The sequence below is a fragment of the Streptomyces mayteni genome, from assembly GCF_054783955.1.
On sequence record NZ_BAAGPR010000042.1, the window covers coordinates 1 to 56,326 of the forward strand.

Consider the following 56,326-nt stretch of genomic DNA (forward strand, 5'->3'; position numbering starts at 1 on the left):
GGCGCGGCCAGAGCCCGCGCGAAGCGCGGAAAAGGGCGGGTGGGTGGGGGAAAACCCCTGCCGGCCGCCAAGCGCACCGCACCGGCATATAGGCCCGAACACCACCCCCGCCAACCGAAAGGTGGTGGTCACCACCATCGGTCACACCCCGCCCCCTTCCTACTGTGCGGCCATGGACAACAACCCCCGCCCCACAGCCGAAGGGCCGTTCCTCGCCGGTCGTACCGCGCTCGTCACCGGGGCCGCCAGTGGGATCGGGCGGGCCTGCGCCGTCGCGTTGGCCGGCGCCGGCGCGCACGTGCTCGTCGTGGACCGGGCGGCGGAGGCCGCCAGGGCCACGGCGGAGGAGATCGGCGGCACCGCGTTCGTCCTCGACCTGTCCGAGCCCGACGCGGTCGACACGCTGCCCGACGACGCGGACGTCGTGGTCAACAACGCCGGGCTCCAACACGTCGCGCCGCTCCACGAGTTCCCGACCGACCGGTTCGCGCTGATCCAGCGGGTGATGGTGGAGGCGCCGTTCCGGATCCTCCGCCGGACCCTTCCGCACATGTACGCGCAGGGCTGGGGGCGGATCGTCAACATCTCCTCGGTTCACGGGGTGCGCGCCAGTCCCTACAAGGCGGCCTACGTCACCGCGAAGCACGCCCTGGAGGGCCTGAGCAAGGTCGCCGCGATCGAGGGCGCGCCGCACGGCGTCACCAGCAACTGCGTCAGTCCGGCGTTCGTCCGCACGCCGCTGGCCGAGGACCAGATCGCCGACCAGGCGCGGGCGCACGGCATGGCGGCGGACGACGTGGTCCGGCGCGTGATGTTGGAGCGTCCGGCGATCAAGCGGCTGATCGAGCCGGCGGAGGTCGCCGGCACCGTGCTGTGGCTGTGCGGCCCGCACACCGGCTATCTCACCGGCGCCTCGATTCCGCTCGACGGCGGCTGGACCGCCCACTGAGCCACCGCGCCGTTCCCCACCGGCGCCCCGTCCCCCTCCCCACCCCCCACCCAACCGGAAGTGGTGTCCATGCCCGCCCCAGCACCAGACGCACCCGCCCCACCCACCCCACCCGCCCCGCCCACACCGGAGAAGCTCCGCCGCGTCGTCGCCGCGAGCCTGATCGGCACCACCATCGAGTGGTACGACTACTTCCTCTACGGCTCCGCCGCCGCGCTGGTCTTCGGCAAGGTGTTCTTCCCCGAGTCGGATCCGCTCACCGGCACCCTGCTGTCGTTCCTGACCTACGCCGTCGGCTTCGCCGCCCGTCCGATCGGCGCGCTCGTCTTCGGGCACTTCGGCGACCGGGTCGGCCGCAAGAAGCTGCTGGTGGTCAGCCTGTTGATGATGGGCTGCGCCACCACGCTGATCGGCTGCGTGCCCGGCTACGCGACCATCGGCGTCGCCGCGCCCATCCTGTTGACGGTGCTGCGGCTGGTGCAGGGCTTCGCGCTCGGCGGCGAGTGGGGCGGGGCCGTGCTGCTGGTGTCGGAGCACGGTGACGCGCGGCGGCGCGGGTTCTGGGCGTCCTGGCCGCAGGGCGGGGCGCCGGCCGGCAACCTGATCGCGGTGGGCGTGCTGTCGCTGACGACCACCCTGCTCAGCGACGAGGCGTTCGAGACCTGGGGCTGGCGGGTGCCGTTCCTGCTGTCGGCGGTGCTGGTGCTGGTCGGGCTGTGGATCCGGATCTCCGTCGACGAGTCGCCGGTCTTCCAGGCGGCGCTGGCCAGCGCCGAGCGCCGCAAGCGGGAGCAGCGGGCCACCGGGCAGGACGAGCAGCCGCCGATCCTGGCGGTGATCCGGCAGTCCTGGCGGGACATCCTGGTGGCGATGGGCGCGCGGATGGCGGAGAACATCTCGTACTACGTGATCACCACGTTCGTCCTCGTCTACTGCGTCGACCACCTCGACCTGTCGCAGCAGACCGCGCTCAACGCCGTGCTGATCGGCTCCGCCGTGCAGTTCTGCCTGATCCCGGTGTTCGGGGCGCTGTCCGACGTGGTCGGCCGGCGGCCGGTCTACCTCTTCGGCGCGGTCGGCACCGGCGCCTGGGCGTGGGCGTTCTTCACGCTGCTTGACACCGAGTCGTTCCCGGCGCTGTTGCTCGCCGTCACGGTGGGGCTGGTGTTCCACAGCGCCATGTACGCGCCACAGGCGGCGTTCTTCTCCGAGCTGTTCGCGACCCGGATGCGGTACTCGGGGGCCTCGATCGGCGCCCAGTTCGCGTCGGTGGCCGCCGGCGCGCCGGCGCCGCTGATCGCCACGGCGCTGCTGCAGTCCACGGGCGGCTCGGGGGCCATCTCGCTGTATGTCACGGCGGCCGCGCTGCTCACCGTGGTCGCGCTGGTCGCCGCCCGCGAGACCCGAGGCAGCGACCTGGGCGAGGATGACGCGGAACCAACGCCCGCCGCGCCGGCGGCCGCGGCGGTCGAGGGCCGTCCGACCTCCTGACGGGCCGCCCGACACCTGCCATGATGGCTGCCCGATGACTGGTCAGACGGCGTCGGCCGCCCACCATGTCAGCAGGCTGCTCGACCTGTTGACCACGGACGCACCCGCCGAGCGCTTCGGCGCCGTCGCCACCGAGGCCCGCCTCGGTGGCGTCGCGGCGCCCGAGCTCGCGGAGGTCGAGCGCGCCACCGCGGCCGCGCTGCGCATCCACCGCGCCCTGCGGCAGCACCGGCGGCGGGAGGCGGAGCTGACCGCGCTGTTCGACACGGCGGGCGACCTGGCCGCGCTGCGCGACCTGGACGCCGTCCTCAACTCGATCGTGCGCCGGGCGAGAAGCCTCCTCGGCACGGACACCGCCTACCTCACGCTGCACGACGAGGAGGCGGGCGACACCTACATGCGGGTCACGGACGGCTCGGTCTCGCCGCTCTTCCAGAACCTCAGGCTGGGCCTTGGCGAGGGGCTCGGCGGGCTGGTCGCGCAGACCGCCACCCCCTATGCCACGCCCGAGTACCGCACCGACGGCCGGTTCCTGCACACCTCGTCCATCGACGCGGGGGTGCTGGACGAGGGCCTGGTGGCGATCCTCGGCGTGCCACTGCAACTCGGCACGGGCGACGGGCGGGAGCGGAAGGTCATCGGGGTGCTGATGGCCGCCGACCGGACGCCGCGGACGTTCGCCCCCGAGGAGGTGGCGCTGCTCTGCTCGCTCGCCGCGCACGCCGCGATCGCCATCGACACCGCGCGGGCGCTGGCCGACACCAGGGCCGCGCTGGCCGAGCTGGCCGAGGCCAACGCCGTGATCCGCGCGCACTCGGCCGCCATGCAGCGCGCGGCGGAGGCGCACGACCGGCTCACCGGTCTCGTGCTGCGCGGCGGGGAGCTGCCCGAGGTGGCGACGGCGGTCGCCGGGCTGCTGGACGGCGCGATCACCATCCACGACGCGGACGGCCGGGCGTTGACGGCGGTGCGTCGCGGCGGCGGCCCGTTCGGGGAGCGGATGGACCCGGGCGAGCTGGCCGAGGCCGTCGCCGACTCGCACGGCGGCGGGCGGGCGGTGGCCAGGCGGGACCGCTGGATCTGCGCCGCGCTTGCCGGCCAGGAGCTCCTGGGCAGCCTGGTGCTGCACGGCTGCCCGCGGCTGGCCGACGCGGAGCGGCGGCTCTTCGAGCGGGCGGCGATGGTGACGGCGCTGCTCCTGCTGCTGCGCCGGTCGGTGGCCGAGGCGGAGAACCGGATCCGCGGCGAGCTGATCACCGACCTGCTGACAGCGCCGGACCGCGACCCGACGGGCCTGGTGGAGCGCGGCAGGTGGCTGGGCGTCGACCTGGCGCGGCCGCACCTGCTGCTGGTCGCCGAGACGGCCGCGGCCGCGCGGAAGCGGCTGGCCACGGCGGCCCGGCAGTTCCTGTTCGGCAGCGAGAGCGTCAGCGCGGAGCACGCGGCCGCCACCGTGCTGCTCGTCCCGCACGCGGACGCCGATCCAGGCGAGGCCGCCAGGACGGCGGCGGCCCAGCTGACGCAGCTGGTCGGGGCGCCGGTCACGGTGGGCGCCGCGGGTCCCGCGGCCGGGCCCGCCGGTCTGTTCGCCGCGCACGCGGAGGCCGTCCGCTGCCTGCGGGCTCTCACGGTCCTCGGCCGGGCCGGCGAGGGGGCGTGCGCGGCCGAGCTGGGCTTCCTCGGCGTGCTGCTCGGCGACGGCCGGGACGTCCACGGCTATGTGGCCGCCACCCTCGGCCCGCTGCTCGAGTACGACGCCAGGCGCGGCACGGAGCTGATCCGCACCCTGCACGCCTACTTCGGCTGCGGGCGGAGCCTGACCCGGGCCAAGGACCGGCTCCATGTGCACATCAACACGGTGGTGCAGCGCCTCGACCGGATCCAGGCGCTGCTGGGGCCTGACTGGAACGGTCCGGAGCGGGAACTGGAGCTCCAGCTGGCGCTCCGGCTCCATCTCCTCACCGGGAACCCTCCCCCAGACGTCGTCCGGGGGGACGCCCACGGCGACGGCTGACCCGACGACGGCCCGACCCGGCGGAAGAACGCGCGGCCGCGGGCGGTCACTCCGCCCAGTCGGCGCCCCAGGTGGTGTCGCGCGCCGCCCGGTAGGCCGGGCCCTGCCGGCGGGTCACGGTCTCACGGCGCAGCGCGGCGTCCGGCGTGCACAGGTCCAACAGGACCTGCCCCTTGCGGAGTTGGGGGCGGCGGACGACGCGCGCCGGGGCCGCGGTGGCCGGCGTCCGCCGCGTCGCCGCGACGTAGGAGAACTTCTCGTCCTCGTAGGGCAGCACGCCGCCCTTGACCCGCCGGTGCAGGGCGGAGCGGCTGACCCGGGCCGCGAAGTGGCACCAGTCGGCGCCAGGTTCGATGGGGCAGGTGGCGTCGTGCGGGCAGGGGGCGACGATCGCCAGGCCGGCGGCGAGCAGCCGGTCGCGCGCCGCCCGGACCCGGAGGTAGCCGTCGGGGGTACCAGGCTCGACCACGACGACGGCGGAGCCGGCCGCCGCGGCGGCCGCGTCGACGAGTCCCTCGCGGGCCGGCTCGGGCAGCTCGCCAAGCAGGTAGGAGACCGTGACCAGGTCGGCGTCCTGGAGCTCGGCGCCAGGTGCCAGGCGTTCCCGGCGCCAGTCGACGCGGAGCCCGGTGCCGGCGGCCAGCTCGCGGCCGAGGGCGATGGCCGGCTCCGACCAGTCGACGACCGTGGTCTCGCGGGGGCCGCCCGGCCAGGTCTCGGCCCCGGCCCAGACGGCCGCCCCGGTGCCGCCGCCGAGGTCGAGGTGGCTGGCCGGGGCCCAGTCGGGCAGCCGGCCGGCGAGCTCCCGGAGCGCGGCCGAGATCGCCTCGAAGGTGGCCGGCATCCGGTAGGCGGCGTAGGCGACGGCGTCGGCCCGGTCCCGCAGGATGGGCGCGGCGGAGACGGTGCGCCCCCGGTAGCTGGCGATCAGCCGCTCGACGGCCGCCGTGGCCTGCCGGGGCGGCAGGCCGTCGAGCAGCCGGTCGAGGGCGGCGCCGAGCGGGGTGGTGGTGGGGCTGGTCACCGCCGCAGTGTAGACGCGCGGCGCCAGGGGCGGACGAGGGCCAGGAAGCAGATCGTGGAGAGCACCACGGAGCCGAACTGGACGACGGCCATCGGGACGGCGGTGTCCTCGCCGGCCACGCCGACCAGCGGGGAGGCGATGGCGCCGACGAAGAACTGCGAGGCGCCGAGCAGCGCGGAGGCGGAGCCGGCGGCGTGCGGGGTGCGTTCCAGGCCCTCGGTGTTGGCGTTGGGCAGCACCAGCGGCATCGAGCCCATCAGGACGAAGAGCCCGGCGGCGATCGGGACGAGGCCGACGTCGCCGAGGATGCCGGAGGTCATCAGCAGCAGGGCGGCGGCGGAGACCAGCAGCAGCGCGTGGCCGGTGGCCATGATCCGGTGGGTGGCGACCCGGCCGACCAGGATCTTGCCGTTGACCTGGCTCATGATCACCAGGCCGATGGAGTTGATCATGAACAGCAGGCTGAAGGTCTGCGGCGAGGCGCCGTAGATCTCCTGGATGACGAACGGGGAGGCGGCGACGTAGGCGAAGAGGCCGGCGAAGGTGAGGCCGCCGACAAGCAGGTGGCCGGTGAAGACGCGGTCCCTGAAGAGGCCGCCCATGGTGCTCAGGGCGGCGCGCACGCCGCCGCGCTCGCGCCGTTCCGCGGGCAGCGTCTCGGGCAGCCAGCGGGCCGCGACCAGGGTGAGCAGCAGCCCGGCGACGGCGAGGACGACGAAGATGCCGCGCCAGTCGGTGAACCGCATCAGCTGGCCGCCGAGCACCGGGGCCAGGATCGGCGCGAGCCCGGAGATCAGCATCAGGGTGGAGAAGAACCGGGCCATGGCGACGCCGTCGAACATGTCGCGGACGATGGCGCGGGCGACGACCACGCCGGCCGAGCCGGCCAGGCCCTGGAGCAGCCGGAAGGCGGTCAGCGACTCGACGTTGGGCGCGAAGGCGCAGGCGGCGGAGGCCACCACGTAGCCGCCCATGCCGACGAGCAGCGGCAGCCGGCGGCCGAGTTGGTCGCTCATCGGGCCGACGACCAGCTGGCCGAGGCCGAGGCCGAGGAGGCACGCCGTCAGGGTGAGCTGCACGGTGGCGGCGCCGGTGCCGAGGCTGTCGGCGACCTCGGGCAGGGCGGGGAGGTAGGTGTCGATGGAGAGCGGGGTGAGGGCGGTGAGGCTGCCCAGAATGAGGGTGAGCAGCAGTCCGGCCCGCCGCCGGCGGGAGAGCTGCGGCGCTCTCTTGCCGGTCGTGGCGGGCCGGGTCGTCGAGGTCTGTGGGTCAAGTGTGGATGCGGCCGTCGGGGATTGGCCGGGCTGGGTCATGCACCTCTCCGGTGAATCGCTCGGAACAATCCGATCATCCCATGATTGGGTGGCCGCCCTCCGCTTCTTTACGCCCCTCCGGGGGATCCCGCGCGGTGCGTTTGGTCACACACGCCCCGGCACGGGCGCGAAGCGCTCGCGACTGCGACGTTCGGCACGTTCTCCAGCCGTTTCGTGGGCCTACCGTCACACTCGGCGAGTTCACATGGGACCCAGCCGCTCAGCGCCGCTCGCGGCCCGCCAGGTGCGGGAGCGGACCGCCGACCTGACGACGATGGCGGAGGAGTCGGTGCTCGGCGTCCGCGTCATCAAGAGCTTCGGCCATCACCGCGGCCTGACCCGGGCCTTCCGGGAGCTGGCACTCCGGATTCGCGGCACGGAACTGGCCAAGGCCCGCCTGCTGGCGGCCCTTTCCGCGCTCCTCGCGATGCTGCCGGACGCGTCGTTGGGGGCGGTGCTGGTGCTGGGCGCGGTGGAGGTGGCGGACGGCGAGTTGTCGGCCGGTACGCTCCTGGCCTTCCTCGCGATCGCGCTGGAGTTGCGCCCGGCGGTGGCGTCGACCGGATCGCTGCTGGCGATGAGCAGCGACGCGGCGACCGCGGCCGACCGCTACTTCGAGGTGATGGACCGGCCCACCCCGGCCGACGCGGCACGGCCGCGGCAACGCACGGGTCGAGCGGGCACGGAGACGAGGGCCGAGCCCGAGGCGCCCGCGGCCGACGTGGTCTTCGACGGCGTGGAGTTCCGCTACCCGGACGCCCCGCCGGGCGAGCCGGCCATGCTGACGGGCGTCAACCTGCGGCTCGCGCCCGGCGAGACCGTGGCCCTGGTGGGCGCCACCGGCAGCGGCAAGAGCACCCTGGTCGCCCTGGTGCCCCGGCTGCACGAGCCGACCGGCGGCCGGATCCTGCTCGACGGTACGGACGTCACGGCACTGACGCGCGCCGCGTTGCGGCGTCAGGTCTCCGTCGCCTTCGAGGAGCCCACGCTCTTCTCCACGACGGTCGCCGAGAATGTCCTGCTGGGAGCCGAGCACGCCGACGCGGAGGATCTCGCCAGGGCCCTGGACATCGCCCAGGCGGACGGCTTCGTCCGGGCCCTCCCCGACGGTGCGCTGACCCACGTCGGCGAGCGGGGCATGAGCCTGTCGGGCGGCCAGCGTCAGCGGCTGGCGCTCGCTCGTGCCATCGTCGGCCGACCCCGCCTGCTCGTCCTCGACGATCCGCTCTCCGCCCTGGACGTCCACACGGAATCGCTCGTCGAGGCGGCGCTGCGCCGGGTCCTGGCCACCACGACGGCCCTGGTCGTCGCGCACCGGCCGTCCACCGTGCTGCTCGCCGACCGGGTCGCCCTGCTGTCCGGCGGTCGGATCACCGCCGTCGGGACCCACGACGATCTGCTGCGCACCCACCCAGAGTACGCCGCCCTGATGAGCGCGTTCACGGTCGACGGGAGCGCCGCGCGATGACCCGGTCGGGAGCCGGCCAGCCGCCCGCCGGCGGCGGCGTCGACCCGTTCGGAACGGACTCGCTCCCCGCCCCCAGGAGAGCGGCCCGGTCGCTGCTGGCGTCCCTGCTGCGCCCGCACGCCCGCCGCCTCCGGCTGGCCGGCGCGCTGGTGCTGTTGCAACGGGGCGCGGCGCTGACGGGCCCGCTGCTGGTGGCCTACACGATCGATCGGGCGGCACCGGCCTGGCGAACGGGTGACCGGTGGCCGATGACCACCATTGCGATCGGCTACCTGCTGTGCGTGCTGGCCTCCGGGGCCCTGCAGTACGCGTTCGTCACGGTCTCCGCCCGGATCAGCCAGGACGTGCTGCTCGACCTGCGCGTCCGCGTGTTCGGGCACGCCCAGCGCCTGAGCCTGGACTTCCACGAGCGCTACACCTCGGGCCGCCTCACCTCCCGGCTCACCACCGACGTCGCGGCGCTGCGCGGCCTGCTCGACGACGGCCTGGCGACGATCGTCACCGCCGCCGTGTCCACCGCCTACATCACGGCGGCACTGCTGTACCTCGACTGGCCGCTGGGCCTGGCCGCGGTGCTCGTCATGGGGCCGCTCGCCTGGACCATGCGGTCGTTCCGGCGGCGGTCGGCGCGCGTCTATCGCCGGCGGTCGAGCGCGATGGCGGTGGTCGTCGCGAGACTCGCCGAAACCCTGGGCGGCATCCGTACCGTCCAGGCGTTCCGGCGGGAGGAGCCCAACGGCGCCGCGTTCGCCGCCCTCAACGGGGAACACCGGCGGACGAACGGCGACGCCGGCCTGGAAATGGCCCGTTACGTCACCGCGTCGCGGCTGGTCGCCAACGTCGCCGTCGCCGCCCTGGTGGTCTGGGGCGCCTCCCGAGTCGTCTCCGGCGGGCTGGAGTTGGGCGCGTTCGCCGCGGCCGTCCTCTATCTGCGGCAGCTCTACGACAACCCGCTCAGGCTCGGTGGGGTCGCCGACGCCTACCAGTCGGCGGCCGCCTCCCTGGAGAAGATCGCCGCCCTGCTCGGCCAGCGGCCCACCGTCCCCGAACCGCCCACCCCCGTCCTCCTCCCGCCTCCGGCCGCCGAGAGCCCCGGCCGCTCCGTGACCTTCGAGGACGTGACCTTCGCCTACCCGACCGGCGGAGCGGCGCTGTCCGGGGTCGACCTCCACATACCCGCCGGTCAGACGCTCGCCGTGGTCGGACCGACCGGCGCCGGCAAGTCCACGCTGGTCAAGCTGCTGGCCCGCTTCCACGACCCCACGGCCGGCCGCGTTCTCGTCGACGGCACGGACCTGCGTCAGCTGTCCGCGCCCGAACTGCGCCGCACCGTGGTCATGGTGCCGCAGGACGCGTTTCTCTTCTCCGGTTCGGTGGCCGAGAACATCGCGATCGGCCGGCCCGACGCGGATGCCGCGGCCATCACCCGCGCGGCCCTGACCCTCGGGGCACACGACCTCATCGCCGCGCTGCCGGACGGCTACGACACGGACGTCCGAGCGCGCGGCACCCGGCTCTCGGCCGGCCAGCGGCAGCTCATCGCCCTGACCCGCGCCCTGCTCGCCGAACCCGCGATCGTGATCCTCGACGAGGCGACGTCCTCCCTCGACATCCCCACCGAGCGAGCCGTGCACCACGCGATGCGCACCGTGCTGCGGGGGCGAACGGCCGTGATCGTCGCTCACCGCCTCTCGACCGTCCAGCTGGCGGACCGGGTGTTGGTGGTGAACGAAGGACGCCTGGTGGCGGACGGCCCACCCGACGCGCTCCTCACACGAGACCTGGGCTGGCCTCCAACCGCACCACAACACCGGCGCGCGGGGGGCCAGTAGTCGTGGATATCAGTCCGCTCAGCAGCTCGCCTGGGAGAACAAGCACGCCAAGGGCTTCAACACCACCGATGTCGCGGTCGAGTTCGGGCTGCTCACGGGCGCGAAGCGCCCGCGACTGCGACGTTCGGCACGCCTTTCTGGCCGTTCCGTGGGCCTACCGTCACACTCTGCGAGTTCACCTGGGCCACAGCCTGGGCCGCTTACCGCCGCGCCACGCTGATCAGATGCGAGCTGGCGGCCAGCAGCTCGGGGTATGGCTCCGCCATCCGGGCCGCCACCAGCGCTGACTCGAACAGCGGAGTGCCGATCGCCGACTCCCCCGTGAACTGCTCGGTCGCCTTGAGCATGCCCCACGTCGGCCCCTCGATCCCGAACACCTCGGCGCCCGCGAACCCGGCCGCGTCGACCTCGTTCCGCAGCTCCTCGGCGCTGTGGAAGTACGCCTGGGTGAAGGACTTCTTCCCGTCATGGATCCGGGATTCGAGGATCCCTGCGATGCTCCGCTGAACATGCTCCCGGTGCAGATGCGCGAACGCCGTGTGCTCGAACAGCGAGGCGTACCTGTTGATTCCGGCGGCGGCGAGGAGCCCTCCGGGTCGCAGCACACGGAACGCCTCGGCAAGGGCCTGCCGCCGGTCTCCGGCATCGGTGAGGTGGTAGAGCGGGCCGAGGAGCAGCACGACATCGTAGGAGCCGTCCGCTGCGGCGAGTTGGCGTGCGTCACCCAGCTCGGCCGCACATCCGGCGATCTGTTGGGCTTGGTCGACATGGCGGGGAACCGGGTCGACCAGGTGCACGCCATAACCGTCCGCGATCAGCCACCGCGCGTGCGTCCCCGGGCCACCGCCGACGTCGAGCACCCGCGCGGGAGGCTCTGGCAGGTAGCGGCGCAGCAACTCCTGCGTGCGCAGCAACTCCAATGCGCCGTCGGCAGACGACGACAGCCGGTCAGCCTCGGTGACCTTCGAGGAGTAGAACGCCATCACCTCAGGAGCTATCCGTGGGGCAGTCATGTGTGCATCTTGTCCCGCCGGGCGCTTCGGCAACAGGTAACCTGACCGGTCAACCTGACAACTTTCCGGAGGGGGCTCATGGCCAAGCTGAAGTACGAACAGATCGCCGACCACTTGCGCGAGCGGATCACCAACGGGGAGTTCAGGCCCGGCGATCTGCTCCCCTCGGGACGCGACCTCTGCGAGCAGTGGGGAGTGTCCCGTGCGACGGTCATCAAGGCGATGGATGTCCTTCGCGCGGACGGCGCTGTCGTGGCGCGCCAGGGCTCCGGGTTCACGGTCGTGGATACACCCGTCGCTCGCCCTGCCGGTCGCCGTGGATCCGGCGCGCGAGTGGTGGGCGCACATCCGTTCCGGCGCCTCGGCACACCGACGCGGGAACGACCGCCGCAACGGATCGCTGACGCCCTGCAACTCGACCCCGGCGAACTGGCGCTACGGCGTGCGCGGCTCATCCTCCTCGACGAAGGTAGCGCACTGACACTGGTCAACGCCTGGTTCCCACCGGACATCGCGGACGCCTGCCCGCGCCTGGCGAGCGAAGGACCGCTGGCCGAAGGCACCACGACCTATGTCACACGCACAACGGGCCGGTCATCCGCGCGGGGCATGGATGTCCACACGGCCCGCCTGGCGACGGACGAGGAGGCCGGAACGCTCGGCACCACCACCCCGACCGCCGTGGCCGTCACACTGCACACCGCTTTCGACGCGGAGGGCCTGCCCTTGGTCTGCGAGGAGGGCGTGACTCCGGGAGAACTGTGGGAACTGACGGACAGCTACCCGATGGGGTCATGAGGTAACGAATGACTGGACCGGTCAACCGGTCCAGTGTATGAAAGGAGGTCACCGGCCCCTTTCATGGATCGAGTTGCCCATGAGCATGTCGTCTCCGAACTGGATTCCTCCCAACGGCCATGGCGTCCGTCAGCTCCCAGCCGGCCGTTGGTTCGACGCGGTCGAGGTCGGTAGTCTCGCCGCCGTCCCCGCCCTCGGCCGACTCGGCCCGCGATCTGGACCGGTCATCGAGGACCAGACACGAGACGTCGTCCGCTGGCTGATCCCACCGCGAGCGGGCACCGGGTGGAACCTGCCCTTGGCGCGCGTCCTCGGCCACGGCGACACCGTTGCGATGCCGCCCGCCGAGTGGACGTGGGGCCTACGGTTGGGCGCGCCGCCCGTGCGCTGGCTCTACCCACCGACCGGCACCTGCCTGACCAGCCCCCGGATGCTGCTTGAGGCGCTGACCGCGATGCCGCCCCCGCCGACCGGGACGCGCTACACCGCCGGCACGGCCCGCGCCGAGGCCGCCTTCACCGTGGTGACCGGCCGCGAGGGGCCCGTCGATCCGACCGTGCCCGTGACCTGCTCGTACTGCCACCACCCCATCGTCGTGAACAACGACCACGCCACCACCTGCCCGTGGAAACGTGGAAAGGCCCCGGCGCGGTGACGACCGGCATCTCCCTACGCTGGGGCACCCACGAGCTGATGGGCCAACTGGTCACCGACCCGACAACCTGCCGCGTCGGCCGGCTGGACGGAGTGCTGGAACACGTGGCCCGCGAGACCGGGCAAGTCCTGCACGTCGAGGCACACATGCGTCCGGTCGACGGAAGCGGCATGGAGTGGACCGCTGACGCGGCCGCCTTGGTGTCGGTAGCCGATGCGTCCTGACCACCCCACGAGGCTCATGGACCTGGGGCAGAACGTCGCAAGAAAAATCGGGAAGAACGCTCGACGGACCTACAGCCCCGCCCCCGGACATCGGACCATGCGGCTGACGCGGGTGACCACTCGTCCCTACGCTGTCTGGATGGTCACTCCGGTTGAACTCGTCATCTTCGACTGCGACGGCGTGCTCATCGACAGCGAGCGCATTGCCGTGCGCGTCCATGTCGCGACGGGCGCCGAGTTGGGCTGGCCGCTGACCGAAGCCGAGGTGATCGAGAAGTTCATCGGCCGGTCGATCGTCTCCAACGCAGAGCACATCACCGCCCGAGTAGGTCCGAGCCGGGCCGCGCTCTGGCTGGAAAGGTTCGCGGAACTCCACCGCACGGCCGTCGACGCCGAACTCACCCCGGTCGACGGCATCCTCGAAGTCCTCGACACCCTCACGCTTCCCAGCTGCGTCGCCTCTGGCGGCAGCCACGACACGATGCGCCACACCCTGGGCCGCACCGGGATCTACCCACACTTCGAAGGCCGCGTCTTCAGCGCCAGCGAGGTCGCCCACGGCAAACCGGCCCCCGACCTGTTCCTGCACGCCGCCAAGCGGATGGGCGTCCACCCCTCGGCCTGCATCGTCGTCGAGGACAGCAAGTACGGGATCCAGGCAGCCCGCGCGGCCGGCATGCGCGCCCTTGGATACACCGGCGGACTCACACCCGCCCAATGGCTCGAAGGACCGAACACCACGGTCTTCGACGACATGAGCAGACTCCCGGCACTCCTCGCGAAAGCGTCAGGGCTACCCGCGCCCGCCAACCCGGCTACTCAGAATCGCCAACCCGAGCGCTAACCCACCAACCGGCCCGGCCCGCCGCCGGTGTCGGCGGGCCGGGCTGGTCGCGTGCCTAGGCGGGCCGCAGGCCCGGGTCGCCGGCCAGGGAGGTGAGGGTGGCCGCGGTGACGACGCCCGCGCCCGGGGTGGTGACGGTCGGCACCACCCGGTACTCGGCGCGCAGTTGGCGGCTGTCGAGGGTGAGGACGACGTAGCCGCGGCGGCCGTCGTAGAACCACAGGTGCGGGTTGGCGCCGGTCAGGGCCGGCCAGTTGGCCGGCCGCTCCGAGCCGTTGCCGCCGCTGGAGATCGAGCTGGTGACCAGCTCGACGCCCAGGGTGCGGGAGGCCGGGTCGTCCCAGTCCGCCTTGATGTCGAAGCCGTAGTGGACGTGCACGTCGCCGGTGAGCACCACCAGGTTCTCCAGACCGGCCTCGCCGACCCAGGACAGGAAGCGCTGGCGGGCCGCCGGGTAGCCGTCCCAGGCGTCCATGGAGAGCGGCCAGGGCCCGTCGAGCCGGTTGCGGCGGCGGGAGAGCACCACCTGCTGCGGCACCAGGTTCCACACCGCGCGGGACCGGCGCCAGCCCTCGGCCAACCAGCGCTCCTGGCTGGCGCCGAGCAGTGTGCGCTCCGGCGCGGCGACCCCGTCGTCCGGCACCTGCCAGCCGTCGCCGAGCGCCTGGTCGTCCCGGTACTGGCGGGAGTCCAGGATGTCCAGCTGGGCCAGCCGGCCGTAGCCGAGCCGCCGGTGGAGCTGGGCGTCGGGGCCGTGCGGCAACTGGGCGCGGCGCAGCGGCATGTTCTCGTAGTAGGCCCGGTAGGCGGCGGCGCGGCGGACCAGGAACTCCTCGGGCGACACGCTGTTCTCGGGGATCGCGCCGGCGTAGTTGTTCTCCACCTCGTGGTCGTCCCAGGTGACCACGAACGGGTGGGCGGCGTGCGCGGCCCGCAGGTCGGGGTCGAGGTGGTAGAGCGCGTACCGCAGCCGGTAGTCCTCCAGGGTGACGGTCTCCCGGTTGAACTGGGCGGGCAGTTGGTCCGCGCCGGTGTAACCGCGGGCGCCGGCGGCGGCGTTGATCGGGTACTCGTAGAGGTAGTCGCCCAGGTGCAGGACGGCGTCGATGTTCTCCTCGCGGGCCAGGTGGCCGTACGCGGTGAAGTAGCCCTGGTCGTAACGCTGGCAGGAGACCACCGCGAAGCGCAGCGACTCGGCGCGGGCGCCAGGGGCCGGCGCGGTGCGGGTGCGGCCGACGGGGCTGACCCAACGGCCGGCGCGGAAGCGGTAGTAGTAGTCGGTCGCCGGGCCGAGGCCGCCGGCCTCGACGTGCACCGCGTGGTGGAACTCGGGGTGGGCGCGCTCCTCGCCCGACCGCACGATCCGGCGGAACGCCTGGTCCCTGGCGATCTCCCAGCGCACGGTGACCGGTTGGGCCGGCAGCCCGCTGTCGACGGCGAACGGCTCGGGCGCCAGCCGGGTCCACAGCACCACGGAGTCGTGGTGCGGGTCGCCGGAGGCCACGCCCAGGGCTTGTGGGGGCACCTCCCAGCGTTAGCTGGGGGAGGGTCGGTGGACAGCGCGTTCGGGTCGAACGGGGCCGCCGCCTGGGCCGCGTTGGGGAGGTTGGTGGAGAACGCGATCGCCGCCGCCACGCCGGTGACGGTGAGGAAGCGGCGCCGGTCGAGGAGCCGGGCGGCGGCGCGCAGCGCGTCGGTGGGGGATGTCGGGGAAGGGGTGTGCGTCATGCCGTCGAGTGCAGCGAAGCCGCCCGGCCGCGGGGCGGCCCGCGTCCGTCGACCACACGGCGATTCCATGACAAGGCACCGTGCGGAGACCAGGCGCGGCGCGGAATAGCGCCGGCGCACGGCGGGTTGCACGCCGCATGACTCACGACCCCGCCGTACTCCGATACACCGCTTTCTCGTCGCGTCCTGAGGGGGGCAATCCGGCGGGCGTCGTGCTGGACGCCACCGGCCTGTCGGACGAGGCCATGCAGCGGATCGCCGCCGACGTCGGCTACTCGGAGACGGCCTTCCTCACCCCGGAGGGCGCGGCCGGCCGGTACGCCGTGCGCTACTTCAGCCCGCTCGCCGAGGTGCCGTTCTGCGGGCACGCCACGATCGCCACCTCGGTGGCGCTGGCCGAACAGGTCGGGCCGGGCGAGCTGACGTTCCTGACGCCGGTCGGCGAGGTGCCGGTCACGGTGCGGGTGGACGCGGACGGCGGCCTGCTGGCCACGCTCTCCAGCGTCGAGGCGCACCAGGAGCCGGTCGCCGGGGACGACGTCGCCGAGGCGCTGGCCGCGCTCGACTGGCCGGCCACCGACCTCGACCCCGCGCTGCCGCCGCGGATCGCGTTCGCCGGCGCCCGCCACCTGGTGCTGGCGGCGGCCAGCCGGGAGCGGCTGGCCGCCCTGGACTACGACTTCGACCGGCTGACCGCGCTGATGCTGCGGCTCGACCTGACCACGTTGCAGCTGGTCTGGCGGGAGTCACCCACCGTGTTCCACGTGCGCGACCCGTTCCCGGTCGGCGGGGTGGTGGAGGACCCGGCGACGGGCGCGGCGGCCGCCGCGTTCGGCGGCTACCTGCGCGATCTCGGGTTCGTGCCGCCGGCGGCCGTACTCACGCTGCACCAGGGCCACGACCTGGGAAGGCCCGCCCTGCTGAAGGTCGAACTCCGGCTCGGCGACCCGCGCGTCCACGTCACGGGCACCGCCGTCCGCATCCCGGACCCGGCCCCCGACGACGTCGAAGGCTAGGGCCTGAGGCGGGTCACCCGCTCGTGGGTGTGGGCCTCGATGTCCTGCACGGTGGTGTGCAGCAGCTGGTGCGACAGCTCGGAGAGCGCCCTGGCCGCCGCCAGCTCGCGCCCGATGTCGGGCACGTTCTCGTCGCCCGGATGAGCCCGGGCCACCCCCTCGGTGACCAGCACCGTGTCGGGCCGGTCCTCCAGGCGGGCCTCGGCCCGCGTCATGCGGCCCCCGTCCTGCTCGGAGTCGATGGACAGGTGCACGTTCCAGGTCTCCTCGTGTGCCATGATCGGCCTCCCTGGTGAACGTGTGAGGAGTCACGAAAAGCGTTCGTCCTTCCATGGTCGCTCTCTTCCGGCGCGAACGCACACACACCGGTCAGGGGCTCGAGTCCGGTGCGGAAGGCCATGGGAGGCTGGGGGCAGCCGGGCCGTACGACAGACCAGGTGGACCGATGCCAGAGCGAACGACAACGAAGCCCCGCGCCGGCGGGGCGGGCGCCGACCGGTGGGTCGTGGCGCTGCGCCGCACCCCGGTGTCGATGTGGCGGGACGACATCGACCACTGGGCGGCCGCGCTCACGTACTACTCGGTCCTCGCCGTCTTCCCCACGCTCTTCGTGGCGCTCTCGGTGATCGGGATCGCCGACCCCGGGGTGGCGCAGGAGCTGCTGTGGCAGTTCAGCGCGCTGGTGCCGGCCGGCTCGCGCGGCGACGTGGTGACCGCGCTGCACGACCTGTCGGAACAGCGCTCGGCGGCCTGGGTGGTGACGGTGGTGGGCGCGGTCAGCGCGCTGGTGTCCGCCTACAACTACCTGGCGATCTTCCGGCGGGTGCAGCACGGGATGCACGGGGTGATCGACCCGCGCCCGCCGTGGCGGGCCATCCCCCGCACCATGCTGTCGGCGCTCGGGCTGCTGATGCTGCTGGTGGCCAGCGCCACGGTGCTGGTGCTCACCGGCGGCGCGGTCCGCGTCATCGGGCGGGCGCTCGGCCCTGGCGAGGCGGGCAGCGCCGCCTGGGACCTGCTGAAGTGGCCGCTGCTCGTGGTGCTGGTGACGAGCCTGGTGCTGGTGCTGTTCCGTACAGGGCCCGCCACCGGCCGGGTGCCGTTCCGCGGGGCGGCCGGCGGGGCGCTCGCCGTGCTGCTGTGGCTGGTGGCGTCGGCGGCGTTCGCGCTGTACGCCTCGGGGGTGGGCACCTACGACCGGCTCTACGGCTCGCTGGCCGGGATCATCGTCTTCCTGGTGTGGCTCTGGGTGTCCAACCTGAGCCTGCTGGCCGGCGCCCAGTTCAACGCGGAGCTGACCAGGTTGGCGCGGCCGCCCGCGCCGCCCTGCCCCACCGTCCCGCCGCTGCCGCCCCTGCCCCTGCCCCCGGCGACGCCGCCCGTACCGCCGACCCCGACCCCGACCCCGGCGCCCACCCCGACTCCGACGCCGACGCCGACCGACCCGCTGTCGGTGGCCGGCACGAAGGACGAGCAGCCATGACCCGGCCCCCGGTGACGCTCGACGACCTCGACCGGAAGATCGTCGCGGCGCTGATCGCCAACGCCAGGACCAGCTTCGCGGAGATCGGCGCCGCCATCGGCCTGTCGGCGCCCGCCGTCAAGCGCCGGGTGGACCGGATGCGGGAGGCCGGCGTGATCACCGGTTTCACGGCGACCGTGCTGCCGAACGCGCTGGGCTGGCGCACCGAGGCGTACGTCGAGGTCTACTGCGACAGCGCGGCCCCGCCGCGCCGGCTGGCCGAGGTGGTGCGCGACTACCCGGAGATCATCGCGGCGATGACGGTCACCGGTGGCGCGGACGCGCTGCTGCACATCAGGGCCACCGACATCGAGCACTTCGAGCGGGTGCTGGAGCGGATCAGGGCCGAGCCGTTCATCCGGAAGACGGTCAGCCAGATCGTGCTCTCCCACCTGATCGCCAACTCCCCCGAGGCCGGAGCGAGCCCCGACACCCCCGTCATCACGCAATGATCCACCGCCAGGTGGCCTGACAACGCAACGTCCTTGCGCACACGCGCAAGTCCCGTTTCTTGTCGCCCGTGTCCTCCCGTTTCTACCGTCAAAGGGAAGAACCGAGAGGAGTCGCCAGTGCCAGGCAAGCCTGCCCGCCCGCGGCGCTATCTGATGTGCGAACCACGCCACTTCGACGTGGCCTACGCCATCAACCCCTGGATGGACCCGGCCGGCACCGTCGACCGGGAGCTGGCGCGCGCCCAGTGGGCGGCGCTGGTCGACGCGTACCGAGCGCACGGCCACACCGTGGAGACCATCGAACCGGTGCCCGGGCTGCCCGACATGGTGTTCGCCGCCAACTCGGCGCTGGTGCACGGCGGCCGGGTGCTCGGCGCCCGCTTCCGCGCCCCGCAGCGGCAGCCCGAGACCGACGCCTACGAGGTCTGGTACAAGGCCGCCGGCTACGCGGTCCGCGAGCCGGACGAGGTCTGCGAGGGCGAGGGCGACCTGGTGCCGGTCGGCGGCCGCGTCCTGGCCGGCACCGGGTTCCGCACCAGCCCCGGCGCGCACGAGGAGGTGCGGGAGCACTTCGGTCTTCCGGTGGTCACCCTGCCGCTGGTCGACCCGCACTTCTACCACCTGGACACCGCGCTCTTCGCGCTGGACGACGGGACCCCGGGCGACATCGCCTACTACCCGGACGCTTTCGCCCCCGAGGCGCGGGACACCCTGGCCCGGCTGTTCCCCGACGCGCTGCTCGCCACCCGCGAGGACGCGCTGGCCTTCGGCCTCAACTCGGTCTCCGACGGCCGCCATGTCTTCGTCGCGCCCCAGGCCGCCGGCCTCGCCGGCCGGCTCGCGGAGCGCGGCTACGTCCCCGTCCCCGTCGACCTGTCGGAGATCCACAAGGCCGGCGGGGGCATCAAGTGCTGCACCCAGGAGCTCCGCCCATGACGAACCGCGCCACCGCCGCCCGCTCCTCCGCCGAACTGATCCGCGCCGAGGAGAGCACCCTCGCGCACAACTACCACCCGCTGCCGGTGGTCGTGGCCCGCGCCGAGGGCGCCTGGGTCGAGGACGTCGAGGGCCGCCGCTACCTCGACATGCTGGCCGGCTACTCGGCCCTCAACTTCGGCCACCGCCACCCGGCGCTGATCGAGGCCGCGCACCGTCAGCTCGACCGCCTCACGCTCACCTCCCGGGCCTTCCACAACGACCGACTCGCCGGCTTCGCCGAGGGGCTCGCCGAACTCACCGGCCTCGACATGACGCTGCCGATGAACACCGGCGCCGAGGCGGTCGAGAGCGCCATCAAGGTGGCCCGCCGCTGGGCCTACCGGGTACGCGGGGTGCCGGCGGACCGGGCCACCGTCGTGGTCGCCGAGGGCAACTTCCACGGCCGCACCACCACCATCGTCGGCTTCTCCGACGACCCGGACGCCAGGGACGGCTTCGGCCCCTTCACCCCGGGCTTCCGCACCGTCCCCTACAACGACCTGGCGGCGCTGGAGGCCGCCGTCGACGACACCACGGCGGCGGTGCTGATCGAGCCGATCCAGGGCGAGGCCGGGGTGCTCGTCCCGGACGACGGCTACCTGGCCGGCGTCCGCGAACTCACCAGCCGCGCCGGCGTCCTGTGGATCGCCGACGAGATCCAGTCGGGCCTCGGCCGCACCGGCACCACGCTGGCCGTGGAGCACGAGGGCGTGCTGCCCGACCTGCTGCTCCTCGGCAAGGCGCTGGGCGGCGGCATCGTCCCGGTCTCCGCGGTGGTCGGCCGGCGCGATGTCCTCTCCGTGCTGACCCCCGGCAGCCACGGCTCCACCTTCGGCGGCAACCCCCTGGCCGCGGCGGTCGGCACCGCCGTCCTCGACCTGCTGCGCACCGGCACCTACCAGCGGCGCGCCACCGAACTCGGCCGGGTCCTGGACGCCGGCCTCGCCGGCCTGGTCGGCGAGGGCGTCCTCGCCTACCGCTGCCGCGGCCTCTGGGCGGGCATCGACATCGACCCCGCCATCGGCACCGGCCGCGACATCGGCGAACGCCTCCTCCGCCAGGGCGTCCTGGTCAAGGACACCCACGGCTCCACCATCCGCCTCGCCCCGCCGCTGACCATCACCGAGGACGAACTGACCGGCGCGATCGAGGCATTGGCGAAGGCGTTGCGCTGACGCCACGTGCCGACCACGCGGAACCCAGCCGCGCCCCCCGCGGGGCGCGGCACCGCGCGACCGCCCACCTCGGCGACGGCCCGGCGGGCCGTGTCAGTGGCCCGTGCTTGACTGCCTGGTCATGGACGAACTGGAGTTGCTCGCGGGTATTCACGCCCTGGTCACGCAGGCCCGACAGGGCCTGGTGTGCGACCAGGCCGGTCACGCGGCGGGGCACAGGTGCCTGACGCCGGAGGACGACATCCACCTGCCCGCCTTCGGCCAGGCGCTCAGCGGCCGGTACGGGCAACCACGCAACCTCGCCGCGGGCGGGTTCGTCGATCCGACCCTGACCGAACACACCGGAAGACCGCTCCTCGCCCCCTTCGGGGAGCGGATCGTCGAGCTGCGCGCATGGGCCCACGCCGACCGGTGGATCGGCTGCGGGGCGGTAAGGACCGGCGGCGAAACACAGCCGGTCGTGCTGGTCGCCGAGCGGCCGACGGGGAAGCCGGACGGTCTGCCGGCGGGCGCGTCCTGGGTGGACGCTGTCGTCGCCGTCACCGGATGGTCACGGGAACGGGGCGACGTGGTCGACTGGGCGACGGCCGAGACCCGGCTCGGTACAGCCCTGCCCGGTGACTACAAGAGACTGGTCGAGCTGTTCGGGTATGGGGAATTCGACGGCTATCTGAGTCTCCTGCTCGCGGACGGGCCGCCCGGGAGCCTCGACATCGTCAGGTTCAACGAGTTCTGGGCTCGGTGCGCCGCGGCCGACGGCAACCGCTCGTGGGAGCCGTACCGTCTGTATCCGGCCCCCGGTGGGTTGCTGCAGTGGGCCAGCACCGAACAGAAGGCCTCCTTCTACTGGCTCACGGAGGGCGCCGACCCCGACCGGTGGCCCATCCTCGTCACGGACGACGACCACACCTCATGGGACCGCTTCGACGGCTCGACCGCGGAGTTCGTCTACCGGATGCTCACCGACCCGCTGCACCCTCACTCGACCGCTCGCTACTTCGACAGCCACTCGTTCACGGCCTACGAGAGCCTCGACCAGGACGGCGATCGATGAAGCCGCGCCGTCCGAAGCTCGATCGCCTCGCTTACCGGAAAGTCATACTCGGCGCGGTACGGCTCCGTCCTGCCAGCGGTAGAGGTCGCGCAGCAGGGAAATCTCGGCGCCGTGATGGATCAGCTCCCGGTTGACGTGCAGAATCCTGTTCTCCATGGGAAACCGCTCGGGACCCACCGCGGGCGGATTCTCCAGGTCGGCGTCCGAGAGCTCGCGGACCCCCGCGTTCCACCTCCCATACATCTCGTCGAGCTGTTTCAGCGCCCCGTCAGCGGTCCCCGCGTAGGCGAACGGCTCGGACTCCAGGTCCTGGCCGCCGAAGTACCATCCGACCCGATAGCCCAGGCAGGAGACGATGATGTGCGCCAGCCGCCAGGCGATCGTGGTCACCGGCGCCGGCACCGGGGCAGGGGACGCGGAGTCCATCGTCCATTCCCCCGGACCTTCCGACATCGGTGCGGCCGACGTGCCACGGGGGCGGATGCTCCAGCAGCCGCGCACCGGCTCCCAGAAGTACTCCTCATCGGTAAGCCCGTCCAGCCGCGGCCGCAGGTTCTTCTGCCAGTACCAGTCCAGCTGGTCCGCGAGTCGCTCACTTCTTGTCATTCCCGCACACTACATACAACGGCGACCTGGCCGCGCCCCTCCGCCGCCGGGCGGCTGGCCATGGTCAACGGGCTCGGCTCGAGCGTGTTGGGGGGCCGGCGCACCGGCGAACGACGCGAGTTCAACCCGAGAGGCTCGTGCCGGTGAGGGCAAGTCGGAGGTCGGCGGCGGTGCGGAAGTGGACGCCGGTCATGCCGGCCGCGCGGGCGGCCACCACGTTGGCCTCGGTGTCGTCGACGAAGAGGCAGCGGGCCGCCGGCACGCCGACCCGGTCGGCGGCCAGCGCGTAGACGCGGGGGTCCGGCTTGGCGACGCCGAGGGCGCTGGTGTTGACGACGGCGTCGGCGACGTCGGCCAGGCCGAGCCGCGCCAGGTCCTCGTCGAGCCGGGTGGTGGCGTTGGAGACCAGCGCCACCGGTATCACCCCGCGCAGCCCGGTGAGCAGCGTCACCACCTCGTGGTCGACGCGCGGCAGCACCGCCGACCAGCCGGCGACGGCGGCCTCGGCCGCGTCGACCGAGCCGTGCGCGGCGGCCAGTTCGGTGACGATGGCGGCCCGCCACTCGGCGTCCGTCGTCCGGCCGGTGATCGCCGCGTCGATCAGCGGCGGGGTGAACGCGACGGCCGCGACGGCGCCGACGGGGAGCCCGGCGGCCCGCTCGATCTCGTCCAGCGGCGGCCAGTGCCGCAGCACCCCGTCGATGTCGCAGAGCAGGGCACCGAACGGCGGCACGGTCATGGCTGCGGCTCCCCTCACGGCGGACGGCTTCCGCCCCGCCGAGCATCGTCGCACGACGCGGCCCCGCTACCCCCCTTCCGGGAGGTCGGGAACGTAGCGGGGGGCGAGTCGGAAGACGAGTTCCAGCAGCACCCCGGACGCCAGCGCCGCCGCGACCGCGACGGCCGGCATCTCGCGGCCGGCCAGGGAGAGTTCGAAGAAGTCCTGGAGCCACGGCACGGAGAGCGGGATCGCGAAGCCGGCGACCATCAGGCCGAGCAGCAGGGTCCGCCACCAGGTGAGGGGGCGGGCCACGATGGTCAGGATCCACAGGGCGATCAGGAACAGCGTCAGCGTGGTCGCGCTGCTCTCGGCCTCCCGGCTGGCGTCGGTGCCCCCGTAGTGGGCGCGGGCCAGCAGGTAGACGGCGAAGGTGGCGACGCCGGCGATCACCCCGAAGGGGATGGCGAGACGCAGCACCCGGCGGACGAAGTGCGGGCGGGCGCGCTCGTTGTTGGGGGCCAGCGCGAGGAAGAACGCCGGGATGCCGATCGTCAGCGCGGACACCAGCGACATGTGGCGCGGCAGGAAGGGGTACGGCACGGCGGTGAGGATGACCGCGAAGGCCAGGAACACCGAGTAGACGGTCTTGGCGAGGAAGAGGTTGGCGACCCGCTCGATGTTGCCGATGACGCGGCGGCCCTCGGCGACCACGGTGGGCAGCGCCGCGAAGTTGTTGTTCAGCAGCACGATCTGGGCGACGGCTCGGGTGGCCGGCGATCCCGAGCCCATCGCCACGCCGATGTCGGCGTCCTTGAGGGCCAGCACGTCGTTGACGCCGTCGCCGGTCATCGCCACGGTGTGGCCGCGGGACTTCAGCGCGTGCACCATCTCCCGCTTCTGCTGCGGGCTCACCCGGCCGTAGACGGCACCGCCGGCCACCGTGTCGGCGAACTCGTCGGGGTCGGCGGGGAGTCGGCGGGCGTCCACCGCGGTGCCGCCGTCCAGGCCGACCCGGCGGGCGACGGCGCCGACCGAGACGGCGTTGTCGCCCGAGATCACCTTGGCGGCGACGCCCTGTTCGGCGAAGTACCGCAGGGTGTCGGCGGCTTCGGGCCGCATCCGCTGTTCGAGGACGACCAGCGCCACCGGCTCGGCGCCGGCCGCCACGGTCGGTTCGGCGACGCCGACGCCGCCCCGTGCCCTGGCGAGCAGCAGCACCCGCAGCCCGCGCGCGTTCAGCTCGTCCACGGCGGCCAGCCTCGGGTGGTCGGCCGGCAGCAGCACGTCGGGAGCGCCCAACAGCCAGACGTCGCCTGGGCCTTCGGGTTCGGCGAGGGCGGCCGCGCTGTACTTGCGGGCCGAGGAGAACGGCAGCGTGTCGGTGGCCCGCCAGCCGGCGGGGGCGGGGAAGGCGTCGGCGATGGCCAGCAGGCTGGCGTTGGGGCGCGGGTCGCTGGCGCCGAGCGCGCCGAGCACCCGCCGCGCGTACTCCTCCGCACCACCCAGCACCCGCAGCTCGGCGACGTCCATGCCGCCCTCGGTGAGGGTGCCGGTCTTGTCGAGGCAGACGACGTCGACCCGGGCCAGGCCCTCGATGGCGGGCAGTTCCTGCACCAGGCAGCGCTGCCGGCCGAGCCGGACGACGCCGATGGCGAAGGCCACCGAGGTCATCAGCACCAGCCCCTCGGGCACCATCACCACGATCCCGGCGACCATCCGGCGGATCGCCTCGTCGGTGTCGGCGTCCTGGCCGAGCAGTTGGCCGAGGATCAGCCCGATCGCGGCCGGCACCAGCAGGATCAGGCAGATCTTGAGGATCCGGCTGATCCCGTTGCGCAGCTCGGAGTCGACCAGGGTGAAGCGGGACGCCTCCTCGGCGAGCCGGGCGGCGTACGCCTCGCGGCCGACCCGGGTGGCGACGAAGGAGCCGCCGCCGGCGACGACGAAGCTGCCGGACATCACGGTGTCGCCGGCACGTTTCACCACCGGGTCCGACTCGCCGGTGAGCAGCGACTCGTCGATCTCCAGGCCCTCGGACTCGATGACGGTGCCGTCCACCACGACCTGGTCGCCGGGGCCGAGCAGCAGCACGTCGTCGAGGACGATCCGGTCGGGCGGCACCTCGGCGGCCACCCCGTCGCGGCGCACGGTGGGCCGGGCCTCGCCGACCACCGCCAGGCTGTCCAGGGTGTGCTTGGCGCGCAGTTCCTGAACGATGCCGATCAGCGCGTTGGCGAGGACGATGAAGCCGAACATCCCGTCCTGGATGGGCCCCACGACGAGGATGATCGCGAACAGGGTGCCCATGATCGCGTTGAACACGGTGCAGACGTTGGCCCTGACGATCTGCCCGACGGACCTGGAGGACCGCACGGGCACGTCGTTGACCTGCCCGCGCCCCACCCGTTCCGCGACCTCGGCGGCGGTCAGCCCGCGTGCCTGGCCCTCGATCTCGACATCGGTCTGCGCCATGCCTTGACCCTAAGGGACCTGGTGGCGGCGCCGGGACGGGCCTCGGAACTCGGCCGGGGTCACGCGCCCCGGGCGCGGTCGTGGACTCGGTGTTCGGCGATGACGTCGGCGAAGGCGGTGGTCAGGCCGTCGGCGGCCGCGCCGTCCGCGGCGGTGACGACGCCGCGGTCGTCGACGACGCCGTCGCCGTCGGCGGAGAGCCGCACGCCCGACAGGTCGAGGGTGCCGAGGACGCCGACGCCGCTGCCGACGGCCGCGATGGCCTTGCCGTGCCGGAACGCCTCGGCGAGGTAGCCCCTGGCGGTGTCGTCCCTGGCGAGGGTGCGGGCGCTCTCCGGGCCGCCGGCGACGCAGACCGCGTCGTACAGGGTGGAGGCCATGGCGGTCATGGCGTGGTCGGCGAGGACCGTGGAGCCGTCCGCGGCGCGCAGCCGGCCGGCGTGCGGGGCCAGCACCTCGGGCAGCGCGCCGCCGCGGGCCAGGGCGTCGCGCAGGGCCAGCACGTCGGGGGCGGAGACGCCGTCGGCGGCCAGGATGGCGACCCGGCGGGTGGCGACGGTGGCGCCGTCGGGGGCGGTGTTGGTGGCGTTGGCCATGGAGAGCGCGGGGGACGTGCGGCCGTGGTTGGCGACGGCGGCCCGGTCGGGCGCTGCCAGGCCGAGCCCTTCGGCGACGCGGCGGGCCAGCTCGTTGTCGACGTGGTTGAGCTGGTCGACGGTGCGTTCCCTGATCTCCAGCCTGGTCACCTTGCCGAGCTCGAACCGGAAGGCGGCGACGATGTGGTCCCGCTCCCAGTCGGCCATGGAGTTCCAGAAGAGGGTGGGCTGGCCGTAGTGGTCGGCGAAGCTGGGGCTGCGGCGGCGGATCTTGGCGCCGTCCACCCGCTCCTGGTGGTGGACGTAGGCGCCGGCGTCCGGGGCGGCGAGCCCGGGGCAGCCGCCGCTGATGGAGTTGGGGCTGTAGCTGGTGCGGTCGGGGTGGATCCGGTGCTGGCCGTAGCCGTCCCGCTGGTTGTTGCGGACCCTGGCGAGGGGCCGGTTGACGGGCAGCTGCTGGAAGTTGGGGCCGCCGAGCCGGATCAGCTGGGTGTCGAGGTACGAGAAGTTGCGGCCCTGGAGCAGCGGGTCGTTGGTGAAGTCGATGCCGGGCACCACGTGCGCGGTGTGGAAGGCGACCTGCTCGGTCTCGGCGAAGAAGTTGTCGGGGTTGCGGTCGAGCACCATCCGGCCGACGGGGCGGACCGGGACGATCTCCTCGGGGATCAGCTTGGTGGCGTCGAGCAGATCGAAGTCGAACGCGAACTCGTCCTTCTCCGGCACGAGTTGGACGCCCAGCTCGTACTCGGGGAAGTCGCCGCGCTCGATGGCCTCCCACAGGTCGCGGCGGTTGAAGTCCGGGTCCTGGCCGGCGAGTTTCTGGCACTCGTCCCAGACCAGGGAGTGGGTGCCGAGCAGCGGCTTCCAGTGGAACTTGACGAAGGTGCCGCGCCCCTCCGCGTCGACGAACCGGAAGGTGTGCACGCCGAAGCCCTGCATCATCCGGTAGCTGCGCGGCAGCGCCCGGTCGGACATCAGCCACATCACGGTGTGCAGGGTCTCCGGTTGGAGGGAGACGAAGTCCCAGAAGGTGTCGTGCGCGGAGGCGGCCTGCGGGATCTCGTTGTGCGGCTCGGGCTTCACGGCGTGCACGAAGTCGGGGAACTTGATGGCGTCCTGGACGAAGAAGACCGGGAAGTTGTTGCCGACCAGGTCGTAGTTGCCCTCGCGGGTGTAGAACTTGGTGGCGAAGCCGCGCACGTCCCGCACGGTGTCGGCGGAGCCGCGGGAGCCGGCCACGGTGGAGAAGCGGACGAAGACCGGGGTGACGCGGTCCGGGTCCTGGAGGAAGTCGGCACGGGTGTACTCGGCGAGCGAGGCGTAGGGCCGGAAGTGACCGTAGGCGCCGGCGCCCCTGGCGTGCACGACGCGCTCCGGGATCCGCTCGTGGTCGAAGTGGGTGATCTTCTCCCGGAAGTGGAAGTCCTCGAGCAGGGTGGGGCCGCGCTCGCCGGCGTGCAGCGCGTTGTCGGTGTCGGCCACCCGGGTGCCGAAGTCGGTGGTGAGGTGGCCGTCCTCGCCGCGGTCGCGGAGCGGGTCGAGCTGTGCCTGCTTGTCGGCGGCGGCTCCGTCGTCGGCGATCTCGTCGTGTCGCGGCATCTGCTCTCCCGGCGCTGGGGGCACCGCCCGGCGTCAGCCGGGGGGGGCGGTCCTTTCGACCACCGTCGCCGCCGGCGGCGGCCGCCACAATTCGGGCGGGGCCATCCGGCGCGGCCGGGCCGCGCCGGGGTGGGCCGTGGCGTCAGGTGCCGGGGCGCCAGGCCGGGCTCGCGGTGGCGGGCTCGGGCGGCAGGTCCTCGTGGGGCGCCGGGACGAACCGCCGCTGCCGCGGCTCGTCGTCGTCCTCGCCGCAGAAGGCCGCCTCCAGGGTGTCGCCGAGGGCGGTGTTGACCGCGCCGTTGTTGGTGGCGTTGGCCATCGCGGTGACGCTGCGGTCGCCGTCCTCGGTGGTGAAGGCGTAGGTGTAGTAGCCCTGGACGGTGCCGGTGTGCCCGTAGACGGACACGCCGCAGGACATGTCGTAGCGCCGCAGGCCGAGGCCGTAGTGGCGGGTGCCGGTCGCGTCGGTCGGGGTCATGGCGAGCATGGCGGCCCGCTCGTCCGGCGGCAGCAGCTCGCCGTCGAGCAGGGCGCTCGTGAAGTCGTTGAGGTCCTCGGCCGTGGAGATCATGGCGCCGGCTGACTGGGCCCAGGAAACGGTCTGTTCGGTCGAGTCGACCAGCGGGGCGCCGGCCTCGTCGGGGGTGAGGTGGCCGTTGATGTGGTTGCCGGCGATCTCGGTGTCGGGGTGCACGTAGCCGGTTCCGGTCAGGCCGAGGGGGGCGATGATCCGCTCCTGGTAGGCCCTGGCCAGCGGCTTCCCGGTGAGCTCCTCGATCAGCATGCCCACGACGATGAAGTTGGTGTTGGAGTAGGCGTAGGCCGAGCCAGGGTCGACGGTGAGCGGCCGGGCGAGCGAGAGGTCGACGAGTTCGCGCAGCGAGAAGACCCGGTCGCGGACGGCCTCGAAGCCGGGCACGGTCCGCTCGAACATGTCGTTGCTGTAGTCCCAGAGCCCGCTGCGGTGGCTGAGCAGGTGCCGGACGGTGATCCGGTCGTCGGGGAGCAGCCCGGGCAGGTGCCGGTTGACGGGGTCGTCCAGCTCGGCGGCGCCCTCGGCGACGAGTTGCAGCATGACGACGGACGAGAAGGTCTTGGTGACGCTGCCGACCCGGAAGCGGGCGTCGGTGTCCATGGGCAGCCCGGTGCCGAGCCGCCGTTCGCCGGTGACCTCGCGGTGGACGCCTTCGCCGTCGTCGACCCGGGCCATGGCGCCGGGCGCGCCGGCCGCGGTGGCGGCCTCAAGCGCCAGGAGCACTCCGTCGAGGTCGGGCGCCGCCAGCTCGCCGCCGGCCGTGGGCTGGGCCACGGCGGTGCCGGTGCCGGCCGCCAGCGCGGTGAGCAGCGCCAACCCGAGAATGGTCGTTGTCCTGCGCACGGTGGCTCTCGTCTCCTTCTGGCCCTTCTGGCCCTTCTGGACCGGGGTCCGAACGGGTCGCCCACGTTAGCCATGTTCAACTGCGGACCAGGGTGGGCCGACCGACGGCGCGGGCCCGCGTCGGGCCGCCGTCGGGCCGCGTTGGGCCGAAACGGCGACCGCCCACCGCGTGACACGGTGCGCGCGCCGAGGCGCCAGGCCCGCCGCCCCTGGCCAAGATGCGGGGGACCGCCCCGCCCCCCACCCCCCGGAGGCTCCGTGTCCGCCGCCCGGCGCCTGCTGCTGCACCGCCCCGACGACCTGCTGTTCGTCCTCGTCGACCTCGTGAACCTGACGCCACGGCGCGGCCGGCTGGTCGCCGCGGACCCGGGCCAGCCCGGGCTCGTCGTCTTCCACCTGCCGCCGCAGCACGTGGCGGAGGGTTCGGCGGCCGACGCGGCGGGCGCCGCCCAGGGGCGGCCGGCCTGGTCGTCGGGCGCGACGACGCTGTCGTTCACGGTGCCGCCGGGGCCGCGCGGCATCGGCTTCGACGTGGCCGACCTGCTCGACTGGGCCACCCTGGGCCTGCGGCGCCTGCCGCCCGGCGGGACGCCGGATCCGGCCGCCCCGACCGTCCTCGACGGCCAGCCGGTGTCCGCGATCGAGTTCCCCACCCGCCTGCTGCTCACCCCGGACGGCGAGGTCACCTGGACGCACCGCGCGACCCCCGGCAGCTTCCGCGGCCGCACCGAGCTCTGGCACACCGCCCTGACCGCGAAGGACGGCGGCGACATCCCGCTGCGCGCCTTCGCGGTGGCGCCGGGCCGGCCCGACCACGCCGAGCCGTCCCTGCCGCTGAAGCCGCAGGACCTGCTGGACATGGTCACCCTGACCAGCACTCCCGAGCTGGTCTCGCCGGCCGGCAACTACACGGCGGAGCCGCTGACCGCCCACCGCTTCCTGTTCACCCCGCTCGGCGCGACCGTCGAGCTGGGCGCCGCCTGGGACTACCCGGACCCGGCCGAGGCCGCGGCGCGCGGCTTCCCGGTGGTGAACCTGGCCTCGTACCAGAACACCGCGGGGCTCGGCCGCGACCAGCTGGTGCGCACCGAGCACTGGGGGCGGCTGTCCACCGGCCATCTGGCGAGCGTCACCGACACCCACGAGCGGCGGTTCGAGACCGCGCCAGGCGGCGTCTCCGCCGTGGCCTACCTGCGCAAGCGCACCTATGTCACGGTGAAGCAGCCGGAACAGCGGTACGACGCGACGACCGCGGGCTACGACCAGGACGGCCGCAAGATGCCGTTCGTCACGCTGCGGATCACGGACCTCAGGACGCCGGAGGTCGCCGGCGTCGACTCCACCCACACCTTCGTGGTGCCGGGCGACGACGCCGGGAACCCGTACCTCTTCACGCTCGTCGGCACGGACCGGCAGGGACACCGCGTCACCTTCAGGCTGCCGCTCACGTTCTTCCCGACCGGGGTGACGGGCGACCAGGCGAGCGGCGCCTACAACGGCCAGGACGCGTCGGTCAGGACGGCCGACCTCGCCGGGCAGGCCCTCACCCTCGCCGAGCCGCCGACCGCCGCGCCCGACGCCACCACCCTGCCCGTGACCAGTCTCACCTTCGAACTGGACAAGGCCCCGAAGCACCCCCTCCGCGCCCTTCCGGTGATGGCCACAGGGCAGGTCCGCGTCCCGGCCCTGGAGCACGTCACCAGCACCGGCGGCGAGACGCCCGTCACGCTCCACGACACGTACCTCACCGCCGGTCCCGAGGCGCAGGGCGCGCACACCAGTGGGCCCTTCCTCTCCGTCGACGTCGCCAAGCTGCCCAAGGGCCTCCCGCTGGCCTTCGGCCCCCAGAACGTCGGCGGCCTCGCCCGGCCGGACGCCGCCATCACCGAGCTCACCAGCCTCGCCGGCCCACTGCCGGGCGCGCTGACGGGCAGCACCGATCTCACCCGAGACGCGCTCAAGGCAGCGTTCGCCGACGCCAGGCTGCTGGGCACCGTGAAGCTCGGGGAACTGCTCAGCACCGCGCCACCGCCGCTCGACCCGGGCAAGCTCAAGAACCTGACCGAGGCGCAGGTCCAGAACCTGCTGGACAACGCCCAGTTGCCGCTGCCCGTCCTGCGCGACTTCGGGGACCCGGCCTCGCCGAGCCGCGTGATCCGCTACCTGTGGACGCCGCCCCTCGTGAACCTGCCCTTCATCGAGGCGTCGAAGGCCACCCTCACGCTGGAGGCCAGGACAGAGGTGTCGCCTGATGGCCTCTCCAAGTCCACGGTCCGGGGCGTGCTGAAGAACCTCAAGCTCGACTTCGTCGACGTGGTCACCGTGCACGCCGACAAGCTCACCTTCGTCAGCACGCCGGGCACCAAGCCGGACGTCACGGCCGAGGGCATCACCATGGCCTTCCAGGGGGCGCTGGAGTTCGTCAACGACCTGCGGAGCGTGCTGCCCAAGGACGGGTTCGGCGCCGGCGCGTTCGTCGACGTCACGCCAGGCGGGATCCGCGCCGGCTACTCCCTCGCCCTGCCGGCCCTGGCCGTCGGGGTGTTCAGCCTCACCAACATGGTGCTGGCCGCCGAGCTCTCCATCCCCTTCGACGACCAGCCGTTCCGGTTCCGCTTCGCCCTCTCCGAACGCCACAAGCCCTTCAACCTGAGCATCGCGCCGTTCAGCGGCGGCGGATTCCTCGCCATCACCGTGTGCGGCGACAAGGTCGAACTCATCGAGGGCGCCCTGGAGTTCGGCGGCAGCGCGGCGATCAACCTGGGCATCGCGGAGGGCGGCGTCTACCTGATGGCCGGCATCTACTTCGCCATCGGCCCCAACGGGACCCTGATCAGCGGCTATGTGCGCTGCGGCGGGCACCTCTCGGTGCTCGGCCTCGTCAGCGTCTCCGTCGAGTTCTATCTGGCGCTCAGCTACGAGAAGGTCACCCGCGGCGCCGACAACTTCCCCGAGGTCTACGGGGAGGGCCGGGTCACGGTCAGCGTGCGCGTCGCCCTCTTCAGCAAGTCCGTGTCGCTGCACCTGGAGCGCCGCTTCCGCGGCTCCGCCGGCGATCCCCCCTTCAGCCAGTTCGTCGACTTCGCCGACTGGGACAAGTACTGCCTGGCCTTCGCCGCCTGAGGAGTCTCAATGATGAAGTCAAGCCGCATGCGTGACGGGCGAGGCGGGGGTGAACATCCTGCCGTCACGCAAGAGTGCCCAGAGAACGCTGGCTCGTCGGCGAGCCAAGGCGATGACGGCTTGGACGTGTTTGCAGCCCTCCCCGCGCTTCTTGAGGTAGAAGTCCCGGTTCGGGCCCTCGCGGACGATGCTGGTCTGCGCGGACATGTAGAACACTCGTCGCAAGCGTCGGCTGTAGCGCTTGGGCCGGTGGAGGTTTCCGGTGCGTCGGCCGGAGTCACGCGGGACGGGCACGAGTCCAGCCGCGGAGGCGAGGTGGCCGGCGTCCGTGTAGGTCGCGAGGTCGCCCGCGGCGACGACGAACTCGGCGCCGAGGATGGGGCCCATGCCGGGCAGGGATTCGATGATCCCCGCCTGCGGATGGGTCCTGAATGTCTCGCGGATCTGCTTGTCGATGCGCTTGAGCCGGTCGTCCAGTGCCAAGATCTGCGCGGCCAGGTCGGCGACGATCTGGGCGGCGACATCCTCACCGGGCAGGGCGGTGTGCTGGGCTTGAGCAGCCTCCAGCGCGGAGGCCGCGACCGCGTCGGCACCACGCACGCCGCGGTTGGCCAGCCAAGCCGTCAGCCTGGCCCGGCCGCGGCGGCGGATGGCCGCCGGGGTCTGGTAGCCGGTCAGCAGGACCAGCGCGCCCTTGTGGGCGGAGTAGTCGAAAGCCCGCTCCAGCGCGGGGAAGACACCGGTCAGCACGTCGCGCAGCCGGTTGATCATCCTCACCCGGTCGGCCACGAGGTCGGAGCGATGGGCGGTCAGCAGCGCGAGATCGGCGGCCAGCTGGGCGGGCACGTCGATCGCGGTGAAGTCGTTGCGGTGACGCGCGGTCTCGGCGATGACGTAGGCGTCGCGGGCATCGGTCTTCGCTTCGCCCCGGTAGGCGCCGGCCATGCGGTTGACCGTGCGGCCGGGCACGTAGACCGCCCGCTGGCCGTGGCCCGCGAGCAGGGCCAGCAACAGCGCGGAGGACGTGCCGGAGATGTCCACCGCCCAGTGGACCTCGTCCGCCAGGCCGAGGATCTCGCCGAGCGCGGTCAGGATCGCCGACTCGTCGTTGTCGATCTTCTTCGACCACAAGGTGGCCCCGGTCTCATCGACCACCGCCCCCCAGTGGTGGCCCTTGCCCGCGTCGATACCGGCCCAGACCTGGGCCCGTCGCTCGCTCATTCGCCCCTCCTCGTGCCGCACAGCATGCCGTCGGCCCGAGGAACACCCCGCTGTCATCTCCGTAATCAGCGACCGCACGAAGCGCGCACATCTCAATCAGCAGTCAGGGCGCCCCGGAGAGCCGGACGGCCACTCCTCAGGAGCCACGACTGGCAAGCCACCATGAGCCACATCCGGCCCTCCCGGGCCACCTAACAACTTACGGAGCGACCATGCCGACACCCACCCAGGACATCCAGTGGGTCGCCATCCCCGCCGGCCTGACCGCGCAGGACGGCCGGCCGAGGGTGTCGATGTTCGTCGCCCCCCGGCTGCTGGCCGACGCGGCGACCACCCTGCACGACTTCCCCGACTTCCGGAACTGGCCCGAGCGGCTGGCCACCGCCACCTTCAGGTTCGTCGTGACCGACCCCCAGGGCGTCGAGGCCGGGACCGCGTTCGACGCGACGCCCGACTTCGGCGACACCCCACCCGACGGGGCGCTGTGGCAACGGCTGTTCCCCGAGCGGACGCCCGTCGAGCCCTTCACCCCCGACGACCGCACCGACGACGTCTACGTCACCTATCCGGCGGCCGAGGTGGCCGAGGCCCACCGCGCGGAGTTCGCCCAGGTCGCCGCCGCCGCGCCGCGCCACATGCCCACCGTGGCCGACATGAGCGGGCACCTCCGCGCGCTGGCCGCCGAGCAGGACGGCATGAGCACCGCCGAGGGGCTCGCCGCGGCGGACGACCGCATCGCCGCCGCGCTCACCGCGGCACGCGAACGGGCCTCGGGACACCAGAACACCCGCCTCGCCGCGCTCGCCCGCGGGGAGGCGCCCGCCACCCCGCAGTTCGTCACGCTCAGCGAACTCAGCCCTTCCGAGCGGCAGCTCGCCTTCCACCGCCCGGCCAGGTCGGCCGCCATGGCTCCGGCGCCGCCCAGGGCCGTGCGGCAGGACCAGACCATCGACTTCCACCGGATCCTCGCGGCCCTCGGCGACCACCCGTTCCTGCTGCGCCGCCTCGGCCTCGTGCTCGACCTGCTGCTGCCGGCCGGCACCATCGCCCCCGACGGGCCGGGGGAACGCTGCCTGCGCGCCGTGCCCACCTTCACCTCGTTGATGGCCGCCGACGCCACCAGGAACGTCCGCCCGTGCACCTCGTTCACGCTCCGCGCGGACGAGCGGCTGTTCGCCGCCGCCAGCCAGGACGCCCCGGAAGGGCCGCTGCCCCGGGGCCTGCTGGCGCTCCCCGACACGGAGTTCTCCCTCGAACAGAGCGACATCGACGGCGCCGCGCTCAAGACGATCGCGGCCCGGATCACCAGCACCACCCTGGCCGCCCAGACCCCGGTGCGGGAGGCCGGGCAGACCACCGCGCCGGCCTCACCCGCGGCCCGCACCAAGGGCATCGCCCTGGTCCACAACGACCGCGCCCAGGCGCTGCACACGCAGCTGGCGCGGGCGGCGGGCCACGAGGCGAGACTGGTCACCGGCCAGGCCCAGGACCCCGTCGTGGTGCTGCACGCCGAGGACCTGGTGCGCGGCCACCGGGTCGACGTGCGGGACGAACAGCGGAGAGCGTGGTTCTCCCTGCACCGGCGGGACGTCGTCTACAGCGGCCCGGACGGCGCCGACGTGATCGCCACGCACACCGACGAGGGCTTCGTGCAGGACACCCTGGTCGACCAGCCCGACCTGCCTGGCGTGGTCACCGTCCACGAACACGCCGTCACCTGGGACGGCTGGTCGCTGTCGGCGCCGCGCCCCGCCAAGGTGCTCCCGGCGGGCGCCGGCGGGGACGGCGCGGCGGCCGAGGCCGCCGACCAGCCGGAGGCCCTCGACAACAAGCCGGTCGAGGGGCTGCCGCTGCGGATCGAGACCGCGGTGCACCCCGGCTCGCTGCCCAGGCTGCGCTTCGGCCGCGGCTACCGGGTGCGGCTGCGCACCGTCGACCTGGCGGGCAACGGCCTCACGTCGGACGAGGCCGACGCCCTGCTGACCGGCGACCACGACCTGAGCGGGTTGGTGACGCAGCCGACGGGCGAGCCCGAGGTGTTCCAGCGGTTCGACCCGGTGCCGCCGCCAGCCGTCGTGCCGCGCTTCCGCCTCAACGAGGCCGAGTCGGAGCACCGGATGGTGATCCGCAGCGAAGCCGACGTGACCGCCGAGCGGTACGCGGCCCGGTTCAACGACGCGCACGGCGGCCACCCGCCGTACCGGGGCGTGGACGAGCGGCATCTCGTCGCCCCGCGGGCTTCGCTGGAGTGCGTGGAGCGGCACGGCAAGCTCGACGCGGACATGGCCTCCCAGGACCGGGAGGCGCGGCGCCGCGCCTACGACCTCGCCGTCCGGGAGAGCGGGCGGCTCGACGACCCGTCGCTGCCGGGCGTCGAGATCGTCACCGCGCTTCCAGGACCGGACGGGAGCGCCGGCCGGAAATACCCGCTGCACACCGGCGAACAGGCCGTCACCCCCTATCTCCCCGACCCCGTCTCGACCGGGGTGGTGGTGCTCGACCTGCCGAGCGCGGGGGACGACGGCTTCTCCGCCGACTGGGACGGCGCCAGCTGGCACGAGCCGAGGTCGCTGCGGCTGCGGCTCGTCGAGGGCGAGGGGCCGCACCAGTTCGACGCCGGCAGGCGGGTGTTGACGGTGCCGCTGCCGAAGGCCGCCGCGCTCACCCTCCGGGTCTGCTCCCGCCTCGATCTGGCCGCCAACGAGCCGATCCTCGGCGCGTTGACCATGTGCCAGCGGGGGCTGGGCACGACCGGGCAGGACGCGATGGGCACCGTCCATGAGGCGGTCGCCGCCAACCAGCACTGGATGGTGACGCCCTGGCAGGAGATCACCCTCGTGCACGCCGTGCAGCGGCCCCTGGCGGTTCCGGTGCTCGCCTTCGCCCAGGGGCCGGAGCGGCCGCGCGGCGACACGGCCGAGTACCTGGCCGGCACGGTGGACCTGGACGCGGCGAGCACCGAGCGGATCGACATCCTCGCCGAGTGGACCGAGCAGGTCGACGACGGGAAGAGCCTCCCCCTGCCGCCGCCCCTGACCGGCAGGGTGCCGGTCTGCCACATCCCGCTCGCCGTCGCCAGCAACTTCACCTCGCTCGCCACCCCGCCCGACCCGCTGCCCTGCGGGCTCGTCGGCGACCGGCTCACCTTCGACGCCGGCGCCGCGCAGCAGCACGCCCGCGCGGGCGGCGCGGACACCCCGGCGGCCCCGCCGATCCCCGCCAAGCACGAGTTCGGCGACACCAAGCACCGGCTGATCCGCTACCACCCGGTGGCCACCTCGGCCTTCGCCGACCACTTCCCGGCCGACATCGGCAGGGATCCGGACGCGATCTCCACGACCGGCGAGCCGGTCGAGCACGTGGTGCTCAGCAGCGCCCCGCCGACGGCGCCGCACCTGCTGTACTGCGTGCCGACGATCGGCTTCGAGGACGTCGACGCCGACCCGGGCACGACGGTCCGCCGCCGGCGGGGCGGCGGCCTGCGGATCTACCTGGGCCGCCCGTGGTTCTCCTCGGGCGACGGCGAGTTGCTGGGCGTCCTGCTGCACGAGGGCGCCGGGGACCCGCCGCCTGAGGCGCTGCCCTTCGTCACGCTGATGGGGCGGGACCCGATCCACCAGTCCGCGGACGTCGCCCACCCCTCGGCCGCGACCTTCGCTGGCGCGACCGCCGTGCGGCAGGGCGTGCCGCTGGCCGGCGCGGGGCTCCCGGCCGGCTTCACGGTGACGGTCGTCGGCTACGCGCCGGAGTTCGACGCGGACACCGACCGCTGGTTCTGCGACCTGGACCTGGATCCCGGCCCCGGCTATCTGCCGTTCCTGCGGCTGGCGTTGGCCCGGTTCCAGCCGAACTCGGTGACGGGCTGCCACCTGTCGCCCGTGGTGCTCTCCGAGCTGGTCAGGCTGCTGCCGGAACGGCTGCTGACCGTCGTCCGACCGCGTTTCCAGGGCGGTCCGCCGCCGGGTCGCTTCCGCGACCGGATCCGCGAGCGGTTCGGCGGCCACCACGGCGGTCCTGGCCACGACGGCCCCGAGCACGGCCCCGACCACGCTCCTGGGCCGCTGTCGGTGCGGGTCGAGGGTCCCTCGTACGTGCCGGGGCCCAACGGGGCGCCGCGCGTCGTCGCCGTGCTCGAACGGCGCGACCCCGACGTGCCGGACGAAGCGCTCGGCTGGGTCGAGATCCCGGACTCCCGGGTGGAGTTGGCCCGCCAGGACGCGCCGACCGGCGCCGCCTTCACCGGCGAGTTGCCGGTGGCGGGGCACGGCCCTGACGGCGAGGGGCCGGTCCGGCTGATGGTGTTCGAGACGGAGGGCCTGCGGCCGGACAGCGGAACCGACCCGCTGGACCCGACCGAGAACCGGGTCGTCTACTCGGACGTCGTCCCCCTCGGCCGGCCAGGACCGGGACCGGGACACGGCCCGGACGACGGCCCAGGCGACGGCCACGGAGGCCCGCACGACGGCGGGCCACACGGCGGCCCCCACGGCGGTGGGCCGGGTGGCCCCGGCGGCGGTCCAGGTGACGGCCACGGCGGGGGCCACGACGGTGGACCGGGCGACGGCCCGCACGGGGACGGGCCCGGTGGCGGGCCCGGCGGTCCTGGCGGCGGCCACGACGACGGCCAGGGCCGGGGCCGCCACTTCCCCGGCTTCCACCCGTTCCGCGGCCGTGGCGGCGGTGGCGGCGGCCAAGACGGCGGTGGCCACGGCGGCCACGACGGCGGGCACTGACGGCGTTCACCATCAGGAGCAACCGATGTACGCAGGATTCGACCGCATGACCCCGCCCGGCCTCGACTCGGGAGACGGCGACGCCCTGATGCGCGGCGTCCTCGCCAACACCAACCTCCGCTGGGCCGGCTTCTACCTCGGCCACGCCGCCACCCAGGAGACCGACACCGAGTGGACGAAGCCGCGCAACCGCACGCCCAACGTGGCGAGTTGGCGCTACTACCGGTCAGAGGGCTGGGGCCTGGCGCCCCTCGTCCTCGCCCGGCAGTTCCTCGGCACGCTCCCGAACACCCACCCCAACCCGGAGTGGACGGCGGCCAACGGCACCGCCGACGGCCAGCGCCACGTCCGGCGGGCGGTGGCCGCCGAGATCGAGACCGGTGCCACGATCTACCTGGACCTGGAACTCGGCGGGTTCATGAGCACCACCCACTTCCCGGACTATCTGCGCGCGTGGCGCGACGCCGTGGCGGCCGCCGGCTACCGGCCCGGCGTCTACTGCTGGCCGGTCGACGTGCCCCTCGTCGCGCACCACTCCCCCACGATCGCGCTCTGGGTGGTCGACCCGGGCAAGACCCAGCCCCACGTGTACGACGAGGCCACCGGCCGGCTCGCCCTGCCACCGGCGCCCCGGTGGACCGACCCGACCGAGGGCGACTGGGTGCGGCCAGGCTCGATCGCCTTCCAGTTCGCCTGGTACAACGAGAACCGCACGGACGACGCCGGGAACGTCGTCAGCACCTCCCAACTGCCCCTGCCGTCCGGGGTGAAGCGCCCGGTCTTCCGGATCGACTACGACGCCTCCCGGGTGCCCGACCCGGCGCACCCCGAGGACCCGGGCGCCCTGGCGATGGCCGCCTTCCCGCCCGGCGGCCCGGCGCTCTTCGCGGTCTCGCCCGCCGACGTCTTCTGGACGCGGTTCGACGGCGCCTGGGACAGCGGCGCGGGCGAGGACGGCACGCCGTCGAGCGTCGGCGTGCGGGACCTCGGCTACGGTCCCTGGTTCGACACCGCGTCGGCGGCCGCGGTCTCCCGGCGCCCCGAGCACATCGACCTGTTCGGGGTCGGCGTGGACGGCAGCGTGTGGACGTCCTGGGAGAGCCCGACGGAGTCCTCCGTCGACCACCCCTGGACGCTCAACCCCACGATGCCGGCCAGGCCCCGCTCCCCCATCGCGGCCGTCAGCCGCCGGCCGGACCAGCTCGACGTGTTCTTCATCAACACCAGCCACGAGATCGTGACCACCTGGTGGAACCCGAACGACACGGACTGGGCCGTGCACACCGGGCCGATCACCCACGGCTTCGCGATGGCGCCCGGCACCGACCTGACCGCCGTCACCACGCCAGGGGACCCGGACTCCATCGACGTGTTCGCGGTGGACGCCGCCGACCTGCCCCGCTGGGTGCGCTGGAAGCCGGCGACCGGCTGGACCACCGAGACCGTCCCCAACGTGGTGAACGTCGACCCGCGCCTCGGGGTGCGCGCGGCCCACCACGGCGGCCGGTTGCACCTGCTGGTGCCCGGCCGGGACGGCTCGGTCAGCCACCTGCTGCGCGGCGCCCCCGACCACGGCTCGCCCGACGCCTGGTCCCTCGCCTTCGCCATCCCCCAACCCCCGTCCACATCCCGCCCGGTGGCGCTCCGCCTGCTGAGCGTGGGCGACCTGCTCGTGGCGATCGCGATCACCGCCAGGGCCGAACTGGTGTGGACGGCCTGGAACGGCATCAGCTGGACGCTCCCGGGGGTGGACGTGGGTGGGGTGCCGTACAGCACCTGCGGTCGGCTGGCGGCGGTGCGGGTGGACGACCAGACCGTCGACATCGCCCTCCCCAACGGCAACCGCAAGCTGATGGTTCGCCGGCTGCGCCGCGATCCGTTCAACCCCGTCATGCCGTTCAGCGCGACGACGTCGTGGGAGACGGTGCTCGCCTGACGCCGTGTCATCCGTCACGATCGCAACTCTGGACGCCTCGAGACCCCTCCCTCTACATTGCCGACAGGCAATGATCAGGTGCATGCCACCCATGCCACCATCCCCCCACAAGGGAGTCGAAGTGGGCCCAACAGGCTTGAACCGCCGAACCGCGATAGCGGCCGGCCTCGGCACCACGCTGGCCGCCGCCATGACCCGGCCGGCCACGGCCGCCGAGGCGGCCGCCGCGGCCGACGAACCCGCCCTCGCCGCCGCGGTGGACGACCCGGCCAAGGACGCCGCGCCCTACCACCGCGCCTTCGCCCTGTTCCGCAGCGCCAACATGTCGTCCCCCGACCGGCTCTCCTCAGGAGTCGGCTTCCACTCGTTCCGGATCCCGGCCGTGGTCACCACGAGCACCGGCCGGATCCTGGCGTTCGCGGAGGGACGCCGGCACAACAACAAGGACTTCGGCGACGTCAACCTCGTCTACAAGCGGACCAGGACCGCCACCGACCACGGCGCCGACCCGGGCGACTGGGAGTCGCTGCGCGAGGTCGTCGGCTCGGGGAACGGCACCTGGGGCAACCCGACGCCGGTCGTGGACGGCTCCACGATCTACCTCTTCATGTCGTGGAACGCGGGCGACCGCAGCTTCTCGGGCAACGAACTCCTGCCGGACGGCACCCACACCAAGAAGGTCGACGCCACCGACGCGGGCCGCCGCCACCTCTACCTCAGCCGGTCGACCGACGACGGCGCCACCTGGACGACGCCGCAGCGGCTGACCTCGCAGCTCACCCCGGCCGGCTGGGCGTGGGACGCCGTCGGCCCCGGCAACGGCATCCGGATGCGGTCAGGGGAACTGGTGATCCCGGCCCAGGGCCGCAACATCGTCGGCCGCGGCACCGCGGGCAACCGGACCTGGACCTACCAACCGCTGCCCCAGACCTACAACGAGGGCACCGTCACCCAGACCCCGGACGGCAACCTCTACCGCAACGACCGGCCGCTCGACGGCGACTACCGGATGGTCGCCCGCGGCACCCTGAACAGCTTCGGCGCGTTCGCCGCCGACAACGGCCTGCCCGACCCGATGTGCCAGGGCTCGGTGCTCGCCTACAACATCGACGCGCCGGCCCGCACCATCTTCCTCAACTCGGCGCACGTCAGCAGCCGCCGCTACCTCCGGGTGCGGATCAGCTACGACGCCGACGCCCGCACCTACACCTACGGCCGCCACCTCACCGACGCCCCGGTGTCCGGGGTCGGCGAGGAGGGCGGCTACACCAGCCTGACCAAGACCGCCGACTACCGCATCGGCGCCCTGGTCGAGACCGACTTCTTCAACGACGGCACCGGCGGCGACTCCTACCGCGCGCTCCTCTGGCGCCGCTTCAACCTCTCCTGGATCCTCAACGGCCCGAACACCTGACGGCCGCCCCCGCCCCCAGGCGCGGCTCACGCGTGCCGCACCCGGGGCGCGGGCCGCCGGGAGGCCCTGAGCAGCCCGAGGCCCACCACCGCGAGCACCGAGAGCACGATCCCGATGAAGAGGTCGAACGGGCGCGGCCCCGCCACCCTGGTGTTGCCGAGGCCGAGCAGGAACGGCCCGGCGATCATCCAGCCGCCGGCCAGCAGGATCACCAGGTCGTTCCTGATCCCACCGCCGCTGGAGAGCCGTGAGCCCGCCACGAAGACCACGATCAGGCCCACCACCAGCTCGTTGATGAAGGCGTCCCGGTCGGCGTCCGCCATCTGACCGGCCACCCAGGGCCCGAAGAACAGGGCGGCCCCGCTGATCAGCATCAGCACGCCCAGAACGTCGTCGTGCTGCCCCTTCCGCACCAGCCTGCGCCGGGCGTCCGCGGCCTCCGCGTCCTTCCGCGCCATGATCGATCCCCTCACCTCAGCGGCGAAACGCCAGCCGAGTACCCGACCCGCCCCCGACCACACCTGTCACGGGGCGCGTCCCGCCGGTGTCCCATGGTCGACCGCCACGGCACGAGGTGAAGGAACACCCGATGGAACCCCGATTCGACCTGATGACCAACGAGCTCGGCGCGAAGATCGCCAAGCGGATCTACAACGTCGCCCTGGCGATCCTCCAGTCGCCGCTGCCGCAGGAAACCCAGAACCTGGTGATGCTGCGCGCCAGCCAGATCAACGGCTGCGGCTTCTGCGTGGACTACCACGCCAAGGACGCCACCGCCGCCGGCGAGGACCCGACCCGGCTGAACCTGGTCGCCGCCTGGCGCGAGTCCACGGTCTTCACCGACGCCGAGCGCGCCGCGCTGGCCCTCACCGAGGAGGGCACCCGCATCGCCGACGCCCACCCCGGCGTCTCCGACGACACCTGGGCCCGGGCCCGCGCCCACTACGACGACGACCGGCTCGCCGCCCTGGTCTCCCTGATCAACGCCAACAACCGCCTCAACGTCATCGTCCACAACCCTGGCGGCTCCTACCACCCGAACCAGTTCGCCGCCCTCGCCGACCGACCCACCACACGACCCCGCCCTCACCCCCGCGGCCCGCGGGGGCGGGCGGGTGCGGTGCGCTCCGACGCCTTCGCGAGGAGGAGTGGCCCCCTGGCGTCAGCCGCCCGGTCCGACGGTCCCCGGCCCGGATACGCTGCGTGGATGATCGCTATACCGGAGGAGTTCGCCACCGGGACCGTGGCGCGTGAGGGCGAGCGGGGCGCGGCGTGGCTCGGTGAGTTGCCAGCGATCGTCGGTGAGTTGGTGGAGCGCTGGGGCTGCGCGCCGGACGGCGAGGTCATGCACGGTGGCGTCGCCGTCGTGGTGCCCGTGCGGCGCGCGGGCGGGGGCGCCGCCGTGCTGAAGGTGTCGTTCCCGCACCCGGGCAACGCCCACGAGCCCGACGCCTTCGCGGCCTGGGCCGGGCACGGCGCCGTCCGGCTGTACGAGCGGGACGACGACCGGTTCGCGATGCTGCTCGAGCGGGCGGGGACGACGACCCTGGCCGAGGTCGCGGACGGCGACGAGGTCCTGCGGACCGCGGGACAGCTCAGCCGGCGACTCACCGTCCCCGCCCCGCCAGGACTCCCCCGGCTGCGGGGGCAGGCCGACGCCTGGGAGGAGGAACTGCGCCGGGACGCCGCGGAGTTGTCGCACCCGCTCACCCCCGAGGTGCTGGCAGCGGCGACCGCGACCGTCCGCGAACTGGGCCGTGACCAGCCGGACACCGTCATCCACGGCGACCTCCACCCGCGCAACATCCTCCGCGCCGAGCGCGAGCCCTGGCTGGCCGTCGACCCCAAGGGCCTGGCCGGCGACCCGGCCTACGACGCCGGCACCCTGCTCAAGGTGTTCGCCCTGCGGCTGCTCGACAGCGACGACCTGCCCAGGGCCCTGCGCCGCACCCTCGACGTCTACTCGGAGGCCGCGGGACTCGACCGCGAACGCGTCCGCCGCTGGACCCAACTCCACGCCGTCCAGGCCGCGTTCTGGGCCCGCCGACACGGCTTCCGCAGGGCCCGCGGCGGCCCCGAGCTGGACCGGATCACGGCGTTCGCCGACGGGGTGGCGGCACTGCTCACGGTGCCGGGGGGCCTCACTGCATGGCACTGACCGGCGGGTGGTCGGCGTCGGCGGGGCAGCGGTATATCTGCATGGTGTAGCTCCGGCCGATGTCGACCATCGTCGGCTCGTTCCGCTCCGGGTACGGCGCCTCCCGGTCGGCGCCGGCGAGGCACTCCAGCGGCCGCCAGCTGCCGCTGCCCCCGTCCCACTCGGTGCCGCCCACGGTGAGCAGCGGCTCCACGAGCGTGCCGCACCGCTCGCACGTCAACGGCGCGTCCAGCTCGCAGAAGGTCCATGGCGCCGGCCAGCCGCCCACCTTCCACCCGGGAGCCACCGACAGCGCCCCCTGGTAGGAGACCTCCGCGTCGGGTGGCCACTCCGCGTGGACCCGGGCCGCGAGCTCGCCGGGCAGCACGTCGGCCGCGGCGTACTCGGTGGCCCGCTCAGGACGCAGCACGCACGGCTCGGGCACGAAGTCACCCATGCCGATCACGTCGGGCTCGGGGACCTCGACCAGCGGCGTGACCACCTCGGCCGCGCGGCGCCATCGCAGCCGCACGCCCGGCAGACAGTCGTCACCGTGCATGAAGGGGCACCACAGGACCTGGAGCAGGTCCTTGCCCGGCGGGCACGGCAGATCGGGCACGTCCGCCGCGCGCAGCTGCGCGACGGGCAGCAGCGGCACCGGCTCGGGCGGCAGGCACTCGCCGGGGAGACCTGCGTGGATCCGATCCACCTGCTCCTTCTCCTCGGGCGTCAGCAGGTTGACGCGCGGCTCGCGGGGCCGCGCCCACGCCTCGGCGAGGATGCGCCGCAGCTCGCGCACGTCGTCGAGCGTGGTGAGGGACCGCTCCAGGTGCGCCTCGGAGCAGACCGGCCATGGCTCGTGGGCGGGCCAGAGCAGCGGCCCGCCCACCGAGCTCTCGTGGACGCCCGGGTTGCCAGGGCGCGGGTGCAGCCGGGTCGTGCTCCGCGCCCAGGCGGCCAGCTCGGGAACGACCTCCGTGACATTCACGGGTCGCGGTGGCGTCGTCCAACTCACGGGGCTCATCGGGTGCCTTCCTGTCTCGCTCTCCCCGATGAAAGCACCCGCCACTGACAGTCGCCGCGCCACCGCCGCCCGCGTGCACGTCGGTCGGCCGTCAGGTCGCGACGCAGCTGATCCCGCTCGGCGCCGTCGAGGAGGCGCCGCTGACGGTGAACCCGAAGGTCACCGTCCCGTTGGGCGCGAGGGCGCCGTTCCACTGGGTGTTGCGCACCGTGATGGCCCCGCTGGTCCCGCTCTGCTGGCCGTTCCACAGGTTGCTGATGGACTGTCCCGGCGCCAGGGTCAGGCCGACGGACCAGCCGGTCAGCGCGGCGCCCGAGGTGTTGGTGACCGTCACCTCGCCCTGGAAGCCGCCCGACCAGCTGTTGACCGTGCGGTAGCCGGCGCCGCAGGCGTCGCCAGGACCGCCGGGATCACCGCCCGTGGTGCCGCCGACGGTGGTGCCCCCGACCGTCGTGCCGCCCGCGTCACCGCCGCCCGTGGTCGTGGTGCCGGACGTCGTGCCGGACGTCGTGCCGCCCGTGGTGCCGGTGTCGGTGAGGGTCGGCGTCTGCCAGTTGCGCCACGCCGACAGGTTGCCGGACTTCGAGGCGGCGACCCGGAACACCCCGGGCGCACTGCCGGTGTTGAACAGGAACCGCTGGATGCTCTGCTGCAACGGGGCCCGCCACTCCGACCTGACCGCGCAGTGGTTGCCGTCCGAGACGTCGGACCAGTAGCTGATGTTGCTCGTCGCGCCGAGCGCCCGGTAGACCTCGGCCCCGCCGAGCGCCGCCACGCTCCCCGACCTGGCGCCCAGCCAGTCGATGTGCGGGTTCTCCATGACGAACAGGCCACGCGGCGCGACCATGCCCACCATCTGGTGCGTGTCCACCGGCAGCGCGTTCGGGTTGCCGGTGTAGGAGCCGAACGCGTCGCCGAGCCAGGGCTGTTCCGAGTAGGCGCTGCTCAGCGGCTGGGCCCCGCTCTCCCCCGGGATCCCCCGCAGGATGGGCGCCCCCGCGCTGCCCGACTCGATCGGCATGGTCAGCGCGACCCGCTGGTCGAACGCGCCGGCCACGAAGGCGCCCTTGCCGAACCGCGAGCAGCCCGTGACGCCGGTGGCGTCGGCCCGCAGGATGCCGCCGCCCGACTGCTCGATGACGTCGATGATCCGGCTCACCCCCCAGGACCAGGCCATCAGCAGCCCCGTGCCGCTCTGGGCGCCGTAGACGCTGTAGAACGCGCCCTGCTTGTTGTTGCGCGGCGTCCCCTCGCGTCCGACGGTGTACGGGTCGAAGTTGATGACGGCGGCCCCTGACGCCTTGATGGTGGCGGTGTCGGCGCCGAAGCCGCCGAAGACCACGACGGCCGGGAAGGGGCCGGAGCCGCTCGGCAGCTCGACGCTCGCCGAGAAGCTCGAACTCCGGCCCTGGTGCGACACGTTCACCGTGATGCCGGTCCGCGAGACGGTGCCGGTCACGCTGTCGGGTCGGGCCGGCTTCTGCCCGTAGACGGTCCGTTCCGCCAGCTCCCGGATCTCGGCCCGCCGGCAGCGCCAGTCGGCCCTGGTGGTGATCCGGGTGCCGTCGATCCTGGTGAACGGGTCGGGCAGCAGCGAGTTGGCGGCCGGGCCGCTGTCGGGCACCGGGCAGTCGGCGCCTTCGTCCTCCACGGCCGCGATGCCGGGTGCCGCCGCGATCGCCGCGACCTGCGCGGCGGCGGGGGTCGGGCCGCCGGTGGCGACGGCGCCCGGTACGAGGGTGAGGGTGGCCAGACTGGCTACGGTCCCGAAGACCGCCACGGCCCAGGCCCGAGGCCGGTACCGCCGAAATCCGAGGATGCGCATGGGAGACCTCCGTGTCCCGTACGGAGTTATGGGAGCGCTCCCATGCTAGGAACGGGCCCGGTACATGACAACAGTCGAGACGCGTTCGACTGAGGTTGGCGGGATAACGGCACCGCCGCCGCCCGACACGGCACCGCCGCCCGGCGCGGGACCGCCGGGCGGCGGTGGGGGCGCGGCGGGCGCGGTGTGGGCCGGCCCGCCGCCGATCGTGGTTACGGCGTGACCACCCGGCCGCCGAAGGTCACCACGAGGCGACCGTCGGAGGCGAGGGACCAGCCGAGCGCGCCCGAGTAGGTGGCGCAGCGGGAGCCGTTGGTGCCGGTGTCCCACTGGTTGGAGCTGTCGGAGTTGCCGATGATCCGGTCGTTGGAGCCGCTGTCGCAGGAGGTGTTGTTGCGGAACACCGAGGTGCCGGCGTCGAAGTTGAAGTTGCGCTCCTCGCTGCGGATGCTCACGTTGTTCGAGATGGTCATCGAGCCCGGGTTCCGGTTGTAGGTGAACCCGTGCTGGCCGTTGTCGACGGCGATGTTGCGCCGGATGACGTGGTTGATCGGGACGTCCTCGCCGCCGAGCTTGTAGCCGTTGCGGTCGCCGTTGGAGAGCTGGGTGCCGTCGCTGAGGGTGCCGTTCTCGTAGGAGAGGGAGTCCTCGATGGTCACCGCGCCGATCGGCTCCTCGTCGGCGTAGGTGTAGAGGTCCCAGCCGTCGTCGGCGTTGTTGTGGGAGACGGCGTAGCGGAAGACGTTGCCGCTGCCGACGGTGAGCTTGGCCGCGAAGCCGTCCGCGTCCTCGCCGTCGGAGTCGGCGTTGTCGTGCGACTCGGCGCTCAGCACGAGGTTGTTGGCCGGCCACTGGGCGCGCGGGGTGCTGGAGGAGATCCGGGCGATCTGCAGGCCGGTGTCACGGTTGTAGCGCGTGACGGTGCGCTCCAGGATGTTGTTGTTGCCGCCGACGAAGATGCCGTTGTCCCCGGCGCGCTCGACGGTGATGCCGTAGACGTGCCAGTAGTTGCCGTTCACGGCGAGCCCGCGGTTCGACGAACTCTCGCTCTGCGCCGAGAAGTTGAACACCGGCCGCTCACCGTTGTAGCCCGTCAGCCGGGTGCGGGCGCTGGAGGTGCCGTTGTTGCCCGCCGGGATGGTGACGGTCGACGAGAAGTTGTAGGTGCCGCCGCGCACGTAGATCGTCCCGCCGGGGTCGACGCGGCTGATCGCCGAGGTGAGCGTGGTGGGCGCCGATATGGTGCCGGCCGCGCCGTCGGTGCCGTTCGGTGCCACGTACACGGTCGCGAGCGCGGCCTCGATCGGCGCGGCCTGGGCGGTGCCGACGGTGGCCAGTCCCGCGACGGCGGCGAGCAGACCGGCGCACCAGGTCGTCGCCATCGTCCTCGTGTTCTTTCGTGCGGGCATGCCTTGCCTTCCTTCCATGACGACTACTCGTGGGGGTGGGCGCGGCGCACGCCTCGTCTCCCGGCGGGGCAGGGCGTGCCGGACCGCCGGGCCAGGTCGGTCTCGGGGCGTGCGCGGTGCGCAGTAGACGGAGGAGTGACAGGGGATCGGTAGCTGCTCACCTGCGGCGCGCGGCTCGGGCAGGGACAGGCTAGGTCGGCCGGTGTGGACGATGAGGGGCGGAGTGTGCACTATCGCGCGCTGCCGCCCCGTCCCTCTCCTGGCGGACCGGGCCTACGAGCGGGTAGCGGTGCCGAGGACGTGGGAGATGGGCGGGATGAGCGTCGTCGGGGCGAAGGCGAAGTGGTCGACCTCGTCGACGGTGAACCCCGCCCGGCGGATGGCGGTTTCGGTGTCCCGGTTCGGGTGGCAGCCGCCGGCGCTCCGCCGCCACAGCGGCGTGACCGCGTCCTCGAGCAGCGCCGCCCAGCGGCGCGGCGAGCGCACGTGCTCGTAGAAGCGGAGCTGCCCGCCGGGCCGCAGCACCCGGGCGGCCTCCGCCAGGGCGGCGGCCTGGCCGTCGACGCTGCAGAGCACGAGCGAGAAGACGACGGCGTCGAACTCGCCGTCCTCGCCCGGCAGTCGGCCGGCATGCCCCGGGCGGACGACCACCGGGACGGGCGCCGTGACGGCCTCCCGCTCGGCCACGGCCCGCAGGGTGTCGTCCGGTTCCAGGGCGACGACCTCCCGCGCGGTGGCGGGATAGTGCGGGAAGTTGCGGCCCTGCCCGGCGCCGACCTCCAGCACCCGGCCGCGCACCCCGGCCAGCAGCCGCCGCCGGTGCGCGGCGCCGCCGCGCCGGTCCGTCTGCTCCGCGATGCGGAGGTAGGCCCGCGCGAACCGCGGGTTCTGGAGCGGCGCGGGGCGGCGGGTCACCGCGCGCCCGCCGGGAGGGTGCGGTCGAACAGGTCGATCAGGGCGGCCCAGTGGCGTTCCGCCGCCTCGTGGTCGTAGGCGGCGGTGTCGGATTGGGTGAAGCCGTGCTGAGCGCCGGCATAGACCTCGGCGCGGTGGCGGACGCCGGCGGTGGTCAGGGCCCGGTCGAGGCGGGCGATCATCTCCGGGGTGTTGTTGGAGTCCTGGTCGGCGTGGCCGAAGTACAGCTCGGCGGTGATGCGGTCGGCCAGCAGGTGCGGGCTGTCCTCGTCCTCGGTGGCGAGGCGCGCGCCGTGGAAGCCGGCCGTGGCGGCGATCCGTTCTGGGTAACTGCCTACGGTGCGGAGGGCGAGGCCCGCACCCATGCAGTAGCCGGTGACGCCGACCTGCCCGTCCGTCGTCAGCGGGGAGGCGGCCAGCCAGTCCAGGTAGGCACCGGCGTCCCGCATCGCCGCCTCGGGGGTGAGGGTGGCGGCGGCGGGCCTGATCTGCTGGAAGATCTCGGGGCGTTGGGCGAGGTCGATGTAGTCGGGGAGGTCGACGACGGGCGCTCGCTTGTAGCGGTGGAAGACATTGGGGACCAGCACGGTGTAGCCGGCCGAGGCCAACCGGTCGGCCATCGCCCGCAGGTGCGGGCGCAGCCCGAAGGCGTCCATGTAGAACAGCACGGCCGGGTGGGGGCCGCCGCCGTCGGGATGGACGAGATAGGAGTCGGCCGCGCCGTCGGGCGTGGGGACGTCGAGGAACGAACCACTGACGTGGGGCATGGGGGGAACCTCTCTCGTGGGCGAGTGAGTGCGGCCGAGCGTCACACTAGTCATCGCGGCCTGCCCCGTTGTGCTGGCGTTCCGCCCTTTGCCTGCGGAAGCGCCGTCCCGCGTGCTGGGCTCGTTCTCGGCGTCACCGACGGGAGAGCGAGGGGCACCGGATGAGCGTGGACAAGGCGGCCGCCGTTGAGGACTCGGCGCGGGCGGCCCTGGGGGCAGCCCTGCGGTTCCTGCGAGCGAAGGCGGAGAAGTCGCTCGGCCAACTGGCCCAGGACACTGGGTACGAGAAGAGCTATCTGTACCGGCTGGAGATGGCGGAGCGCATCTCCAAGCGGGTGATCATGGAGGACCTGGACGCGTACTACGGCTCGGGCGATCTGCTGGTGACACTGTGGAAGGTGGCACGGCTCGAAGCATTCAAGGACCAGTACAAGGCGTTCATGCGGCTGGAGTCCACCGCCACGATCATGCACAAGTACATGCTGACCATCCCCGGGCTGCTCCAGACCGAGCCTTTCGCGAGGGCCGTGCTGTCCCTCTGGCCCGGGCACTCCGAGGAGGAGTTGGAAGAGCAGGTCGTGGCGCGGATGGGCCGCAAGGAACTGCTGCAGCGGAAGCCGCCTCCGACGATGCGGGTGATCCTCGACGAGTCGGTGCTGCGGTGTCCGGTGGCGGACCGGGAGGTCTGGGGCGACCAGTTGGCGCACCTGCTCCAGTCGGCGATGGAGCCCTCGATCACCCTCCAGGTGCTCCCGCTGGCGGCGGGTTCCCACCCGCTCCGAGGGTGTGGATCCCTCTCGCTGCTCTGGCAGGGAGACAAGGACCTCGTCGCCCATCTGGAGAGCAATGTGTCCGGCCAACTGCTGGACGAGGACGACGACTTGCACAACTACCGGCTGGCCTACGACATCGTGCGAGACTTGGCGCTGCCACCAGCCGAGTCCTTCGCATTCATCGAGCGCGTACTGAAGGAGCACCAGGAATGAGTGACACGTTCGGCGTCACCTGGCGCAAGTCGAGCTACAGCGACGGCGGGGACGGCAACTGCCTGGAGGTCGCAGACGGGCTGCCCGGCCTCATCCCCGTCCGGGACAGCAAGGACCCGCACGGGGCCGAACTCGCGTTCCCGGCCGCCGCTTGGAACCCGTTCATCGCCGCCCTGCGGAGGTAGCCCCGGCGGCATCGGCGCGTTCCCGTCGCGTCCTGCGGGCGGGCACCTTGGTCAGACCGGGAGCACCTGGACCTCGTACTGCGGAATCCGCTTGTCCCTTGTCACCAAGGTCATCCCTTCGATCTGGCTCTGGGCGACCAACAGCCGATCGAAAGGATCCCGATGGATCTCCGGGAGCCGACCGGCCCGGACCCCGTGTCCGGCGGTGATGGGTAGGCTGGAGAACTGGCTGTCGCGCACTCGTTCAGCCAGGTCCTCCGGGCCTTGAAGTTTCCCGACGGACTGCTTGATGGCGATCTCCCATGGCGAGACCGCGCTCACATACACGGCGGGCTCGGTGTCCAGAAGATCCTTGATCTCAGCGGACAGCTCAGGAGAGTCGTCCATCCACCACAGGACGACATGGGTGTCGAGGAGCAGCCGCATCAGCGCGCCCCGAGGGCGTCGGCCAGGTCGTCTGGCAGCTCGTCGAAGTCCTCCGCGATGTGGATGCGGCCCTTGAGGGCCCCGCGTCCCGTCCGCCGCACCTTCGGACGCAGCGGAACGACCTTCGCTACCGGATGACCCGCCTTGCTGATCACCACTTCCTCGCCTGTCGCGACCTGCTCCAAGATCCGGGAGAAGTGGGTCTTGGCCTCGTGAACGTTGTACTGATGTGCGGCTTCCATGAGGGCCCTCACAACGGAGTGGGTACGATCGAGCACCGGGTGGACTAAGTATCGGACTAACTCTACCTCGGTTTCCGGCCCGCAGGCATGCCCGGTAGGGCGCCTGGGCCGATCAGACGCCCTGGCGGGCCGGCGTAGCCGCCGCGAGCAGGCCGCGGACGGCCTCGATCGCCGCGTTCGTCAGGGCCGGGTCGGCGCCGGGGCGGGCGCGGGCGCTGAGGCGGACGGCGGGGGCGGCCGGTAGGTCGTCGCGTCGTTCCAGGCCGTCCGGGTGCGGGCCGACGGCCGCCAGCAGGGCGGCGCCAAGGCCGGCGCGCGTCGCGTCCAACACCCCCGCGAGGTAGCCGGCGTCGCAGACCACCGCGGCGGGGATGCCGTGGTCGGACAGCACGCTCAGCGCCCGGTGCCGGATGGTGCACGGCTCCTGGACGGCGACCAGCGGCAGCGGCCCCGGGGGCGCCGGCGGTGCCCAGCCGGGCACCGCGTACCAGGCGAGCGGCAGCGCCCCGGCCGGCACGCCGGGGGTGGCGGCGGCCTCGGCCACGTAGACGGCGACGTCGACCGCGCCGCGGTCGACGGCCTCGACGAGGCGGGCGGAGCGGTCGATCCGGAACCGCACCTGGGCCTGGGGGCACACGGCCCGCACCGCGTCGGCGAGCACCGGGAGGATCTGGTCGGCGGCGTGTTCCGTGGAGCCGATGGTGACGGTCGTCGCGGCCGGGTCCGCGCCGCACAGCCGCCGGACGGCGGCGTCGTGCACGCCGACGATCCGGCGGGCCTCCTCGACCAGCGCCTCGCCGTCGGGGGTGAACCGGGTGCGGCGGCCGTCCCGTTCGACGACGGGGCGGCCCAACGTCTTCTCCAGCCGCCTGACATGCTGGCTGACGGCGGACTGGCTCAGGGCCAGCGCCTGCGCGGCACGGTGGAAGCCGCCGTGGTCCGCGATGGCGAGCAGGCTGCGCAGGGTGACGATGTCCAGTACCGGTCCCATGTTCGAACGGTAGCAGCGATCGATCAGTGATCGTGATCGGTTTTGATGGCGAATCGTCGTTGGACGGATCGGGGCAGCGGCGGTCATTCTGGGTGCATGCTGCGTGCCACGCTCGGGGCGGCCCACGAGTCGCGCCCCTTTGACGCCGGACGGCGGTCGGAGTCCCCGGCCCTGCCGTCCGGCGCGATGCTGACGCAGCGCCGCGCGGTCGACTTCGGCCGCGTGTGCTCCGCCCGCTGTCGCGGCTGAGGCGCGCTCTCTTCTCTCCTCACCCCCCTCTCCCTTCACCGTCTTCGCGTGCTGTCCCCGTGCCCCGCCCATGCCGTGGGTCGTGCCGGCCCGCGCCGCTGACGCCTGCCGTGTCACCGAATCGAGGCTCCGATGACCCACGCCCTCTACAGCTGGGACGAACCTGCCGAACTCGCCGCCCGCGGCACCGTGTTCGTGCTGCCGGGACGCGGCGAGCACGGGGGCGTGTACGAACGTCTCGGCCGCCGGCTGGCGTTCGACGCGTACCGGGTGCGGGCCCTGGACGACGCGGCCGACGCGGCCGGGTCGCTGCCGGGGCTGCTCGCCGACGCGGGGCCCGGGCCCAGGGTGCTGCTCGGGGCGGACACCGGCGCCCGGCGGGCGATCGCCCTCGCCGCCGACCGCGAGGTCGCGGTGGACGCCCTCGTGCTGGCCGGCCTGCCCACCGGGCGGAACACCGCGCCGGCGGCCACCGACTGGGAGGCGGAACTGGACCTGCGCACCGCCTGCCCCACCCACCGCGGCCGCCTCACCGCCGACCCGGCCTTCCGGCGCGGCGCCCTGGTCGACGGGCCGCTCGACCCCCCGCCCGCGCTGGACCGGGTGACCGTGCCCGTGCTCGCGCTGCACGGCGCCGACGACACCGTCAGCCCGCTCGCCGACGCCCGCCGCGTCTACAGCGGGATTCCCGGGGTGCACCTGGTCGGCCTGGCCGGCACCCGGCACGACGTGCTCAACGACGTGACGCACCGCACCGCGGCCGCCACCCTCGTGCTCTTCCTGGAGCGGCTGCGGCTCTCCCCGGACGTGCCGCCCATCGCGATCCCGGAGTCCGGCGACCGGCACGGGGTGGCCGCATGACCGCCACCGTCACCGTCTCCGTCGCCGAGCTGCGCGCGGCCCTGGACTCCGCAGACCCACCCCTGGTCCTCGACGTCCGCTGGGCGCTCGGCGACCCGCACGGCCGCGCGCACCACCGCGCGGGACACGTTCCGGGCGCCATCTACGTGGACCTGGACACCGAGTTGGCCGCCCCGCCGAGCGCCGCCGGCGGCCGGCATCCGCTGCCGGACCCGGCCGACCTCCAGGCCGCCGCCCGACGCCTCGGCCTCACCGAGGGGCGGGCCGTCGTCGTGTACGACGACGCCGGCGGCCTGGCGGCGGCCCGCGCCTGGTGGCTGCTGCGCTGGGCCGGCGTCGCCGACGTCCGGCTGCTGGACGGCGCGTTGGCGGCCTGGCGGGCCGCCGGACTTCCGCTGCGCGCCGGGGACGAGGCACCGGGTCCGCCGGGGAACGTCCGGCTCAAGCCCGGCCGGCTGCCCGTGCTCACCGCGGACCAGGCCGCCGCGCTCGCCCGCGACGGGCTGCTGCTCGACGCCCGCGCCGCCGAGAGCTACCGCGGCGAGACCGAGCCGGTCGACCCGCGCGCCGGCCACATCCCCGGCGCGGTCAGCGCCCCCACCGGCGACAACCTCGACGCCGCCGGCCGCTTCCTGCCTCCCGCCGCGCTCGCCGCGCGGTTCGCGGCGCTCGGCGCCCGGGACGGCGCCACCGTCGGCGTCTACTGCGGTTCCGGCGTCACCGCGGCGCACCAGGCCGCGGCCCTCGCCGTCGCGGGCTTCGACGCCGCCCTCTACCCCGGGTCCTGGTCCGCCTGGTCGGCAGACCCGGATCGCCCCGCCGCCACCGGGCCGCACCCCGGCTGACACGGCCCGCCCCGCCCGCCCCGCCCCCCGTTGCGAAAGGCCCCCATGTCCCTCCAGGAACAGTCCCCGCCGGGCGCCGCCCCACCGACGTCCGCCCCCGCCGAACCCCTGCCGGCGGATCGCGTCACCATCCGCCCGGCGGCCGGCCGCGCCCGGCGCGGGCCACGCGTGCCCCGGCCGTTGCGCCGGGCCACCGGGCCCGTCGGGCTGCTGCTCGTCTGGTACCTCGCGGGCGTCACCGGGCTCCTCGCCGACGACGTGCTGGCGTCCCCGGTCGACGTCGTGCGGCGCGGCTGGGAGTTGACCAGGTCGGGTGAACTGCCCGACGCCATCGGCGCGTCCGCCCTCCGGGCCGGCACCGGCTTCCTGATCGGCGCCACCGTGGCACTGACCCTGGCGCTGCTCGCGGGGCTCTTCCGGGTCGGCGAGGACGTCGTGGACTCCTCGATGGGCATGCTGCGGGCGATCCCCTGGGTCGGCCTGATCCCGCTGTTCATCGTGTGGTTCGGCATCGACGAGACGCCGAAGATCGCGCTGGTCGCCCTCGGCGTGACCTACCCGCTCTACTTCAACATCTACGGCGGCATCCGCTCCACGGACGCCCAACTGGTCGAGGCAGGACGGATGGTGGGCCTTGGCCGGCTCGCCCTGATCCGGTACGTGATCCTGCCGTCCGCGCTGCCCGGCGCCCTGGTCGGGCTGCGCTACGCGCTGTCCACCGCCTGGCTGGCCCTGGTCTTCGCGGAGCAGGTCAACGCGTCCGAGGGCATCGGCCACCTGATGAGCAACGCCCAGCAGTACTTCCGCACCGACGTGATCGTGCTCTGCCTGGCCGTCTACGCCGTGCTCGGGCTGCTCTGCGACTTCACGGTCCGGCTGCTCGGCCGCTACCTGCTCGCCTGGCGGGCCTCCTTCGACGGCGACGGGGCGTGAACCACATGAACGCGACCACCACGACCTCCGCGCCGAGCGTCGACGTGCGGGGCCTGACCAGGGCGTTCGACGGCCGCACCGTCATCGACGGCCTCGATCTGACCATCGGGCGCGGCGAGTTCGTCGCCCTGCTGGGGCACAGCGGCTGCGGCAAGTCCACCCTGCTGCGGGTGCTGGCCGGGCTCGACGACGAGATCGGCGGCCGGGTGACCGTGCCGGCGCGCCGCTCCGTCGCCTTCCAGTCGCCCCGGCTGATGCCGTGGCTCAAAGTCTGGCGCAACGTCGTCCTCGGGCTGCCGGGGCGTCCCGACCCCGAACTCGCCGGCCGCTACCTGGCCGAGGTCGGCATGACGGGTCACGCCACGGCGTGGCCCAAGACCCTCTCGGGCGGCGAGGCACAGCGCGTCTCGCTGGCCCGTGCGCTGGTGCGGGAGCCCGAACTGCTGTTGCTGGACGAGCCGTTCGGCGCGCTGGACGCGCTGACCAGGGGCCGCGCGCAGCGGTTGGTCGGTGAGCTGTGGCAGCGGCACCGCTGCGCGATCCTGCTCGTCACCCACGACGTGGAGGAGGCGCTGCTCCTCGCCGACCGCGTCCTGGTCATGGACGGCGGCTCCATCGCCCATGAGATCACCGTCGACCTGCCGCGCCCGCGCGGCGTCGGCAGCACCGAACTGGTCCGCCTGCGCGGCCGGTTGCTGTCCTGGCTCGGCGTCTCCGACGAGCCGTCCCCCGTCCCCGCACCCGAGAAGTGAGAACCATGCGCACCACGATCAGAGCCCTGCTCGCCGCCGTCGTCCTCGTCGGCGCCGCCGCCTGCGGCTCGGACGGCGCCGACGACGGCCGGTCGGGAGCGGCGTCGGACGGCTCGCCGCTCTCCGACGTCACCGTCACCCTGGGCGACCAGGCCGGCAACCTCCAGACCCTGGCCAGCGCGGCCGGCGTCCTCGACGACACCCCCTACGACGTCGAGTGGGCCGAGTTCGAGGGCGCGGCCCCGCTCTTCCAGGCCGTGCAGGGCGGCGCTGTCGACACCGGCTACGCCGCCGACCTGCCGACCCTCCAGGCGATCAGCGGCGGCGTTCCGCTCCAGGCCGTCGCCGCGATCCGCAACGACGGCTCGGGCACGGCCATCCTGGTCCAGCCCGACTCGCCGATCAGGGACGTGCGCGACCTCGCCGGCCG

The 56,326-nt window shown here is 73.3% G+C and carries 44 protein-coding genes and 4 pseudogenes (1 of these 48 cut by a window edge); 28 read left to right on the forward strand and 20 right to left on the reverse strand.

From position 1 onward, the window contains the following. Positions 1-172 precede the first annotated feature (172 nt). The 3 genes from ACYVPE_RS19470 (at position 173) to ACYVPE_RS19480 (ending at position 4,454) form a co-directional block, all read left to right on the forward strand. Positions 173-949, forward strand: coding sequence for a 3-hydroxybutyrate dehydrogenase (locus ACYVPE_RS19470; RefSeq protein ID WP_461034919.1), 777 nt, complete (start codon positions 173-175; stop codon positions 947-949). 69 nt (positions 950-1,018) lie between these two features. Then, entirely contained in the window at positions 1,019-2,440 is a 1,422-nt protein-coding gene (locus ACYVPE_RS19475) for an MFS transporter (RefSeq protein WP_461034920.1), read from the forward strand. Positions 2,441-2,474: 34 nt separating this feature from the next. Beyond that, positions 2,475-4,454, forward strand: a complete 1,980-nt coding sequence (locus ACYVPE_RS19480) for a helix-turn-helix domain-containing protein (protein WP_461034921.1) — start codon at positions 2,475-2,477, stop codon at positions 4,452-4,454. A 46-nt stretch (positions 4,455-4,500) separates the two neighbouring features. On the opposite strand, the gene ACYVPE_RS19485 is transcribed toward ACYVPE_RS19480, so the two are convergent. Both ACYVPE_RS19485 and ACYVPE_RS19490 read right to left on the reverse strand, forming a co-directional pair. Next, complete coding sequence (locus ACYVPE_RS19485; protein WP_461034922.1) at positions 4,501-5,478, reverse strand: small ribosomal subunit Rsm22 family protein; 978 nt, start codon at positions 5,476-5,478, stop codon at positions 4,501-4,503. Beyond that, positions 5,475-6,791 (reverse strand): Bcr/CflA family multidrug efflux MFS transporter, encoded by a 1,317-nt coding sequence (locus tag ACYVPE_RS19490; protein WP_461034923.1) that lies wholly within the window; start codon positions 6,789-6,791, stop codon positions 5,475-5,477. The genes ACYVPE_RS19485 and ACYVPE_RS19490 overlap by 4 nt, the downstream gene beginning before the upstream one ends. Before the next feature lie 235 nt (positions 6,792-7,026). On the opposite strand from ACYVPE_RS19490, the pseudogene ACYVPE_RS19495 reads away from it, so the two are divergent. Continuing rightward, positions 7,027-8,259: pseudogene (locus ACYVPE_RS19495) on the forward strand (ABC transporter ATP-binding protein); the annotation flags it as partial. Next, positions 8,256-10,091 (forward strand): ABC transporter ATP-binding protein, encoded by a 1,836-nt coding sequence (locus tag ACYVPE_RS19500; protein WP_461034924.1) that lies wholly within the window; start codon positions 8,256-8,258, stop codon positions 10,089-10,091. The pseudogene ACYVPE_RS19495 and the gene ACYVPE_RS19500, both read left to right, overlap by 4 nt. Before the next feature lie 200 nt (positions 10,092-10,291). On the opposite strand, the gene ACYVPE_RS19505 is transcribed toward ACYVPE_RS19500, so the two are convergent. Further along, the gene (locus tag ACYVPE_RS19505) at positions 10,292-11,104 is read right to left on the reverse strand and encodes a class I SAM-dependent methyltransferase (protein WP_461034925.1); all 813 of its coding nucleotides are present in this window, start codon (positions 11,102-11,104) and stop codon (positions 10,292-10,294) included. A 78-nt stretch (positions 11,105-11,182) separates the two neighbouring features. On the opposite strand from ACYVPE_RS19505, the gene ACYVPE_RS19510 reads away from it, so the two are divergent. The 4 genes from ACYVPE_RS19510 to ACYVPE_RS19525 all read left to right on the forward strand — a co-directional run bounded on the left by ACYVPE_RS19510 (position 11,183) and on the right by ACYVPE_RS19525 (position 13,625). Continuing rightward, entirely contained in the window at positions 11,183-11,902 is a 720-nt protein-coding gene (locus ACYVPE_RS19510; protein ID WP_461034926.1) for a GntR family transcriptional regulator, read from the forward strand. Between the two features lie 79 nt (positions 11,903-11,981). Then, on the forward strand, positions 11,982-12,557 hold the full coding sequence (locus ACYVPE_RS19515) for a hypothetical protein (RefSeq protein ID WP_461034927.1): 576 nt from the start codon (positions 11,982-11,984) through the stop codon (positions 12,555-12,557). After that, positions 12,554-12,781 carry a hypothetical protein gene (locus ACYVPE_RS19520; RefSeq protein ID WP_461034928.1) on the forward strand — a complete coding sequence of 76 codons (228 nt, stop codon included), beginning with the start codon at positions 12,554-12,556 and terminating at the stop codon, positions 12,779-12,781. The genes ACYVPE_RS19515 and ACYVPE_RS19520 overlap by 4 nt, the downstream gene beginning before the upstream one ends. Positions 12,782-12,920: 139 nt before the next feature. Further along, complete coding sequence (locus tag ACYVPE_RS19525) at positions 12,921-13,625, forward strand: HAD family hydrolase (RefSeq protein WP_461034929.1); 705 nt, start codon at positions 12,921-12,923, stop codon at positions 13,623-13,625. 55 nt (positions 13,626-13,680) lie between these two features. Here ACYVPE_RS19525 and ACYVPE_RS19530 read toward each other — a convergent pair. Then, positions 13,681-15,353 (reverse strand): annotated as a pseudogene (locus ACYVPE_RS19530) (alkaline phosphatase D family protein). A gap of 137 nt (positions 15,354-15,490) precedes the next feature. Between ACYVPE_RS19530 and ACYVPE_RS19535 the strand changes: the two are divergent. Further along, a complete protein-coding gene (locus tag ACYVPE_RS19535; protein WP_461034930.1) occupies positions 15,491-16,369 on the forward strand; it encodes a PhzF family phenazine biosynthesis protein in 879 nt (292 codons plus the stop codon). On the opposite strand, the gene ACYVPE_RS19540 is transcribed toward ACYVPE_RS19535, so the two are convergent. Beyond that, positions 16,366-16,647, reverse strand: a complete 282-nt coding sequence (locus ACYVPE_RS19540) for a dsRBD fold-containing protein (protein ID WP_461034931.1) — start codon at positions 16,645-16,647, stop codon at positions 16,366-16,368. The two genes, ACYVPE_RS19535 and ACYVPE_RS19540, sit on opposite strands and share 4 nt — an antisense overlap. A gap of 167 nt (positions 16,648-16,814) precedes the next feature. Between ACYVPE_RS19540 and ACYVPE_RS19545 the strand changes: the two genes are divergently transcribed. The 5 genes from ACYVPE_RS19545 to ACYVPE_RS19565 all read left to right on the forward strand — a co-directional run bounded on the left by ACYVPE_RS19545 (position 16,815) and on the right by ACYVPE_RS19565 (position 21,550). Next, entirely contained in the window at positions 16,815-17,852 is a 1,038-nt protein-coding gene (locus ACYVPE_RS19545) for a YihY/virulence factor BrkB family protein (RefSeq protein ID WP_461034932.1), read from the forward strand. Beyond that, a complete protein-coding gene (locus ACYVPE_RS19550) occupies positions 17,849-18,343 on the forward strand; it encodes an Lrp/AsnC family transcriptional regulator (protein ID WP_461034933.1) in 495 nt (164 codons plus the stop codon). The genes ACYVPE_RS19545 and ACYVPE_RS19550 overlap by 4 nt, the downstream gene beginning before the upstream one ends. Positions 18,344-18,496: 153 nt before the next feature. Then, the gene (ddaH, locus tag ACYVPE_RS19555; RefSeq protein ID WP_461034962.1) at positions 18,497-19,279 is read left to right on the forward strand and encodes a dimethylargininase; all 783 of its coding nucleotides are present in this window, start codon (positions 18,497-18,499) and stop codon (positions 19,277-19,279) included. Next, positions 19,276-20,496: an ornithine--oxo-acid transaminase gene (gene rocD, locus ACYVPE_RS19560; RefSeq protein WP_461034934.1), complete on the forward strand. Its 1,221-nt coding sequence runs from the start codon at positions 19,276-19,278 to the stop codon at positions 20,494-20,496. Before ddaH ends, rocD begins: the two co-directional genes overlap by 4 nt. 121 nt (positions 20,497-20,617) lie before the next feature. Beyond that, positions 20,618-21,550 carry an SMI1/KNR4 family protein gene (locus ACYVPE_RS19565; protein WP_461034935.1) on the forward strand — a complete coding sequence of 311 codons (933 nt, stop codon included), beginning with the start codon at positions 20,618-20,620 and terminating at the stop codon, positions 21,548-21,550. 42 nt (positions 21,551-21,592) lie between these two features. Here ACYVPE_RS19565 and ACYVPE_RS19570 read toward each other — a convergent pair whose 3' ends face one another. The 5 genes from ACYVPE_RS19570 to ACYVPE_RS19590 form a co-directional block, all read right to left on the reverse strand. Next, positions 21,593-22,156: a DinB family protein gene (locus tag ACYVPE_RS19570; RefSeq protein WP_461034936.1), complete on the reverse strand. Its 564-nt coding sequence runs from the start codon at positions 22,154-22,156 to the stop codon at positions 21,593-21,595. Between the two features lie 121 nt (positions 22,157-22,277). Beyond that, positions 22,278-22,895, reverse strand: coding sequence for an HAD-IA family hydrolase (locus ACYVPE_RS19575; RefSeq protein WP_461034937.1), 618 nt, complete (start codon positions 22,893-22,895; stop codon positions 22,278-22,280). A gap of 66 nt (positions 22,896-22,961) precedes the next feature. Then, a complete protein-coding gene (locus tag ACYVPE_RS19580; RefSeq protein ID WP_461034938.1) occupies positions 22,962-25,349 on the reverse strand; it encodes an HAD-IC family P-type ATPase in 2,388 nt (795 codons plus the stop codon). A 59-nt stretch (positions 25,350-25,408) separates the two neighbouring features. Next, the gene (locus ACYVPE_RS19585; protein WP_461034939.1) at positions 25,409-27,544 is read right to left on the reverse strand and encodes a catalase; all 2,136 of its coding nucleotides are present in this window, start codon (positions 27,542-27,544) and stop codon (positions 25,409-25,411) included. Between the two features lie 142 nt (positions 27,545-27,686). Next, entirely contained in the window at positions 27,687-28,922 is a 1,236-nt protein-coding gene (locus ACYVPE_RS19590; protein WP_461034940.1) for a serine hydrolase domain-containing protein, read from the reverse strand. 258 nt (positions 28,923-29,180) lie between these two features. On the opposite strand from ACYVPE_RS19590, the gene ACYVPE_RS19595 reads away from it, so the two are divergent. Next, entirely contained in the window at positions 29,181-32,045 is a 2,865-nt protein-coding gene (locus tag ACYVPE_RS19595; RefSeq protein ID WP_461034941.1) for a hypothetical protein, read from the forward strand. A gap of 18 nt (positions 32,046-32,063) precedes the next feature. Here ACYVPE_RS19595 and ACYVPE_RS19600 read toward each other — a convergent pair whose 3' ends face one another. Continuing rightward, positions 32,064-33,266 carry an IS110 family RNA-guided transposase gene (locus ACYVPE_RS19600; RefSeq protein ID WP_461034942.1) on the reverse strand — a complete coding sequence of 401 codons (1,203 nt, stop codon included), beginning with the start codon at positions 33,264-33,266 and terminating at the stop codon, positions 32,064-32,066. Between the two features lie 212 nt (positions 33,267-33,478). Here ACYVPE_RS19600 and ACYVPE_RS19605 point away from each other — a divergent pair, with 212 nt between their 5' ends. The 3 genes from ACYVPE_RS19605 to ACYVPE_RS19615 all read left to right on the forward strand — a co-directional run bounded on the left by ACYVPE_RS19605 (position 33,479) and on the right by ACYVPE_RS19615 (position 41,349). Then, complete coding sequence (locus ACYVPE_RS19605; RefSeq protein ID WP_461034943.1) at positions 33,479-37,999, forward strand: hypothetical protein; 4,521 nt, start codon at positions 33,479-33,481, stop codon at positions 37,997-37,999. Positions 38,000-38,024: 25 nt separating this feature from the next. Next, on the forward strand, positions 38,025-39,935 hold the full coding sequence (locus ACYVPE_RS19610) for a glycoside hydrolase domain-containing protein (RefSeq protein ID WP_461034944.1): 1,911 nt from the start codon (positions 38,025-38,027) through the stop codon (positions 39,933-39,935). Positions 39,936-40,071: 136 nt separating this feature from the next. After that, positions 40,072-41,349 (forward strand): exo-alpha-sialidase, encoded by a 1,278-nt coding sequence (locus ACYVPE_RS19615; RefSeq protein WP_461034945.1) that lies wholly within the window; start codon positions 40,072-40,074, stop codon positions 41,347-41,349. A gap of 26 nt (positions 41,350-41,375) precedes the next feature. On the opposite strand, the gene ACYVPE_RS19620 is transcribed toward ACYVPE_RS19615, so the two are convergent. After that, a complete protein-coding gene (locus ACYVPE_RS19620; protein ID WP_461034946.1) occupies positions 41,376-41,807 on the reverse strand; it encodes an SPW repeat domain-containing protein in 432 nt (143 codons plus the stop codon). 131 nt (positions 41,808-41,938) lie between these two features. Here ACYVPE_RS19620 and ACYVPE_RS19625 point away from each other — a divergent pair. Both ACYVPE_RS19625 and ACYVPE_RS19630 read left to right on the forward strand, forming a co-directional pair. Next, positions 41,939-42,403 (forward strand): annotated as a pseudogene (locus ACYVPE_RS19625) (carboxymuconolactone decarboxylase family protein); the annotation flags it as partial. A gap of 153 nt (positions 42,404-42,556) precedes the next feature. Further along, positions 42,557-43,507 carry an aminoglycoside phosphotransferase family protein gene (locus tag ACYVPE_RS19630; protein WP_461034963.1) on the forward strand — a complete coding sequence of 317 codons (951 nt, stop codon included), beginning with the start codon at positions 42,557-42,559 and terminating at the stop codon, positions 43,505-43,507. Here ACYVPE_RS19630 and ACYVPE_RS19635 read toward each other — a convergent pair. From ACYVPE_RS19635 to ACYVPE_RS19655, 5 genes and pseudogenes are all read right to left on the reverse strand, one after another. Continuing rightward, positions 43,491-44,510, reverse strand: coding sequence for a hypothetical protein (locus tag ACYVPE_RS19635; RefSeq protein WP_461034947.1), 1,020 nt, complete (start codon positions 44,508-44,510; stop codon positions 43,491-43,493). The genes ACYVPE_RS19630 and ACYVPE_RS19635 overlap by 17 nt on opposite strands. A 91-nt stretch (positions 44,511-44,601) precedes the next feature. Then, positions 44,602-46,335, reverse strand: coding sequence for a glucuronyl esterase domain-containing protein (locus tag ACYVPE_RS19640; protein ID WP_461034948.1), 1,734 nt, complete (start codon positions 46,333-46,335; stop codon positions 44,602-44,604). 212 nt (positions 46,336-46,547) lie between these two features. Further along, positions 46,548-47,621: pseudogene (locus ACYVPE_RS19645) on the reverse strand (silent information regulator protein Sir2); the annotation flags it as partial. Between the two features lie 396 nt (positions 47,622-48,017). Continuing rightward, positions 48,018-48,659, reverse strand: coding sequence for a class I SAM-dependent methyltransferase (locus ACYVPE_RS19650; protein ID WP_461034949.1), 642 nt, complete (start codon positions 48,657-48,659; stop codon positions 48,018-48,020). Further along, on the reverse strand, positions 48,656-49,426 hold the full coding sequence (locus ACYVPE_RS19655) for a dienelactone hydrolase family protein (RefSeq protein WP_461034950.1): 771 nt from the start codon (positions 49,424-49,426) through the stop codon (positions 48,656-48,658). Before ACYVPE_RS19655 ends, ACYVPE_RS19650 begins: the two co-directional genes overlap by 4 nt. 161 nt (positions 49,427-49,587) lie before the next feature. On the opposite strand from ACYVPE_RS19655, the gene ACYVPE_RS19660 reads away from it, so the two are divergent. Both ACYVPE_RS19660 and ACYVPE_RS19665 read left to right on the forward strand, forming a co-directional pair. Beyond that, positions 49,588-50,412: a DUF5753 domain-containing protein gene (locus ACYVPE_RS19660; RefSeq protein ID WP_461034951.1), complete on the forward strand. Its 825-nt coding sequence runs from the start codon at positions 49,588-49,590 to the stop codon at positions 50,410-50,412. After that, on the forward strand, positions 50,409-50,597 hold the full coding sequence (locus ACYVPE_RS19665) for a DUF397 domain-containing protein (RefSeq protein ID WP_461034952.1): 189 nt from the start codon (positions 50,409-50,411) through the stop codon (positions 50,595-50,597). The genes ACYVPE_RS19660 and ACYVPE_RS19665 overlap by 4 nt, the downstream gene beginning before the upstream one ends. Positions 50,598-50,648: 51 nt before the next feature. On the opposite strand, the gene ACYVPE_RS19670 is transcribed toward ACYVPE_RS19665, so the two are convergent. From ACYVPE_RS19670 to ACYVPE_RS19680, 3 genes are all read right to left on the reverse strand, one after another. Beyond that, the gene (locus ACYVPE_RS19670) at positions 50,649-51,023 is read right to left on the reverse strand and encodes a type II toxin-antitoxin system VapC family toxin (protein ID WP_461034953.1); all 375 of its coding nucleotides are present in this window, start codon (positions 51,021-51,023) and stop codon (positions 50,649-50,651) included. Continuing rightward, positions 51,023-51,265: a type II toxin-antitoxin system Phd/YefM family antitoxin gene (locus tag ACYVPE_RS19675; RefSeq protein WP_461034954.1), complete on the reverse strand. Its 243-nt coding sequence runs from the start codon at positions 51,263-51,265 to the stop codon at positions 51,023-51,025. Before ACYVPE_RS19675 ends, ACYVPE_RS19670 begins: the two co-directional genes overlap by 1 nt. Before the next feature lie 112 nt (positions 51,266-51,377). Further along, positions 51,378-52,256: a LysR family transcriptional regulator gene (locus ACYVPE_RS19680; RefSeq protein ID WP_461034955.1), complete on the reverse strand. Its 879-nt coding sequence runs from the start codon at positions 52,254-52,256 to the stop codon at positions 51,378-51,380. Positions 52,257-52,637: 381 nt separating this feature from the next. On the opposite strand from ACYVPE_RS19680, the gene ACYVPE_RS19685 reads away from it, so the two are divergent. The 5 genes in view from ACYVPE_RS19685 to ACYVPE_RS19705 are tightly spaced (at most 45 nt apart) and all read left to right on the forward strand, a layout consistent with a single transcriptional unit that may run on beyond the window. Continuing rightward, entirely contained in the window at positions 52,638-53,366 is a 729-nt protein-coding gene (locus tag ACYVPE_RS19685) for an alpha/beta hydrolase (protein ID WP_461034956.1), read from the forward strand. After that, positions 53,363-54,211, forward strand: coding sequence for a sulfurtransferase (locus tag ACYVPE_RS19690; RefSeq protein WP_461034957.1), 849 nt, complete (start codon positions 53,363-53,365; stop codon positions 54,209-54,211). Before ACYVPE_RS19685 ends, ACYVPE_RS19690 begins: the two co-directional genes overlap by 4 nt. A 45-nt stretch (positions 54,212-54,256) precedes the next feature. After that, complete coding sequence (locus tag ACYVPE_RS19695; RefSeq protein WP_461034958.1) at positions 54,257-55,144, forward strand: ABC transporter permease; 888 nt, start codon at positions 54,257-54,259, stop codon at positions 55,142-55,144. A 5-nt stretch (positions 55,145-55,149) separates the two neighbouring features. Next, entirely contained in the window at positions 55,150-55,896 is a 747-nt protein-coding gene (locus ACYVPE_RS19700) for an ABC transporter ATP-binding protein (protein ID WP_461034959.1), read from the forward strand. Between the two features lie 5 nt (positions 55,897-55,901). Next, on the forward strand, positions 55,902-56,326 hold the 5' portion of the coding sequence (locus ACYVPE_RS19705; RefSeq protein ID WP_461034960.1) for an ABC transporter substrate-binding protein. It continues 568 nt past the right edge of the window; the window shows 425 of its 993 coding nt (coding positions 1-425); it begins with the start codon at positions 55,902-55,904; its stop codon lies beyond the right edge, outside the window.

What these genes read in the sequence shown, in the direction of transcription:
- ACYVPE_RS19470 (WP_461034919.1), top strand. Translation starts at nt 173, where the DNA reads ATGGACAACAACCCCCGCCCCACAGCCGAAGGGCCGTTCCTCGCCGGT.
- ACYVPE_RS19475 (WP_461034920.1), top strand. Translation starts at nt 1,019, where the DNA reads ATGCCCGCCCCAGCACCAGACGCACCCGCCCCACCCACCCCACCCGCC.
- ACYVPE_RS19480 (WP_461034921.1), top strand. Translation starts at nt 2,475, where the DNA reads ATGACTGGTCAGACGGCGTCGGCCGCCCACCATGTCAGCAGGCTGCTC.
- ACYVPE_RS19490 (WP_461034923.1), bottom strand. Translation starts at nt 6,791, where the DNA reads ATGACCCAGCCCGGCCAATCCCCGACGGCCGCATCCACACTTGACCCA.
- ACYVPE_RS19500 (WP_461034924.1), top strand. Translation starts at nt 8,256, where the DNA reads ATGACCCGGTCGGGAGCCGGCCAGCCGCCCGCCGGCGGCGGCGTCGAC.
- ACYVPE_RS19505 (WP_461034925.1), bottom strand. Translation starts at nt 11,104, where the DNA reads ATGACTGCCCCACGGATAGCTCCTGAGGTGATGGCGTTCTACTCCTCG.
- ACYVPE_RS19510 (WP_461034926.1), top strand. Translation starts at nt 11,183, where the DNA reads ATGGCCAAGCTGAAGTACGAACAGATCGCCGACCACTTGCGCGAGCGG.
- ACYVPE_RS19515 (WP_461034927.1), top strand. Translation starts at nt 11,982, where the DNA reads ATGAGCATGTCGTCTCCGAACTGGATTCCTCCCAACGGCCATGGCGTC.
- ACYVPE_RS19525 (WP_461034929.1), top strand. Translation starts at nt 12,921, where the DNA reads ATGGTCACTCCGGTTGAACTCGTCATCTTCGACTGCGACGGCGTGCTC.
- ACYVPE_RS19535 (WP_461034930.1), top strand. Translation starts at nt 15,491, where the DNA reads ATGACTCACGACCCCGCCGTACTCCGATACACCGCTTTCTCGTCGCGT.
- ACYVPE_RS19540 (WP_461034931.1), bottom strand. Translation starts at nt 16,647, where the DNA reads ATGGCACACGAGGAGACCTGGAACGTGCACCTGTCCATCGACTCCGAG.
- ACYVPE_RS19545 (WP_461034932.1), top strand. Translation starts at nt 16,815, where the DNA reads ATGCCAGAGCGAACGACAACGAAGCCCCGCGCCGGCGGGGCGGGCGCC.
- ACYVPE_RS19550 (WP_461034933.1), top strand. Translation starts at nt 17,849, where the DNA reads ATGACCCGGCCCCCGGTGACGCTCGACGACCTCGACCGGAAGATCGTC.
- ddaH (WP_461034962.1), top strand. Translation starts at nt 18,497, where the DNA reads ATGTGCGAACCACGCCACTTCGACGTGGCCTACGCCATCAACCCCTGG.
- rocD (WP_461034934.1), top strand. Translation starts at nt 19,276, where the DNA reads ATGACGAACCGCGCCACCGCCGCCCGCTCCTCCGCCGAACTGATCCGC.
- ACYVPE_RS19565 (WP_461034935.1), top strand. Translation starts at nt 20,618, where the DNA reads ATGGACGAACTGGAGTTGCTCGCGGGTATTCACGCCCTGGTCACGCAG.
- ACYVPE_RS19570 (WP_461034936.1), bottom strand. Translation starts at nt 22,156, where the DNA reads ATGACAAGAAGTGAGCGACTCGCGGACCAGCTGGACTGGTACTGGCAG.
- ACYVPE_RS19575 (WP_461034937.1), bottom strand. Translation starts at nt 22,895, where the DNA reads ATGACCGTGCCGCCGTTCGGTGCCCTGCTCTGCGACATCGACGGGGTG.
- ACYVPE_RS19580 (WP_461034938.1), bottom strand. Translation starts at nt 25,349, where the DNA reads ATGGCGCAGACCGATGTCGAGATCGAGGGCCAGGCACGCGGGCTGACC.
- ACYVPE_RS19585 (WP_461034939.1), bottom strand. Translation starts at nt 27,544, where the DNA reads ATGCCGCGACACGACGAGATCGCCGACGACGGAGCCGCCGCCGACAAG.
- ACYVPE_RS19600 (WP_461034942.1), bottom strand. Translation starts at nt 33,266, where the DNA reads ATGAGCGAGCGACGGGCCCAGGTCTGGGCCGGTATCGACGCGGGCAAG.
- ACYVPE_RS19605 (WP_461034943.1), top strand. Translation starts at nt 33,479, where the DNA reads ATGCCGACACCCACCCAGGACATCCAGTGGGTCGCCATCCCCGCCGGC.
- ACYVPE_RS19610 (WP_461034944.1), top strand. Translation starts at nt 38,025, where the DNA reads ATGTACGCAGGATTCGACCGCATGACCCCGCCCGGCCTCGACTCGGGA.
- ACYVPE_RS19620 (WP_461034946.1), bottom strand. Translation starts at nt 41,807, where the DNA reads ATGGCGCGGAAGGACGCGGAGGCCGCGGACGCCCGGCGCAGGCTGGTG.
- ACYVPE_RS19630 (WP_461034963.1), top strand. Translation starts at nt 42,557, where the DNA reads ATGATCGCTATACCGGAGGAGTTCGCCACCGGGACCGTGGCGCGTGAG.
- ACYVPE_RS19635 (WP_461034947.1), bottom strand. Translation starts at nt 44,510, where the DNA reads ATGAGCCCCGTGAGTTGGACGACGCCACCGCGACCCGTGAATGTCACG.
- ACYVPE_RS19640 (WP_461034948.1), bottom strand. Translation starts at nt 46,335, where the DNA reads ATGCGCATCCTCGGATTTCGGCGGTACCGGCCTCGGGCCTGGGCCGTG.
- ACYVPE_RS19655 (WP_461034950.1), bottom strand. Translation starts at nt 49,426, where the DNA reads ATGCCCCACGTCAGTGGTTCGTTCCTCGACGTCCCCACGCCCGACGGC.
- ACYVPE_RS19660 (WP_461034951.1), top strand. Translation starts at nt 49,588, where the DNA reads ATGAGCGTGGACAAGGCGGCCGCCGTTGAGGACTCGGCGCGGGCGGCC.
- ACYVPE_RS19665 (WP_461034952.1), top strand. Translation starts at nt 50,409, where the DNA reads ATGAGTGACACGTTCGGCGTCACCTGGCGCAAGTCGAGCTACAGCGAC.
- ACYVPE_RS19670 (WP_461034953.1), bottom strand. Translation starts at nt 51,023, where the DNA reads ATGCGGCTGCTCCTCGACACCCATGTCGTCCTGTGGTGGATGGACGAC.
- ACYVPE_RS19675 (WP_461034954.1), bottom strand. Translation starts at nt 51,265, where the DNA reads ATGGAAGCCGCACATCAGTACAACGTTCACGAGGCCAAGACCCACTTC.
- ACYVPE_RS19680 (WP_461034955.1), bottom strand. Translation starts at nt 52,256, where the DNA reads ATGGGACCGGTACTGGACATCGTCACCCTGCGCAGCCTGCTCGCCATC.
- ACYVPE_RS19685 (WP_461034956.1), top strand. Translation starts at nt 52,638, where the DNA reads ATGACCCACGCCCTCTACAGCTGGGACGAACCTGCCGAACTCGCCGCC.
- ACYVPE_RS19690 (WP_461034957.1), top strand. Translation starts at nt 53,363, where the DNA reads ATGACCGCCACCGTCACCGTCTCCGTCGCCGAGCTGCGCGCGGCCCTG.
- ACYVPE_RS19695 (WP_461034958.1), top strand. Translation starts at nt 54,257, where the DNA reads ATGTCCCTCCAGGAACAGTCCCCGCCGGGCGCCGCCCCACCGACGTCC.
- ACYVPE_RS19700 (WP_461034959.1), top strand. Translation starts at nt 55,150, where the DNA reads ATGAACGCGACCACCACGACCTCCGCGCCGAGCGTCGACGTGCGGGGC.